Source organism: Enterobacter sp. DC4 (assembly GCF_000568095.1).
Classification (GTDB): Bacteria; Pseudomonadota; Gammaproteobacteria; order Enterobacterales; family Enterobacteriaceae; genus Enterobacter; species Enterobacter pseudoroggenkampii.
In genome coordinates, this window is record NZ_AZUB01000002.1 from 510,622 (window position 1) to 567,738 (window position 57,117).

Below are 57,117 nucleotides of genomic sequence, written 5' to 3' on the forward strand. Positions count from 1 at the left end.
TCAACTCACTGCTTGAGAAGGCGGAAGATCCGCAGAAGCTGGTTCGCCTGATGATTCAGGAGATGGAAGACACGCTGGTTGAAGTGCGTTCTACCTCCGCCCGTGCGCTGGCGGAAAAAAAACAGCTTACGCGTCGTATTGAACAAGCTACCGCTCAGCTGAACGAATGGCAGGAAAAAGCGGAACTTGCGCTGCGCAAAGACAAAGAGGATCTGGCCCGTGCGGCGCTGATCGAAAAACAGAAGCTGGCAGAGCTGGTCGCGACGCTCGAGCATGAAGTGACGCTGGTGGATGACACGCTCACCCGTATGAAGAAAGAGATTGGTGAGCTTGAAAACAAACTGAGCGAAACCCGCGCGCGTCAGCAGGCGCTGACCCTGCGTCACCAGGCGGCAAGCTCTTCCCGCGACGTGCGTCGTCAGCTGGACAGCGGTAAGCTTGATGAAGCGATGGCGCGTTTTGAATCATTTGAACGTCGTATCGACCAGATGGAAGCGGAAGCCGAAAGCCACGGCATCGGTAAGCAGAAGTCGCTGGATCAACAGTTCGCCGACCTGAAGGCCGATGATGAAATCAGCGAGCAGCTGGCGGCACTGAAAGCCAAAATGAAGCAAGACAACCAATAATAATTCCTGCGGCACCTGAGCGTGCCGCATCGTAAGACAAGGAGTACACATGAGCGCGCTTTTTCTGGCCATTCCCCTGACAATTTTCGTGCTGTTCGTTTTGCCGATTTGGCTATGGCTGCACTACAGCAACCGTTCTTCACGGGGCGAACTTTCCCAGAGTGAACAACAGCGTCTGGTTCAGCTCTCCGATGAGGCGAACAAAATGCGCGAACGCATTCAGGCGCTGGAAGCCATCCTGGATGCTGAACATCCAAACTGGAGGGACCGTTAATGTCTGGACTGAATCTGAACAAAAAGTTGTGGCGTATTCCGCAGCAGGGCATGGTGCGCGGCGTTTGTGCCGGGCTGGCTCATTATCTTGATGTTCCGGTAAAACTGGTGCGCGTGGTCACGGTGCTATCGATCTTCTTCGGACTGGCATTTATTACCCTGGTGGCATACATCGTCCTGTCGTTTGTCCTTGACCCGATGCCGGAAGGAGAACTGGCTGCAGAAGGTGCCCCCACCAGCAGCGATCTTCTCAATGCGGTTGATGCGCAACTCGCCGCCGGTGAGAAGCGGCTACGGGAAATGGAACGCTATGTCACGTCGGATACCTTTACGCTGAGAAGTCGTTTTCGTCAGCTTTAAGAGAGAGATGAGATGAAACAACACTGGCAACAGGCCGGTCAGAAGGTAAAACCCGGCCTGAAAATCGCAGGTAAACTGGTCCTGCTGACCGCGTTACGGTTCGGACCGGCAGGTGTGGCGGGGTGGGCAATAAAATCCGTTGCCCGCAAGCCGGTCAGAATGGTGCTGGCCGTGGCGCTCGAACCGCTGTTGCAAAAGGTGGCAAAACGGCTTTCTCGCCGCTACTTATCCCAATAATTTCCGCCGGTGTTAGCCCTTTCCCTTCCGGGAGAGGGACTGGCGACGGTTAACCGCATTTCTCTTTTCCCCGTGCTTTCTTTGCGGCAGCTCACAATATTGCGCTGAGCTGCTTTGCAAACACCTTTTTCTCCTTCCCGGTCCGTTGACAGATATTTTTCATGGGAGTAGATTGCCACCTCGTGGGACCGCTACCATGGAAAATGAAATGAAGACAAAAATTAAAGAACTCATTAATCTTGTTTACGGGGAAACGTTTTCTGAAGCCCAGTTTAAGGTGCTGATGGAAAATATTGGAAAGGCCGCTTCTGTTATTACAGAAAAACGTAAGATAGCCTGGGATGAAAAAGATGTTGTTCTGATTACCTATGCCGATCAGTTTTCAGCGAAAGGGGAGAAGGCGCTGCCGGTTTTTACACGTTTTTATAACAAATGGCTTTCCCATTCCTTTTCTCATGTTCATCTTTTGCCTTTTTATCCATGGTCTTCGGACGACGGATTTTCTGTTATTGATTATCATGAGGTTGCGCCTGAAACGGGTGCGTGGCGAGATGTGGCTGAATTAAAACAGTCCGCCAGTTTAATGTTCGATTTCGTCTGCAACCACATGTCAGCCAAGAGTAAATGGTTCTCTAATTATCTGAAGCAAACGCCTGGCTATGATGATTTCTTTATTTCTGTCGATCCTGAAACAGATTTATCCGCGGTGACGCGTCCGCGTGCCTTACCGCTTCTTACACCTTTCACGTTGCATGATGGCAGCGTGCGACACCTGTGGACCACCTTCAGCGAGGACCAGGTTGATCTTAACTTTGCCTCTCCGCAGGTGCTGATCGCGATGGTGGACGTGCTGCTGCATTACCTGATTGAAGGGGCGCGATACATTCGTCTGGATGCTGTGGGCTTCATGTGGAAAATACCCGGAACAAACTGCATCCACCTTGAGCAAACCCACCAGCTCATCCAGCTTTTCCGCGCTATCACCGAGGCAGTCGCCCCGGGGACGGTGATTATCACCGAGACGAACGTTCCGCATAAAGATAACGTCGCTTATTTCGGTGACGGTGAAAATGAAGCGCAGATGGTTTATCAGTTCTCTTTGCCGCCGCTGGTATTGCATGCGGTGCATTGTCAGGACGTCCGGACGCTGAGCCAGTGGGCAGCGTCGCTGAGGTTGCCTTCGACGAAAACCACCTGGTTTAACTTCCTGGCTTCGCATGATGGGATTGGTTTGAATCCGCTACGCGGAATTTTACCTGAGTCGGAAATCCTCTCTCTTGTGGAGAAACTTCAGGCTGATGGGGCGTTGGTTAACTGGAAAAATAACCCGGATGGTACACGCAGTCCTTATGAAATTAATGTGACCTATCTGGATGCATTAAGTACGCGTGACAGTCTTGATAGCCATCGGATTGCCCGGTTTATTCTGGCGCATGCCGTCCTCTTAAGTTTCCCCGGCGTGCCCGCGGTTTATATCCAGAGTATTCTCGGCTCGCGTAATGATTATGCAGGTGTTGAACGTCTGGGATACAATCGCGCGATAAATCGTGAAAAATACATTGCTGGACAAATTGATAGCGTGCTTGAAGATAAAAATAGCCTGCGCTCTCAGGTCTATTGCGCATTAAGCCAGTTAATCGCGCTGCGTAGGACGGAAAAAGCATTCCATCCTGACAGTGAAGCTTATTTTAGTGCGTCAGGTGAGCATGTGTTAAAAATCGTTCGCGTGGCGGATTGTGGCGAAAAAATAACGGCGCTGTTTAATTTCAGCGATGGCATTCAAACGGTGGAGTCCGATATTCAATCCGGAACGGAGTTGATTGCCGGAAAAGATATTACAGATAAAACGCTGACCCTATATCCATGGCAGGTGTTGTGGATTAAAGAAAACTAAAAAGGACCTTAAAAATGAAAATGCCCAGAATTGTGCTGATATCAGCACTGGTTTCGTGCGCCCTGTTATCAGGCTGCAAGGATGACAAAAAGTCTGCTGTCACCATTGAGTTTATGCACTCATCTGTCGAGCAGGAGCGTCAGGCGGTTATCACGAAGCTGATCGAAAAATTTGAGAAAGAGAACCCCGGCATCACGGTGAAACAGGTGCCGGTAGAAGAGGATGCCTACAACACCAAGGTTATTACGCTCGCCAGAACGGGCGCACTGCCTGAGGTAATTGAAGTCAGTCATGACTACGCGAAAGTCATGGACAAGGAACAGCTGCTGGATCGCAAAGCTATTGGTGAAGCCATTAAAGCGGTAGGCGAGAACACCTTCTATGACGGCATCTTGCGCGTTGTGCGTACGGAAGATGGTTCTGCCTTGACGGGGGTGCCAGTCAGTGCCTGGCTATCCGGCGTCTGGTATCACAAAGATGTGCTTGCTGCAGCGGGTATCCAGGAGCCGCATAACTGGGAACAGCTGCTGAAAGCCAGCCAGAGCCTTAACGACCCGGCCAAAAAACATTACGGCATTGCGCTGCCCACCGCGGAAAGCGTGATGACAGAGCAGGCATTCTCCCAGTTTGCGCTTTCCGGCGGCGCGAACGTTTTTGATGCCAAAGGGAACGTCGACATCGATACCCCTGAAATGGCAAAGGCACTGGCGTTTTATAAAGCCCTGGCCGCGACCACCATGCCGGGTTCAAACGACGTCATGGAGATCAAAGATGCCTTCATGAACGGTTCTGCGCCGATGGCGGTTTACTCCACCTACATCCTGCCGGCGGTATTCCAGGATGGAAACCCTTCCAACCTGGGCTTCGTCGTCCCAACAGAAACATCTTCTGCAGTTTACGGCATGGTCACGTCGCTGACGATTACCACCGGTCAAACCGAAGATGAAACTCAGGCGGCTGAAAAGTTTGTGACCTGGATGGAGCAGGCTCAAAACGCAACCGACTGGGTCATGATGTCGCCTGGCGCGGCACTGCCGGTGAACAAGCTGGTGGTGGGCACTGATACCTGGAAAAACAACGATGTGATTAAAGCGTTTGGGCAACTGCCTTACGAACTGATTGCGCAGTTCCCAAATGTGCAGGTGTTTGGTGCCGTGGGCGACAAAAACTTCACCCGCATGGGCGATGTAACCGGGTCCGGCATTATCAGTTCTATGGTGCATAACGTCACGGTAGGTAAACAAGATCTCAGCAACACGCTTAGTGACAGCCAGAAGCGACTGACTGATCTGGTTTCACAACGATAGGAGCGCTCTGCGGAAGGAAATTATGAAGACGTTGTTTTCTGGTCGTTCAGATATGCCTTTCGCCATGCTGCTGTTGGCCCCCAGCCTGATTTTGCTGGGGGGCCTGGTGGCCTGGCCAATGATTTCCAATATTGAAATCAGTTTCTTACGTCTGCCGCTGAACCCGCGTATAGATGCGGTGTTCGTCGGGCTCGATAACTACATCCGCATTCTCGGGGATGCTGCTTTCTGGCACTCGCTGTGGATGACCTTCTGGTACACCGCGCTGGTGGTGATTGGCAGCACGGGGCTGGGGCTGGCTGTTGCGATCTTCTTTAACCGTGAATTCCGTATGCGGAAAACGGCGCGTTCACTGGTGATTCTGTCCTACGTTACGCCGTCCATTTCGCTGGTGTTTGCATGGAAATACATGTTCAACAACGGCTACGGAATTGTGAACTATCTGGGCGTTGACCTGCTGCATCTGTATGACCAGGCGCCGCTGTGGTTCGACAACCCTGGCAGCAGTTTTGTACTGGTGGTGCTGTTCGCCATCTGGCGTTACTTCCCGTACGCGTTCATTTCGTTCCTGGCGATTTTGCAGACCATTGATAAGTCGCTGTATGAAGCGGCGGAAATGGACGGCGCGAATGCCTGGCAGCGTTTTCGAATCGTTACGCTGCCCGCGATTATGCCGGTGCTGGCAACGGTGGTGACGCTGCGCACTATCTGGATGTTCTACATGTTCGCAGATGTCTACCTGTTGACGACCAAGGTCGATATTTTGGGCGTCTACCTCTACAAAACGGCATTCGCTTTCAATGATTTGGGTAAAGCTGCGGCGATTTCCGTCGTGCTGTTCGTGATCATCTTCGCGGTGATTCTGCTGACCAGAAAAAGGGTAAACCTCAATGGCAACAAATAAACGCGTACTGAGCCGCATTGGTTTTTATCTGGGGCTGGCGGTGTTTCTGGTCATCACGCTGTTCCCGTTCTTCGTGATGCTAATGACGTCATTTAAGAGTGCGAAAGAGGCAATATCGCTTAACCCGACCATATTGCCGCAGGCGTGGACGCTGCAGCATTACGTCGACATCTTTAACCCGCTGATTTTCCCGTTTGTGGACTACTTCAAAAACAGCATGGTGGTGTCGCTGACCTCATCGGTGATTGCCGTATTTCTCGGCACGCTGGGGGCCTACGCCCTGTCCAAACTGCGTTTTAAGGGCCGCACGACGATCAATGCGAGTTTTTACACCGTCTATATGTTCTCCGGAATATTGCTGGTGGTGCCGCTGTTCAAAATCATCACTGCCCTTGGGATCTACGACACCGAGCTGGCGCTGATTATCACCATGGTGACCCAAACGTTACCGACAGCGGTGTTCATGCTGCGCAGCTATTTCGACACCATCCCGGACGAGATCGAAGAAGCCGCGATGATGGACGGCCTGAACCGCCTGCAAATCATCTTCCGCATCACCGTGCCGCTGGCGATTTCCGGGCTCGTGTCGGTGTTTGTCTACTGCTTCATGGTGGCGTGGAACGACTACCTGTTTGCGTCCATTTTCCTGTCCAGCGCCAGCAATTTCACCTTGCCGGTCGGGCTGAACACGCTCTTTAGCACGCCAGATTATATCTGGGGTCGCATGATGGCGGCATCGCTGGTGACGGCGCTTCCGGTGGTCATCATGTACGCCCTGTCTGAACGTTTTATTAAAAGTGGTTTGACCGCCGGTGGCGTGAAGGGCTGAGGCGGCCAATTTTAACAAGGAGTCAGTCATGAAAAAATTAGTTGCGACAGCGCCTCGTGTGGCGGCGCTGGTGGAATATGAAGATCGTCCGGTTGCGGTTCATGAAGTGAAAATTCGCGCTCGCTTTGGCGCGCCTAAACACGGTACCGAAGTGGTGGATTTCCGCGCCGCCAGTCCGTTTATCGATGAAGAGTTCAACGCGGAGTGGCAGATGTTTACCCCGCGTGAAGAGGGTACGGCCCGCGGGATCGAATTCGGTAAGTTCCAGCTGGGCAACATGATTGTTGGCGACATTATCGAATGCGGTGATGACGTCACTGAATATCAGATCGGCGACAGCGTCTGCTGCTACGCACCGCTGCAGGAAACGGTGATCGTTAACGCGGTGAACAACTACAAGCTGCGCAAAATGCCGCAGGGTGCCTCCTGGAAAAACGCCGTTTGCTACGATCCAGCGCAGTTCGCCATGAGCGGCGTGCGTGATGCCAACGTGCGGGTCGGCGATTTTGTAGTCGTGGTGGGGCTGGGGGCGATTGGGCAGATTGCTGTCCAGCTGGCCAAAAAAGCCGGGGCGTCCGTCGTTATCGGTGTCGACCCTATTGAACACCGCTGCGAGATCGCCCGTCGTCATGGGGCCGACCACTGTCTGAACCCAATCGGCACTGATGTCGGTCAGGAAATTAAAAAGCTGACCGGGAAGCAGGGCGCGGACGTGATCATCGAAACCAGCGGCTATGCAGATGCACTGCAGTCCGCGCTGCGCGGACTTGCCTATGGCGGCACCATCTCCTACGTAGCCTTCGCAAAACCGTTCGCGGAAGGCTTTAACCTTGGCCGCGAAGCGCATTTCAATAACGCGAAGATTGTCTTCTCCCGCGCCTGCAGCGAACCCAACCCGGACTACCCGCGCTGGAGCCGCAAACGTATTGAAGAGACATGCTGGGAACTGCTGATGAACGGCTATCTGAATTGTGAGGATCTGATCGACCCGGTCGTGACCTTCACCACCAGCCCGGAAAGCTACATGACGTATGTCGATCAGCACCCGGAACTCAGTATCAAAATGGGCGTCACTTTTTAAGCTAAGGAGAGCACATCATGAAAATCGCAACACAAAACCAGGCCTTTTTCCCGACCAATATCATGGAAAAATTCGAGTACATCAAAGCGATGGGTTTTGATGGCTATGAAATTGATGGCCGACTGCTGGTAGAAAACCTCGCCGAGGTAAAAGCGGCCATCAAAGCCACCGGTCTGCCGGTGACGACGGCCTGCGGTGGATACGATGGCTGGATTGGCGACTTCATCGAAGAACGTCGTCTGAACGGGTTAAAGCAGATTGAACGCATTCTGGAAGCGCTGGTTGAGGTGGGCGGCAAGGGCATTATCGTGCCTGCTGCCTGGGGAATGTTTACCTTCCGCCTCCCGCCAATGACCTCCCCACGCAGCCTGGAAGGAGACCGCAACGCGGTAAGCGCCTCCTTGCGCTGGCTGGATGAGGTCGCGGCGCGCACAGGGACGACCGTCTACCTGGAGCCGCTGAACCGCTATCAGGATCATATGATCAACACCCTTGCTGATGCGCGTCGCTATATCGAAGAGAACGGCCTGAAGCACGTGCAGATCATCGGCGATTTCTATCATATGAACATCGAAGAAGACTCGCTGACGGATGCGCTGCATCAGCACCGCGATCTGCTGGGCCATGTGCACATCGCAGATAATCACCGCTATCAGCCGGGCAGCGGTAGCCTCGATTTTGCCAGCCTGTTCGATCAGCTGCGTGCGGATAATTACCAGGGTTACGTGGTGTATGAGTGCCGTGTCCGCGCCGAGGATCCGGCGCAGGCTTATCAGGACTCCCTCACTTATTTGCGTGAATGCTAAGGATGACGAGCGTGATGAGTGCTTCTTCACCTTTGCCTCTGCGCGTCGCCATTATTGGCGCCGGGCAGGTCGCGGACAAAGTGCATGCCTCGTATTACGCCACGCGCAGTGATGTTCAGATGGTGGCTGTCATGGACAGCCATCCTGAACAGGCTCGGGCGTTTGCGGAACGTCATAGTATTCCCTCGGTATGGCAGGATACGCGAGAGATGCTCGAGGCGGTTAAGCCGGATGCGGTGAGCGTCTGTTCGCCTAACCGGTTCCATTTCGAGCACGTCATGGCCGCGCTGGAAGCGGGCTGCCACGTGATGTGTGAAAAACCACCTGCTATGACGCCGCAGGAGGCCGATAGGATGCGCATGGCCGCGCGCAAGGCGGGAAAAGTGCTGGCGTATGATTTTCACCATCGTTTTGCTCTCGATACGCAACTGTTGCGTGAGGCTGTGATGAAGGGGGCGCTGGGGGAAATTTATTACACCACGGCCCAGGCGCTACGCCGCTGCGGGGTTCCAGGCTGGGGCGTCTTTACCAACAAAGCGCTACAGGGCGGTGGGCCTCTGATTGATATCGGTATCCATATGCTCGATGCCGCAATGTACGTGTTGGGGTTCCCGGCGGTAAAAAAGGTGACGGCACACGGCTTCCAGAAGCTGGGAAACCGTAAAAGCAGCGGCCAGTTTGGCGAGTGGGATCCCACGCAGTTTACCGTTGAGGACGCCCTCTTTGGCACGATTGAGTTCTACAACGGTGGCATTCTGCGCCTCGACACGTCGTTTGCGCTCAATATCCGTGAGCAATCGATCATGAACGTCGCATTCTGCGGTGAAAAGGCGGGCGCTACGCTTTTCCCGGCGCACATCTACAACGATGAAGGCGGTGTTTTAGTCACCCTCACGCAGCGTGAAGAAGCTGACGACCAGCGTCATATGCGCAGTATGGATGCCTTCGTACGGCATGTGCTGGGAGAGCCCGTCACGATAGCTGATGCGGAGCAGGGGCTGGTTATCCAGCAGCTTGTCGCCGCGTTGTATGAATCAGCAGAAACAGGGGAAAGCGTGACCTTATGCTAAACGTGTCTGTATTAATCGACCCGGGCTTTTGTCCACACAGCCTGAATAAATACGCCTCTATCATGGCCTGCGGTAATGGCTACATGGGGATCCGCGCTGCGCATGAAGAAGATTACACCCAGCAAACCCGAGGCATGTATCTTGCGGGTCTCTATCATCAGGCGGGTCGTAACGAGACCACTGAGCTGATCAATCTGCCGGATATCACCGGTATTGATGTTGAGCTGGATGGCGTCAATTTCACGCTCCTGTCAGGCGAAATCCTTGAGTGGCAGCGCGAGCTGGCGTTTGCCAGTGGCGAACTTCGTCGGAGCGTGGTCTGGCGCTCGCCCGACGGGAAACGCTATCGTCTGGAAAGCCGTCGTTTTGTATCGCTGGACCAGTTGCCCCTGGTGGCCATGCAGCTTTCGATCACACCGCTTGATGATGTCTCGCAGACCGTGCTGAAAACCGGCATTGATGCAACGCAAACGAACAGCGGCAGACAGCATCTGGATGAAATGTCGATCAGAGTGTTTGACCAGCAATACATGCAGGGCGTGTATGAAACGCAGGACCGTGCGTCAGAAGTGGTTGTTTCGGCGTTTTGTCAGCTCTCTGCGAAGAGCGACAGCTGCTTCACCGCCAAAAATCGTCGTCTCAGCGTTCATCATTCACTGACGATTGCGAAGGGTGACACTGTCACGTTAGAAAAGATCGTCTGGGTGACGCATCGCAGTGATAAAGCACTGTCGCAGGCCTCTTTCGCTCGCAACGCGCTGGCCGATCTTAAGGTCTGTGCGGCAAGAGGCTACGACGCGTTGCTTGAGAGCTCATCGTATGCCTGGGAAGAGGTCTGGCGTGACGCTCGGGTGGAAGTGGACTCTACGGAGTATCAGGATCAGATGGCGCTGGATTACTCCGTCTGGCATTTGACGACCATGACACCTGCCCATGATGAGCGAAGCAGTATCGCCGCCAAAGGGCTGACGGGTGAGGGGTATAAAGGCCACGTCTTCTGGGATACCGAAATTTTCCTGCTGCCTTTCCATCTCTTCACGCGGCCCCGAACCGCCCGCAGCCTGTTGCGCTATCGTTGGCTGAACCTGGCCGGGGCGCGGGAAAAAGCCCGTCGCAACGGCTGGCCAGGCGCGCTGTTCCCATGGGAGAGCGCCGCGAGCGGCAAAGAGGAGACGCCGGAGTTCGCGGCTATCAACATCCGAACCGGCACGCGCCAGAAGGTGGCCTCCGCGCTGGCGGAACACCATATCGTGGCTGATATTGCCTGGGCCGTCGTCGCTTACTGGCAGGCGACACACGATGATGCCTTTATGCGGAATGAAGGTCTGACGCTGCTGATGGAAACCGCTGCGTTCTGGATGGGCCGCGCAACGGAAATCAATGGTCGTCTCGAAATCCATGACGTCATCGGACCGGACGAATACACCGAGCATGTGAACAACAACGCTTATACCAACTATCTGGCCTGGCACAACGTCGCCTGCGCTCGCCAGTTTATGGCGATGTTTGGGCGCGAGGATGAAGGTTTTACGCAGAATGCCTCACGGTTCCTGGCGCGCTTATGGCTACCAGAGGCCGACGCGGACGGTGTGATCCCCCAGGATGATACCTTCATGGCAAAACCTGCTATCGATTTGAGCCGCTACAAAGCCAAAGCGGGTAAGCAGACCATTCTGCTCGATTATTCCCGCGCGGAAGTGAACGACATGCAGATCCTTAAGCAGGCTGATGTTGTGATGCTTACCTACCTGCTGCCGGAGCGGTTTACCTCGCAGCAGTGTGCCGCCAATCTGGCGTTCTACGAACCCCGCACAATCCATGACTCTTCGCTGAGCAAGGCCATCCACGGCATTGTGACCGCCCGCTGTGGCGATACGGAAGGGGCCTACGCCTTCTGGCGCGCCGGCGTGGCTATCGATCTGGGCGACGATCCGCACAGCAGCGACGACGGCATTCATGCCGCGGCCACGGGTGCTATCTGGTCCGGCGTCATTCAGGGCTTTGCCGGCATGCAGATAGTGGAAGGGGAGCTGCACCTTGCGCCCAGGGTGCCAGCCCACTGGCGAAGACTTGCTTTCCCCCTGCGCTGGCGGAACACCACGCTGCGCTTTACGTACGAAAACGAGGTTTTAACCATTGAAGCTTCGGCACCTGTCACGCTGACGCTGTGGGGCAAAACGCTACACGTATCGGGGCATAAAGTTTGTGCCTGTAAGGACTTTCTTGCATCTGTGAATGGGACCGCTACCACGGAGGTGCACCATGACGCTTAAGGCTGTTGTATTCGATCTGGACGGTGTGATCACCGATACCGCACACCTCCATTTTTTGGCCTGGCGTGCAGTGGCGGAGGAAATCGGCATCACCATCGATGAAGTGTTTAACGAACAGCTGAAGGGTATTAGCCGCATGGATTCCCTTCAGCGCATCCTGAAGCATGGCGGGAAAGAGGGAACGTTTAGCGATGAGCAGTGCCTGGCGCTGGCGACGAAGAAAAACGCGTTCTATGTCCAGTCTCTGGCGTCACTGACGGAAGATTCACTGCTTCCCGGTATTCGCGACGTGCTGGCGGATATCCGTGCGGCGAACGTCAAAATTGGGCTCGCCTCCGTTTCCCTGAATGCCCCTGGCATCTTGCGCGCCCTGGGCATTCAGCACGCTTTTGATTTTTGCGCTGATGCTTCCCTCATTATCTGTTCGAAGCCTGACCCGGAGATCTTCCTCGCCGCCTGTGCTGGCCTGAATGTGCGTCCTGAAGAGGCCATGGGTATCGAAGATGCACCTGCAGGCGTTGAGGCGATCAACGCGGCGGGAATGCTATCGGTTGGGATTGGATCTGGCCTGGACCATGCGGGATTACAACTTCATTCAACGCGGGAACTGACCTGGAAATGTCTGACCGAGTTTTGGGCATCCCGGACGTATTGATAAGGAATTAACAATGGCTCAACTGTCTCTGAAACACATTCAGAAAATCTACGATAACCAGGTCCACGTGGTTAAGGATTTCAATCTCGAAATCGAAGATAAGGAGTTCATCGTCTTCGTCGGGCCTTCGGGCTGCGGTAAATCCACGACGCTGCGTATGATTGCCGGTCTGGAGGAGATCAGCGCGGGTGAACTGGTCATTGACGGCGTTTGCATGAACGACGTGCCCGCCAAGTCTCGCGATATCGCGATGGTGTTCCAGAACTATGCGCTTTACCCGCATATGACGGTCTACGACAACATGGCGTTTGGCCTGAAGATGCAGAAAATCGCCCCGGCGGTTATCGAAGAGCGCGTTCACTGGGCGGCACAGATCCTCGGCTTGCGCGAGTACCTCAAGCGTAAACCCGGCGCGCTGTCCGGCGGACAGCGTCAGCGCGTGGCGTTGGGCAGGGCGATCGTGCGCGAAGCGGGCGTGTTCCTGATGGATGAACCGCTCTCCAACCTCGATGCCAAGCTTCGCGTGCAGATGCGGGCTGAAATCAGCAAGCTGCACCAGAAGCTTAATACCACCATGATTTATGTGACCCACGATCAGACGGAAGCCATGACGATGGCAACCCGCATCGTGATCTTAAAAGACGGCATTATTCAGCAGGTCGGTGCCCCGAAGCAGGTGTACAACGAACCGGCGAACATGTTTGTCGCAGGGTTTATTGGCTCCCCAGCCATGAACTTCATTCGCGGCGCTATCGATGACCGCTATTTCGTCACGGAAACGCTGCGTCTGGCGATCCCGGAAGACACGCTCGCTTCACTGAATGCCGCAGGGTATCAGCGTAAAGCCGTGGTCTTTGGCATCCGCCCGGAAGATATTCTCACTCTGCAGAGCTGCGGTGAAAACATCGCGGCGAAAGTCAGCGTCGCCGAACTGACCGGCGCGGAGTTCATGCTCTATGCCACCTTTGGCGGCCATGAACTGGTGGTTCGCGCAGGCGCCGCGAATGACTATGCCGCTGGGGATAATATCGACATCCAGTTCGATATGAGTAAGTGCCATTTCTTCGACGCTGAAACCGAAGCGGCTATTAGATAAGAAAGGTGTTTGCCGGAAATGCAAATTTCCGGTTTTTTTGTTTGTAAATTATAAAGGGAATATTTAATGGGTACTCTACTAAGAAGTGCTGCGCTCGTTCTGTGCGCAGGGGTTAGCTGCGCACAAGCATCAGAAACAGCTAAACAGTGGGAATTTAATATTGGCGCGATGTATGAAATAGAAAACGTTGAAGGTCAGGCCGACGATAAAGATGGATTATATGAGCCCTCCGTGTGGTTTAATGCAACCTGGGATGCGTGGACTATTTCTCTGGCGATGTATCAGGAGGGGCCGGTTGATTACAGCAGTATGACCCGTGGAACCTATTTTGACCGTCCTGAATTTGAATTACGCTATCGCTTTATCGCAACCGATGATTTTACTTTCGGTCTGACCGGTGGTTTCCGAAATTATAGTTATCATTTTAAAGATGAACACGGTGCCAAAGACGGCAGCGCGAATATGCAGCGCTACAAAATTCAGCCTGACTGGGACATTAAATTAACCGATGACTGGCGCTTTAGCGGCTGGTTTGCCATGTATCAGTTTGCCAACGATCTGGAAAAAACCGGCTATGCTGACAGCCGCGTCGAAACCGAAACGGGCTTTACATGGACCATTAACGAAACCTTTGCGGCTAAAGTGAATTACTATTTAGAGCGCGGCTTCAATATGGACAGTACCCGTAATAACGGTGAATTCTCCACCCAGGAAATTCGCGCCTATCTGCCTATTTCATTGGGCCAGACGACCCTAACGCCTTACACGCGACTGGGACTTGATCGCTGGACGAACTGGGACTGGCAGGACGATCCTGAGCGTGAAGGGCATAATTTCAACCGACTGGGTATGCAGTACGCCTATGACTTCAACAACGGTTTATCCATGACGCTGGAATACGCCTATGAGTGGGAAAATCATGACGAGGGTGAAAACGACCGCTTCCACTATGCGGGGGTTGGCGTAAACTACGCGTTCTGACCGACGACACGCCAGGGGCACTAAGCCCCTGGTTTTAGCGAAGGGAAGCAGCCAACAAAAAGTGGGTATCAACCAGCACTTTTTGCGGGGCGGGCTGACCGGCAATACGCCTGAAAAGAAGATCGCAGCTCTCTTCCCCCAGTTTTCGTGTGGGGATATCAAAGCCGCCAGGTGCGGGCGTTAAAATGAGAGACAGCATCGGGTCGCTGTATCCGGCTATCACCACCTGTTCCGGGATCATCAGATTCAACTCATCCGCCGCACGATAGAGGCTGAGCAACTTCATGCTGTCGGTCGCAAATACCGCATCAGGCGGCGTGGGTGACGACAACAGTTCCAGAGCCGCCGCGAGCGCACTCTCATGGGTATAACCGCCATCCCTGATCCAGTCCGGGTTAATGGCAATACGGTGCTTTTCCAGACTGGCTTTATAACCCGCCAGACGATCGATCGAAACATGATAATCAAGCGGCGCATGCAGACAGGCAATTTTTTGCCGACCGTTTTTTATAAAGGTTTCGGTCAGCGTGGCGCTGTCATGAAAATTATCCGTGTCGACGGAATAAATATTCTGATACTCACCTTCCACTTTGCCGATAACTACTACCGGTACGCCATATGCATCCAGCGTGGTGAAAAAGGATTCATTTGCGGGTGAACTCAGCATAATGATCCCTTTGATCATTTTCTGTTTTATTTTACTTACACATTTCAGCAGATCGTCTTCGCTGCTTTTTGAGGTTTGCAAAATAACATCAAACCCTTCTTCTTCCGCTTTAGCCGTAATGGCATGAAGGACATCGGAGAAAAAGGGATTACCGGCAGTGGTTTTGGTTGAACGGGTCGAAATAACCATAATGGCATCAAAGCCTGAAGAGGTCAGGGCGCGAGCCAGTTTGTTGGGCTGATAATTTAATTCGTCAATCGCCTTCAGCACTTTGTCACGTGCTTCGGGAGAAATATTGGTTTGTTTATTCAGAACGCGGGAAACGGTTGATTTCGATACGCCCGCAACCCGTGCGATATCATAGATGGTGGGTGACATACACCTTACTCACTCCGGACTGACAGCAATGCCGTTCATCTTACTGGAGAGAAAACGGCAATAGCAATAAATAAGAATTGATAATCAACGATCTGCCCCCATTTATTGTATTCTGAAGCCATGCATTCAAGGCTTCCAGGCAACGAAGGACGGCGATGAAGCGACTTAAGAACGAAATCAATTCACTGGTGAACCGTGGCGTTGACCGTCATCTGCGTCTGGCCGTGACGGGGCTGAGCCGCAGCGGTAAGACAGCGTTTATCACCGCGATGGTAAACCAGCTCCTGAACCTGCACGCCGGGGCGCGTCTGCCGTTGCTTAGCGCGGTGCGGGAAGAACGCCTGCTGGGCGTGAAGCGCGTCCCACAGCGGGATTTTGGTATTCCACGTTTTACCTATGACGAAGGGCTGGCGCAGCTCTATGGCGATCCGCCCACCTGGCCGACGCCGACGCGAGGGGTCAGTGAAATTCGCCTCGCGCTGCGTTTTCGCTCGAATGAATCCCTGATGCGCCACTTCAAGGATACCTCCACGCTGTACCTGGAAATCGTCGATTACCCCGGCGAATGGCTGCTCGACCTGCCGATGCTGGCGCAGGATTACCTTAGCTGGTCCCGCCAGATGACGGGCCTGTTGCAGGGGCAGCGCGCCGGGTGGTCGGCCAAATGGCGACAGCTGTGCGAAGGTCTGGACCCGCTTGCGCCGGCAGATGAGAACCGTCTGGCGGCCATTGCCGATGCCTGGACGGCGTATTTGCACCAGTGCAAGCAGGAAGGATTACACTTCATTCAGCCGGGGCGATTTGTTCTGCCGGGTGATTTAGCGGGCGCGCCTGCGCTTCAGTTCTTCCCCTGGCCGGATGTGGACGGGGTGGGCGAGTCGACGCTGGCGCAGGCGGATAAGCACACTAACGCCGGGATGCTGCGCGAGCGTTACCATTACTACTGTGAAAAAGTGGTCAAGGGATTCTATAAAAACCACTTTTTGCGATTTGACCGTCAGATTGTGCTGGTGGATTGTCTGCAGCCGCTTAACAGCGGGCCACAGGCCTTCAACGATATGCGCCTTGCGCTGACGCAGCTGATGCAAAGTTTTCACTACGGGCAGCGGACGCTGTTTCGCCGTCTGTTCTCACCGGTAATCGATAAACTGCTCTTTGCGGCCACGAAGGCCGATCACGTCACGGTTGACCAGCATGCCAATATGGTGTCGCTGCTGCAGCAGCTGGTGCAGGACGCCTGGCAAAACGCCGCCTTCGAAGGGATCGGCATGGATTGCCTTGGGCTCGCGTCCGTGCAGGCGACGCAAAGCGGGCTGATTGACCTTAACGGTGAGAAAATACCGGCATTACGCGGTAACCGGCTCAGCGACGGTGAACCGCTTACCGTGTATCCGGGCGAAGTGCCTGCGCGGCTGCCGGGGCAGGCCTTCTGGCAGAATCAGGGCTTCCAGTTTGAAGCCTTCCGCCCGCAGGCAATGAGCGTCGACAGGCCATTACCACACATCCGTCTGGATGCGGCGCTGGAGTTTTTGATTGGAGATAAATTGCGATGACGGAACCGTTAAAACCGCGCATAGACTTTACCGGAACGCTTGAGCAGGATCCTCAGGAGGCGTTCAAAACCGCGCAGACGTTCAGCGGCACGCAGGCTGATAACTTTGCCCCGGCCCTGACTGAGGAGCCTGGCGTCGAAGAAGGACCGGCGGAGGCGGTTGTGGAAGCCGCTCTGCGTCCAAAACGCAGTCTGTGGCGCAAGATGGTCACCGCCGGTCTGGCGCTGTTTGGCGTAAGCGTGGTTGGGCAGGGCGTGCAGTGGACGATGAATGCCTGGCATACTCAGGACTGGGTCGCGCTGGGCGGATGTGCCGCGGGCGCGCTGATTGTGGGGGCGGGCATCGGGTCGGTTGCCACCGAGTGGCGTCGGCTCTGGCGTTTGCGCCAGCGCGCGCACGAGCGTGATGAAGCGCGGGATCTGCTCCACAGCCACGGCACCGGGAAAGGTCGTGCATTCTGTGAAAAGCTGGCCAGCCAGGCCGGAATCGATCAGTCGCATCCGGCGCTTCAACGCTGGTATGCCGCCATCCATGAAACCCAGAATGACCGGGAAGTGGTGACGCTCTACTCCCATATGGTTCAGCCGGTACTGGATGCCCAGGCGCGACGCGAGATCAGTCGTTCTGCGGCGGAATCCACCCTGATGATTGCCGTGAGCCCGCTGGCGCTGGTCGATATGGCCTTTATCGCCTGGCGTAACCTGCGCCTGATCAACCGTATCGCGAACCTTTACGGCATAGAGCTGGGTTACTACAGTCGGCTCAGACTGTTCAAACTGGTCCTGCTTAATATCGCGTTTGCCGGGGCGAGTGAGCTGGTGCGCGAAGTGGGCATGGACTGGATGTCGCAGGATCTGGCGGCGCGTCTTTCTGCCCGTGCCGCTCAGGGTATCGGCGCGGGATTATTAACGGCGCGTTTGGGGATTAAAGCGATGGAGGTCTGCCGTCCGCTGCCGTGGATTGATGGCGATAAGCCCCGGCTGGGGGATTTCAGGCGTGAACTGATCGGCCAGCTCAAAGAGACGCTCAATAAAAAACCGACTCCGTGAGGTTTTGTTCACTAATCGTGCTGGCTGTCAATATTTGTTGACAGCCATCTTCCGGATCACCGTGTTCTGACATATCATTTTACTGTTATTGGCTTAAAACGGTGAATTTCCCATGCGTCTTGAAGTCTTCTGTGAAGACCGTCTCGGTCTGACCCGCGAATTACTCGATCTTCTTGTTTTACGTAGCATTGATTTACGTGGCATTGAGATCGATCCTGTCGGGCGAATTTACCTCAATTTTGCCGAAATTGAATTTAATACCTTCAGCAGCCTGATGGCAGAAATCCGCCGTATCGCTGGCGTTACGGATGTACGCACCATTCCCTGGATGCCCTCTGAGCGTGAGCATCTGGCCCTGAGCGCGCTGCTGGAAGCCATGCCAGAGCCGTTCCTCTCCCTGGATTTGAAAAGCAAAGTTGAGCGCGTTAACCACGCGAGCTGCCAGCTTTTCGCGCAGAGTCAGGAGAAGCTCAGCAATCATAACGCCGCGCAGCTGATCCCCGGCTTTAACTTCCAGCGCTGGCTGGACAGCAATCCGCAGAACACGCTTAGCGAGCATGTGGTGATTAACGGACAGAATTTCCTGATGGAGATCACGCCGGTCTATCTGAAAGGAGAAGGGAATACTCGCGTGTTGACCGGGGCAGTGATCATGCTGCGCTCGACGTTACGCATGGGTCGCCAGCTGCAAAACCTCTCCAGTCAGGACGTTGGTGCATTCAGCCGGATTATTGCCGTCAGTCCGAAAATGCGCCATGTGGTTGATCAGGCGCGCAAGCTCGCAAGCCTGACCGCGCCGCTGCTGATTACCGGGGATACCGGCACCGGGAAAGACCTGCTGGCTCACGCCGTGCATCTGGCGAGTCCGCGTGCGGCTAAGCCCTATCTGGCACTCAACTGCGCCTCTATTCCGGAAGATGCCGTTGAAAGCGAGCTGTTTGGTCACGCGCCGGAAGGTAAGAAAGGGTTCTTCGAGCAGGCTAACGGCGGCTCGGTGCTGCTGGACGAAATCGGCGAAATGTCGCCGCGTATGCAGGCTAAGCTGCTGCGTTTCCTGAACGACGGAACGTTCCGCCGCGTCGGTGAGGATCACGAAGTGCATGTGGACGTGCGCGTCATTTGCGCCACCCAGAAAAACCTGGTTGAACTGGTGCAAAAGGGGATCTTCCGCGAAGATCTCTATTACCGCCTCAACGTCCTGACGCTGAATATTCCGCCGCTGCGCGATTGCCCTCAGGACATCATGCCGCTTACGGAGCTGTTCGTCGCCCGCTTTGCCGACGAGCAGGGGGTGCCGCGTCCGAAACTGTCTGCTGATCTTGGCACGGTGCTCATGCGCTACGGCTGGCCGGGCAACATTCGTCAGCTCAAAAACGCCGTATATCGCGCGCTGACCCAGCTTGAAGGGTATGAGCTGCGCCCGCAGGATATCCTGCTGCCGGATTACGATGCCGGAACGGTATCGGTAGGCGAAGAGGCGATGGAAGGGTCGCTGGACGATATCACCAGCCGTTTCGAGCGTTCTGTGCTGACGCAGCTGTACCGCAGCTATCCCAGCACCCGCAAGCTGGCAAAACGTCTTGGCGTCTCGCACACCGCAATCGCGAATAAGCTGCGTGAGTACGGTTTGAATCATAAGAAAGGTGACGAATAACAAAAAAGCCTCTGCAAAGAGGCTTTTTACTTTACGTTTATTCCTTCGCCATCGGCGTGTTAACGATTTCTGTTTTTGTCTCTCCCTGAATCGACGCAATCCTGCTTTCGACGTCTTTCACCTGCTGCGGGCTGTGCAGCAGGGTATAGGTCAGATCGAACTGCGCGCTGGCGCCTGGCTCCAGCTGCTTAACCCGCTTCTGCTCGCGTTCAATCGTCACGGGGTAGGCGTAGCTGGTACCCGGTTCGATGCCCGTGACATAACCCTGCTTCAGCGTGTCGGTATTTTTCCATAAGGTCAGCACGGGCAGCTGGCGCGTATCAAACTGGATTGATGCGCCTTTATCTCCGGCTTTATTGACCACTGCCGCGAGCGTTTCGTGGTTGTTGTCTGCGAGCGGTTTAATGTTAAAGACCATCTCATCAAAGCCCTTTGTCGGCCCGGCGTAGGTTTGCCAGTCGTTAACGCCCGCTTTGGCGTAGTCATTGAATGGGCTCACGCTCACCGCAGGCGCAAGGAATCGGGCGCCTTCTTCGAGGATTGGCGCGCCGAAGTTGCTGTGATAGATGATTTGGTAATCGTGAGGGTAATCTGCATGGTTTGTCAGAACATCATGCAGGCTGAACTGGTTGGTTCCGGGAACGTAGCGCAGTTCGGTCATGGTTTGCAGATCCGCTTTTTTAAAGGTGCTCTCTTTGATCAAACCCCGAACGCGGATCTCATGCGGAGCGGCATCCGCAACCTCGACCTCTACCTGCGATACCGGTGTATTACCGGCTCTGCCATGCAGGGTGTAAATTTGCCCGTCCGCGGTGACCGGGTGCCCTGTCCACTCATAGCCACAGCGCACCATCATCTCGTTGAAACCATCCAGCCAACCGAGACCGTTGCGGCTTTCAAGGTTGATATAAGCCGGGTTCACGACCTCTTTGACGGGGGAATTCCAACCCAGTCGGGTGCCAAAGCCTTCTACGTGCAGAAGGTTCATCCCGCGGGTCGGGCTCAGGGTGATGGTGAGGCCATCTTTGCTGCTAATAATGATGACTTTGCTGCCTTCCTGCTTACCGCCATGTAAGACTTTTTGCTCAATGCTGAACGTTTGATCCTTAACTTTCAGCTCGTCACTGGAAATCTTCCAGTTTCCTTTCTCTACGCTGCTTTCAGCGCTTGTCAGCACCCAGGTTTTAGCCGCAGCATGACCAGAAATCAGGACCGCAAGGAGCGTAAAAGCGAATTTGATCTTCATATATTATCCTTTTTGCTGAAACGATTATTTTCTTTCGTAAGCAAATCTAATGTTTAGACAAAAAGGGAAATGTGATGTGCTTCACTGGGGATAAAAATAGGGAATTTTAACGATTATTATGCGTTATTGATCACGCTAATGTTACATATTGCCAAAGTTATTGCATGATTAATGTGACTTACGAGCATTTATGCTTTAACGATTCAGCTTTGAGGTAATAAAAAACCCCGCCGCAGCGAGGTTGAGAATAAGTTGTATAGAATGCTAAGGACTTATTATGCTTTCAGCACGTCCAGCGCGGCAGTGTAGTCCGGCTCGGTGGTGATTTCGTTAACCAGTTCGCTGAAGACGACGGTGTCGTTTTCATCCAGAACCAGTACAGCACGTGCTGCCAGACCCTTCAGTGGGCCTTCAGCAATGCTGACGCCATATTTCTCGAGGAAATCTGCGCTGCGCAGGGTGGAGAGGGTAATAACGTTGCTCAGGCCTTCGGCACCGCAGAAACGGGACTGGGCAAACGGCAGGTCAGCGGAAATGCACAGCACAACGGTGTTGTCCATTTCAGTCGCCAGCTGGTTGAATTTACGCACGGATGCGGCACAAACACCGGTATCAATGCTTGGGAAAATGTTCAGTACTTTGCGTTTGCCCGCAAACTGAGCCAGTGTGACGTCAGACAGATCTTTAGCCACCAGAGTAAAAGCCTGCGCTTTGCTGCCAGCCTGCGGAATGGAACCTGCTACAGCAACCGGGTTGCCCTGGAAATGAACGAGTTGTGACATAGATATCTTCCTGTTTACATATAGTTAACGTCGGGGCTAGTGTATGCCATCAGCGGATAACACGGCAAACCAAATTTTTCGCCTTACCGGGCCGCAAGGAGTCAGTGATGAGAAGCGTTAAGGTCTATGAAGAAGCCTGGCCATTGCATACCCCGTTTGTGATCTCTCGCGGCAGCCGAAGTGAAGCCAGCGTGGTCGTAGTTGAAATCGAAGAAGAGGGTATGAAAGGCGTCGGGGAATGTACGCCTTACCCGCGCTACGGAGAAAGTCCTGCGTCGGTGATGGCGCAGATCATGACCCTGGTGCCTGACCTGCAAAAAGGGCTCACGCGCGAGGCGTTACAGCAGCGTTTACCCGCCGGGGCGGCGCGCAACGCCATCGACTGTGCGCTCTGGAGCCTTGAAGCCGCTAAGCAGCAAAAATCGCTGACGTCCTTGCTGGGTGTGGTGCTGCCGGAGACCGTCGTGACGGCGCAGACGGTCGTGATTGGTGAGCCGGAGCAAATGGCCGCCAGTGCGAAAGCGCTCTATGACGCCGGGGCCACGCTGTTAAAAGTGAAGCTCGACGATCGTCTGATCAGCGAGCGGATGGTCGCTATTCGCTCGGCGGTGCCCTCAGCCACGCTGATTGTGGACGCCAACGAGTCGTGGCATCCCGAAGGGCTGGCCGCGCGATGCCAGCTGCTGGCCGATCTGGGCGTAGCGATGCTGGAGCAGCCTCTGCCGGTAAAAGAGGATGCAGCTCTGAAGAATTTTATCCATCCGTTGCCCGTGTGCGCGGATGAAAGCTGCCACACCCGCGAAAATTTGAGCGAGCTTAAGGGCTGCTATGAGATGGTCAATATCAAGCTCGACAAGGCAGGCGGACTGACAGAAGCCCTGGCCCTTGCAGCGGAAGCCCGGGCGCAGGGGTTCGCCCTGATGCTGGGATGCATGCTCTGCACCTCCCGGGCGATCGGCGCGGCGCTGCCGCTGGTCAACCAGGTTCGTTTCGCCGATCTGGATGGCCCGACGTGGCTGGCGGTTGACGTTTCACCGGCCCTTAAATTTACCAGCGGCGTGCTTCATCTTTGAGGCTGCCAGCGCAGAAGGTCCGTCATCGCTTTTAGGTAAATTTCGCTGGCTTCGTCGGAGGATATCGGCGGGAATTCAGCGGTGATGCAGGGCAGGCTCAAATCGGCACACCAGCTTCCGAATGATCCGGGTGTTTCATACCCCACGCTGGCGACGAGCGGCAGGGCGAAAGCCTGTGCCAGCCACGCGCCCAGGTCGGAGTGACGCGGATCTTCAATGCAGGCCAGCGGATCGTGGAAGGAGACCACCCACGCGGGGTGGATCTTATGGATAAGCTGGCACAGCGCCTGCGTTTCCGGCTCGGAACCGGGCTTGTCTCCCGTCAGCAGCACCACGTCCCGCTCCTCCGCGGAGCTGTTCCAGCGATACACCGTTTCTCCGGCGCGCCAGTTTGCCGCCGGGAAATTACGGTTCAGGTCGACCCCCCTCGCATTTGCCCGTAATCCAAGCTGGCAGCCATCCGGATTCACGGCAAGAATCACATGATGGCGTCGTAATGACGGCGTCAGCGTCCGCAGCGCGCACGAGAGCGTGACGACAGACGAGTTCTCATCACCGTGCGTGCCGGCAATGATCAAACCGCTGTCGCGATCGGCATCGGGTGCCGGGAACCAGATCAGCGATGCGCCTAAAAATGAGCGGCCATATTGTTCCGCGCCCGGAGGAAAGGCGCCGCGTTCCGCGCGTGGTCGGGTGGTTGCCATACGAAATCCTGATAAAAAAGTCTCTACTGGCAGTGTTGTGCAAAAGCCGCTGTTAATCAAATAGTTTCCGTAACGGCTGAGAATTGCCTTAAATCACTATTCAGGCGTAAGTTATTTGCATTTCTTATTGTCGAAACAAATAATTACGCATCTGCTTGTTACCTGAATTTATTAAAGGGGATCTTATGAAGCATCCTGTTTCGCGTCTTTTTACCGCACTGTGTCTGTGCGGGCTCTCTACACTCTCATACGCTGCTGATGTGCCGCAGGGCACGGTACTGGCGCAAAAACAGGAGCTGGTCAGGCATATTAAAGACGAACCGGCTTCGCTCGATCCGGCAAAAGCGGTGGGGTTGCCCGAGATTCAGGTGATTCGCGATCTTTTCGAAGGGCTGGTGAATCAGAACGAGAAAGGGGAACTCACTCCGGGCGTGGCGACCCGCTGGCAGAGCAACGATAACCGTATCTGGACGTTCACCCTGCGTGACAACGCGAAATGGTCTGACGGTACGCCCGTCACTGCGCAGGATTTTGTCTACAGCTGGCAGCGTCTGGTTGACCCGAAAACCACATCTCCGTTTGCCTGGTTTGCGGCGCTGGCGGGTATCAACAACGCGCAGGCCATTATCGATGGTAAAGCGGCGCCTGACACCCTGGGCGTGACGGCGGTGGATGCCAGAACCTTACGCGTCCAGCTGGACAAACCGCTACCGTGGTTCAGCAACCTGACGGCAAACTTTGCCTTCTATCCGGTACAAAAAGCGAACGTTGAAAGCGGTAAAGAGTGGACGCGTCCGGGTGCCCTGGTGGGCAATGGCGCATACGTCCTGAACGACCGCGTGGTGAATGAAAAACTGGTTGTCGTTCCGAATACCCACTACTGGGACAATGCGAAAACTGTCCTGCAAAAAGTGACCTTCATTCCGATCAATCAGGAATCATCTGCCACCAAACGCTATCTGGCGGGGGATATTGATATCACCGAATCATTCCCGAAAAACATGTATCAGAAGCTCCTGAAGGACATTCCGGGACAGGTGTATACGCCGCCTCAGCTCGGAACCTATTACTACGCGTTTAACACGCAAAAGGGCCCGACGGCCGATGCCCGGGTTCGTCTTGCCCTGAGCATGACCATCGATCGCCGCATTATGGCGGAGAAGGTATTAGGAACCGGTGAGAAGCCGGCCTGGCATTTCACTCCTGACGTGACGGCGGGCTTCACGCCTGAACCTTCACCGTTCGAGCAGATGTCGCAGCAGGAGCTGAATGCTCAGGCGAAAACCTTGCTCCAGGCCGCAGGTTACGGTCCTCAGCGTCCTCTGAAGTTGACCCTGCTGTACAACACCTCGGAAAACCACCAGAAAATCGCCATTGCGGTGGCGTCAATGTGGAAGAAAAATCTCGGTGCGGACGTCAAGCTGCAAAACCAGGAGTGGAAAACCTATATCGACAGCCGTAATACCGGTAATTTTGATGTGATCCGCGCGTCATGGGTAGGCGATTACAACGAGCCATCGACCTTCCTGTCCCTGCTGACCTCAACCCACAGCGGCAATATCTCGCGTTTCAATGAGCCAGCCTACGATAAAATTATCCATCAGGCGACGCTGGAAACCACGGCGAAAGCGCGTAATACGGACTACAACATGGCGGAGAAAATCCTCATGGAGAAAGCGCCCATCGCGCCAATTTATCAGTACACCAATGGTCGTCTGATTAAGCCCTGGGTGAAAGGCTACCCCATCAATAATCCGGAAGACGTGGCGTATAGCCGGACAATGTATATTGAGAAACACTGACGCCCAGGACTTAACTACTACAAAATCCAGAACTGGCGCGGAGTACAGCGCCAGTTGCTCCTTCTGATCCTCTCCCGCCACAGCAGAAAATAACACTTTCCTGACGATACTCGCGCTGATATTTATCAGGCGATTCAAAAAACACAATACGTAATTGTGGGTAAAAATTGCATGTGTTGAAAATCGCCATCTACACTTGAACAAAATAATATCTTGTGTTCTGCATATTAAAAACATGCAGTAACTCCAGTGAGGTCAATATGTCTTTCACTAACAGAGAGTTGCGTGAACTTGTCGAAACACAATTAAAATATACGTTATGCGTTAGCCTGGACAAGGCTACCAACGGCGATATATTCAATGCTGTGGCGCTGGCAGTGCGGTATTTTCAGCAAGATCGCTTTCTCGATAGTCAGGCTCGGCAGCGCGCTGAAAAGAAAAAACGCGTTTATTATCTCTCAATGGAATTTTTACTCGGGCAGTCATTGCGTAACAACCTGATGAATATGAATTTGCTAGATGATATGCGTCAGGTTGTCAATGAGCTCGGATTTGATTTTGATAATATTTTTGATGAAGAACCCGATGCGGCACTTGGGAATGGGGGGTTAGGGCGCCTGGCCGCCTGCTTCATCGATTCTATGGCTACGTTAGATATTGCTGCTTCAGGGCATGGTATCAAATACGAGTATGGTTTATTCAGGCAGACGTTTGAGAATGGTCAGCAAGTCGAACATCCAGATGACTGGCATTCCATGCACTCCCCCTGGCTAGTTGAACACCATAGCCAGGCTATGCTGATCCCCATTGGTGGTTTCATTGAACATTCAGATGATGTTAATGGTAATTACAATCCAATGTGGATGGGATGGAATACCATCGTAGGCATTCCTAATGATTATTTCGTTTCTGGTTACAGAGGTAACACCACTAATAAACTTCGTTTATACAGTGCCGTAGCTTCTAACTCTTTCAATATTCATATTTTCAATCATGGTGATTATATAAAAGCAGTTAGTGAAAAAATAGCTTCTGAAAATATCTCAAAAATACTCTATCCTTCTGATGAAATTCTCTCAGGTAAGGAGCTCAGACTTACTCAGGAGTATTTTCTTGTGGCATGTACTTTGCGTGATATTTTTCGTGAATATACTGAAATTGAAACGGATATTTCTTTATTGCCGAAGCATGTTGCTATCCAGCTTAATGATACGCATCCCGCGCTGGCTGTTGTCGAGTTGATGCGAATACTTGTAGATGAACATAACCTTCCCTGGCACCAGGCCTGGGATATCACCCAAAGAACCTGTGCATACACGAACCACACGCTGATGCCTGAGGCCCTGGAAACCTGGCCAGTGGCGTTGTTTGAAAAACTGTTGCCGCGGCACTTGCAGATTATTTTTGAGATTAACCACCGTTTTCTTGAGGATGTCGCCTCCCGTTGGCCCGACAAACCGCATTTGTTGACCTCCTTGTCTCTGTTTTCGGGGGACAACGAGAAAAGTATCAGGATGGCAAATTTGGCCATCGTCGGGAGTCATTGTGTAAATGGGGTGGCGATGCTCCATTCCGAGCTTATCAAAACGCACCTGGTTCCCGATTTTTATTTTATTACGCCAGATAAATTCATTAATCAGACCAACGGCATTACACCGCGCAGATGGTTGCAGCAGGCTAACCCAAATCTTGCCGCGTTTCTGAATCAGCAATTGGGTACCCGATGGCCGACGGATTTACATATGCTTCGACAGCTGGAGAAGCATGCGGATGATACGGGGGTGATCGATCATATCCGCGGCATTAAATTCAAAAATAAATCCGCGCTGAGCCAGATTGTTTCTCAACGTTATGGGATTATGTTGGACCCTATGGCAATGTTTGATTGTCAGGTAAAACGCATTCACGAATACAAGCGCCAGCTTCTGAATATTCTTCACGTCATTTCTCTCTATATTGATATTAAAGAGAATGGGAGAACCATAGCGCCTAAGGTGCATCTTTTTGCAGGTAAAGCGGCACCCGGTTATCGAATGGCAAAGCTTATTATTCAGTTAATTAATGCTGTTGCGAATAAAATCAACAGCGATGCGCGTATTGCCGGACAGCTGAAAGTCATTTTTCTTGAGGATTACAAAGTCTCCTTAGCCGAAAGCATAATACCGGCAACAGACCTGTCTGAACAAATATCCACAGCAGGTACGGAGGCATCTGGAACCAGTAATATGAAGTTCGCGCTGAATGGTGCGTTAACAATGGGTACGTATGATGGTGCCAACATTGAAATTCTTAATGCTGTTGGGGTAGAAAACTTCTATCTTTTCGGCGCGACGGCTGAAGAAATCAATGAAATGCGTTCAAATGGCGATAATAATCGTTTCTATCGTCAGAGCGATCCTCGAATGATGCGTATAGTGGATACGCTTATTTCTGGCGAATTTACCGCGGATCGTGAAATTTTTGCACAGCTACACCATATGTTGACAACAGCCGATCATTATTGTCATCTGCTGGATTTTGACAGCTACAGTCAAACCCAACGTCAGGCAATGGCGGATTTTGAACATCCCCGCCAGTGGCATCGAAAAGCGTTGCTAAATATTAGCCGAATGGGGGAGTTTTCGAGTGACAGAACCATTCAGGGATATGCAAGGGATATTTGGGGAATAAATTGCTGAGGGTCATGCTTCCGGTTGCCTTCCGGGAGCGATGCCGGTGCACTAAGATCTGCATTCGGGAACACGTTACGCCTGATGTGAGGGTGATTATGAACTTTGAAATACAGAGTGAAAATGACGTACAGATTGTCGTTCCGCTGGTTCGCAGGCTGGATGCTTCTGTCGAGCAGACCTTTAAGCAGCAGGTGCTGGAGGTGATTGAAAAAAGTAATAAAAAGATATTGCTGGATTTCAGCCACGTAGATTTTATTGACAGCAGCTGTCTCGGCGCGCTGGTATCCATACTCAAGAGTTTAAACGGCAAGGGTGAGCTGGTGCTGTGTTCGCTTAACAGCAATACACACGATCTCTTTAAGCTGACCAGGATGGATCGTATTTTTTCTATTAAGGCCAATCGGCAGGATGCCCTGCAGGAGTTGATGGGCTAATATCACATTGCTTTTAGGGGAGAAAGCGGGATGTGCCAACGGTTAAAACGAGAACTGACGCATCCTCGCGCCAGTCCTGAAAACATGGCTCCGCTCCACCCGCGGTATTCGCCCAGGCTGATACCGGCGCGCTATTGTGCTAATAACGCACTAAACTTCGCCAGCCACTGCGGATGCGCGGGCCAGGCGGGAGCCGTCACCAGGTTGCCGTCTACGTGGGCCTGATCGATGCCGATAGTGGCGTAGTGTCCTCCGGCGAGGCGTACCTCAGGCGCACAGGCCGGGTAGGCGCTACAGGTTCGTCCTTTCAGGATACCTGCGGCAGCGAGCAGCTGTGGGCCGTGGCACACCGCTGCAATCGGCTTACGCGCGGCGTCAAATGCCTGCACCAGCTTTAATACGTCCTCATTTAGCCGCAGATACTCGGGCGCTCTCCCGCCGGGGATGAGCAGCGCGTCGTAGTCCTGTTCCTTTACGGTGGAAAAATCGGCGTTGAGGGTAAAGCGGTGACCGGGTTTTTCGCTATAGGTCTGGGCGCCGTCGAAATCATGGATTGCCGTCATGATGTAGTCGCCCTTTGGTTTATCGGGACAGACCGCATCCACCTGATGGCCAATCATCTGCAAAGCCTGAAAAGGCACCATGGTCTCGTAATCTTCGGCGTAGTCGCCAACCAGCATCAGGATCTTCTTGCTCATCATTCCTCACCTTTTTCAATAAAGATGATTAAGATATAGCCTGGCGTGGCTGAATTGCTGGAAATAAAAAAGCCCGTCAGAGCACGGGCAACATAAGCAAATGAATAAGTGATTCGTTATCAACGTTGTTGGAGGATAACGCCGCGTATTTTACGCGACTGTAAGGGAAGCAGATACCTGACATATTCGGTAGGTGAAACAAGCGATTAAACGTGCGTTACGGTGCGTCAAAGGTCGGGTAAAGAATATTTTCAAGAAATTCGACGAGATACCAGATCTCGCCGCTAAAAATAAACCAGAAACCAAATATAATAAGGAGTAAAATAATTAAGGTGAGTATTATTTCTGTTTTTTCCATTGCAGCTTTAACCCACCTGAAGCTAATTGATTCGAGGTGGGCATTGTAGCGGGGCTTTACTGGATACTCCAGTTTCATGCAGCAAGGACTTTATTGCGTCCGTCATTTTTAGCGCGATACAGGGCATCGTCCACACGCTTAAACAGCTCATCAATACTCTCCCCCTGATCGTGCCGCGCCACGCCGATGCTGACGGTAAACCGCGGTAAGCCCGGAATCGTAATGCGGGCTACGGCTGCACGGATCGACTCGGCAATCTGCAACGCGGTGTCGAGAGAAGTGCGCGGCAGCAGAATAACGAACTCTTCGCCACCCCAGCGGAACACCATGTCGCCCTCCCGACTACAGGCTTCGAGCGTTCGCGAGAGGGCGATAAGCACCTCATCACCTTTCAGATGACCGAACAGATCGTTAATATTTTTGAAATGGTCGGTATCCACCAGCAGCAGGCTAAATTGCTGTTGCGCAGGAAGATAATTGAGGCTGTTTTGGTCGGTAATGGCATAGAACTGGCGCCGGTTGAGTAGCCCGGTCATGGAGTCACGTAACGCCGCATGCTCCAGCTCCTGCTCCAGCCTTTTCTGCTCGGTGATATCGTGAATGATGCACAGCATCAGCTTGTCGCCGTAGATCTCAATGGGCCCGGCATACGTCTGAACGTGGCGGGTGGATCCATCGGCCAGGCGGTGAACAAAATTGAGCGGCTTATGACCACCGGGCAGCGCGGCAATCGCCGTCATAATGGGCATCACATCCCGCCCCAGGGTATTAATTTCCCAGGTATGCTTACTGCACATGTCGTCGTGTGAATAGCCATAAAAATTGAGTGCAGCCAGATTCGCATCGACGATTTGACCATCGCGGGCAGGATCGATCAGCAGCATCGGGGCGCTGTTGGTCAGAAAAAAGCGCGCGTAAAATCCCTGTTTTTTCCGCCGGTAGGTGGCGGAACGGCTGGCCTTCAATCCTGAGAGTAATTGTGGTGAGGTCCCCTCGAAAACAATCACGTCACCCCAGGGGGCGTAGTGGGCAAGCGAGAGACGACAGCTTAACGGCGTATCCTGGCCATCCCAGCTGATTGTCCAGATTTCGACGATCTCCTGCTCTGTTTTCAGTTCAGGTACATACATCGACAGGAGGAGTTGCGCATTCGCAGAATAGGTGCCTTTGCGAAGGTCATCGAGCGTTTTATCCCCCATGACCTGCGTTGCGGCCACATTCGCAAAAATGATCTGTTCCGACACGGGTGAAATGAGCCACACGGGTGTTTTAATTACATTCAACGCATCAAAACAAGGTTGCGACATAGGCATTTCCTGTTCATTGGCACACTGTGGCTGACATGTATGACAGAATTGACTCGCGTGTACTGCTTTGAAACATACTCCACTTCATCCCGTCAGGCATGATTTTTTTGTGAAGCAAATGCGTTTTCCGAATGAATTTTACCAATTGGTATAATTTGTTTGTCGGAGTTTATTTGCAGCAGCAGCCACGGTACCTGTTCGGCAGGTAAGGGGCGGGAGAAAAGGTACCCCTGCAGATAATCGCAGCCGAGACGGGTGAGGATCGCCTGTTGTTCTTCCGTTTCGATCCCTTCTGCCACCACATTCATTTCCATGGTCCGGGCGATACTGATGATGGTTTCAACCAGCTTGTAGCTTTTTTCATTTTCCAGCATCGAGGTTACGAAGCTTCTGTCGATCTTAAGTTCTTTAGCCGGAAGCACGCTCAGCATCAGCAGGTTGGAATAGCCCGTACCGAAATCATCAATCGAGACGGTGATCCCTGCGTGATTAAACGTATTGAGCAACTCAATACTGCGGTCGAGATTTTTAAGCGCGGTGCTCTCCGTTACCTCAAGGATCAGCCGGGACGGAGACAGGTTATATTTTTCCAGCATCGACGAGATGATAGGGAAAATGTCCGGCTGTTCGAACTGGACGGGGGATAGGTTAAGCGACAACGTCCACTGGCTGAACCCTTGTTCAGTCCAGAAATGCAGCTGCCGGCATGCCGCTTCAATGGCCCAGTTGCCCACCGGGATAATTAAGCCGGTTTGTTCGAGCGAGGGGATAAACAGACCAGGCAGCACAACGCCTTGCTCAGGATGCCGCCAGCGCAGAAGGGCTTCAAAACCATGAATGGTTTTCTCTCCCGCATGCCAGGTGGGCTGGTACCACAGTTCAAACTGGTCGCGTTCAAGCGCCTGAGAAAGTTCCTGCAGGAATCCGGGTTTCGCCGGGATCGCTGTTGACATCTCGGACTGATAAATCGCCCAGCCGTTGCGCCCATCGTCTTTGACATGATGTAAGGCTGCATCCGCCTTAAGTTTGAGCTCGTGCAGCGTTTCGCCATCCTGAGGATAGAGGCTGACGCCCGCGCTGATTGTCGTGCTCAACGTATGTCCGCAAACAGACAGAGGGCGTCGTACATCCCCGAGCAGTGAAGTGAGCAGGGCGTTGAGCTTTTCATCATCACATTCCGGCACCAGCAGGATAAAGGCGTCTCCTCCCAGTCTTGCCAGGGTCATCTCACGCGTGAGACGGGCCGTGATGCGCTGTGCGACGGTGATCAATAACTCATCGCCGACGCTGTGACCCCAGGTATCGTTGACGCGTTTGAAATGATCGACGTTCAGGAAAATGACGGCAAATTGCCTGTTACTCAGCAACGCGCTGCGCAGGCAGTCCTGCATGCGGAGATCCATCTGGTGGCTGTTCGCGAGTCCGGTGAGCGCATCAAAGCGCGCCTGTAGCTCAAGCTGCCGATTGAGCTGCCGCAGATTGTCCGTCAGCCGGCCGGTGCGTCGGTGAGAATCGACAAGGGAAATAATTAACATCACGCCAAGCAGGCAGAGCGTGGTGACCGAAACCCAGATGGATAACCCCAGTTCGCCGATCCCGCCGGGGAGGGTATGCGACATTTCCGGGTAATGCGCGGCACTCATGCCGGTATAGTGCATCGCACAAATGGCGGCGGCCATGACCAGGGCCGCGAGAAGACGATCGATAAAGACGCCTTTGTGTTTATCTCGCAGACGGAAAGCCAGCCACAGCGCCGTGCCGGAAGCCACCACGGCAATGACCACGGACAACCCCACAATACGGCGATCCCAGATGATGCTGCCATCCAGCATCAGGGCCGCCATACCGATGTAGTGCATAGACACCACGCCAGCGCTCAGGATAGCCGTGGCGAGGATCAGTCGAAAGGAAGAACGTTTTTTGCCCACGACGGCAATGTTCAGAGACGTGGTCGATGCAACCACCGCGGCGCCCAGTGACGCAAGGGTTAACCAGAGGTCGTAGCTCATCATCATGGGCATTTGCATCGACAGCATGCCGATAAAGTGCATCGACCAAATGCCAATGCCCAGCGTAACCCCACCGGCAATGCGCCAGAACAGGGCAGCCTTTCGGCTGGAAAGGGGGATCTTTCCGGCGCTGTCCAGCGCCACAAAGGAGGCGATAAACGCCACCAGATAAGAGATAGCGATTAACACAGGGTCCCACGATATATTGAGCATTATGCAATCCCACGCCTGAGAGGGTTACCGATTTCGCCTGCCGGGTACATCTATATCGGGCAACGAACATGCGCATTCAAACCATATTAGTTATTTATCGTGAAAAATGACCAGTCATATTAATACTCTAAAACTTATTAAGAATATAAAATATATTCTATTGTTAATGTATTAAGCATTGCTAAACAAAAACGAATAAAAGTAGCAAAGCTCCTTAAATATGAGGGCGATCGTATCGTCTCACCGCGGGCGATACTATCGCTTAAGATGGCGAGAGACCAGTATCACAGCATCCTGCGCAGAACATTTTCACTAATACACTCTTTTTGTCTGACTTAAGGCAAATCTCAGGATGCTAACGGCGAAAAAACAAACCCGTGAAGTTTGCGAGGAAAAACGTCTGAGCCAATGCTATAAGTCTTAATGCCGACCAAAATATAAAACGTGGGTATTATCATGCTAAAAAATATTAGTGTCAGGACCTTTATTATTGGGTTCCTTTTATCTCTTTTTTTGGTGAGTGCAGGTGTCGTTGTTCTATTTTCCAGCAATCCTTCTCTCTTTATTTCGCTTAATGTCATCAACTTCATTGCGCTATTTTTGCTCTGGGTCTATATGACGAAGTATCTTGTGACGCCGATCAATACGGTGAAGAAGAGTATTGAAGAGGTGACAGCAGGTAATCTTGGTGTCTCTATCCCTGAATTTGGCAATAACTGTGCCGGCCGACTCATCCCGGGGATAAACAGCCTCTCCGGCAACATTGCGACGCTGGTGCGCGAGATCAGGGCGTCGTCGCAAACCGCGATGACCTTATCGGATCAACTCTCGGCACGTAGCGCTCAGCTTTCGGTGAAAACCGAGCAGCAGTCTGCGTCTTTAGTGCAAACCGCAGCCAGCATGGAGCAAATGGCTGCGAGTACCAAAAACAATGCCGATAACACCCGCCTGGCGAGCGAACAGGCTAATGTGGCGACGCTGCAGGCGCGCAAGGGCGGGGAGCTGATGGGGCAGGTCGCCAACAATATGCAGTCCATCACCGAATGCGCCCAGCAGATGACGGAGATTATTTCGTTGATTGACGGCATTGCGTTCCAGACCAATATTCTGGCGCTCAACGCGGCCGTTGAGGCGGCAAGGGCGGGCGATCATGGAAAAGGTTTTTCTGTCGTTGCGGAAGAGGTCAGAAACCTGGCACACCGCAGCGCAGAGGCCGCGAAGAATATCAAAGCGCTGATTGAAGTCACCAGCAGTAACGTCACGCAGGGCGCTACCGTTGTGTCGCAGGCAGAGAAGAATATGCATGAAATCGTGACGGGCTCGGGGAATGTCAGTCGCTTAATGGACGATATTTCCGCGTCGACATCAGAGCAGGAAAAAGGCATTTCTCAGATCACGCTGGCGCTTTCGGAGCTGGAGCGGGTCACGCAAAGCAACGTGGCGATGGCAGAGGAACTCAACGGTTCCTCTGATGTCCTGCGCAATCAGGTCATTGAGCTGCAGGCCCGCACGCGTAATTTCAGACTTGACCAGGGCTCTTCTTCCTCATTACCAGGCGGCTCGCCATCCTTCCTCCAGCGGCCAGAGCACTCACTCTGACTGAATCTCAAAGCCTGGCATGCCAGGCTTTTTTTACGCCTCTGGCCAGTATGTACATTTCCTGAGCGATATCAGCGCGATGGGAGACATAGTTGTTGCTTAACCCCTGATGGAAGCTAGACTGACACCAAAAGAGCTAAAAAGGTGGAGGCGCTGTGGAAAGCATTAAAGGATCTGAACTTAACGTTCCTGACGCAGTTTTTGCGTGGGTGCTGGACGGCCGCGGCGGTGCGCGACCGCTGGAAGATAATGATGTGATCGACAGTGCGCATCCCTGTTGGCTACATCTGAACTATACCCACCCGGACAGCGCTGACTGGCTCGCTTCGACCCCGCTCTTGCCTAATAACGTGCGCGATGCGCTGGCGGGTGAAAGCCTGCGGCCGCGCGTGAGCCGAATGGGGGACGGTACGCTGATCACCTTGCGCTGCATTAACGGCAGCACGGATGAACGTCCGGATCAGCTGGTTGCGATGCGGGTATATATGGACGATGGACTGATTGTCTCCACCCGACAGCGTAAAGTCCTGGCGCTGGATGACATCGTAAACGATCTGAAAGAGGGCACCGGGCCGATCGATTGCGGCAGCTGGCTGGTGGACGTCTGTGACGCGCTTACCGATCACGCGAGCGAATTTATCGAAGAACTGCACGACAAAATCATCGACCTGGAAGATAACCTGCTCGATCAGCAGATCCCGCCGCGCGGTTTTCTGGCCCTGTTGCGTAAGCAGCTAATTGTGATGCGCCGCTATATGACGCCGCAGCGCGACGTGTACGCGCGTCTGGCCAGCGAAAGACTTGCCTGGATGAATGACGATCAGCGACGCAGAATGCAGGATATTGCCGACAGGCTGGGGCGCGGGCTGGACGAGATTGATTCCTGTATTGCCAGAACGGCGGTGATGGCGGACGAGATCGCGCAGGTGATGCAGGAGTCGCTGGCGAGAAGAACCTACACGATGTCCCTGATGGCGATGGTCTTTTTGCCCAGCACGTTTCTTACCGGGCTGTTTGGCGTAAACCTGGGCGGTATCCCGGGCAATGCCTATCGCTATGGTTTTACCGCGTTTTGCGTCATGTTAGTTGTTTTGATAGGCGGTGTTGCATGGTGGTTGCATCGTAGTAAATGGCTGTAAATTTACGCTTTTTCCAGCTTTTACCGGGATCAAAACGCTCTTTTAATTGAGCGAAGTCAATAAACATCTACCCCGTAAGGTGCAATATTACTCCCGCAGGTGAATGCAACGTCAAGCGATGGGCGTTGCGCTCCATATTGTCTTACTTCCTTTTTTGAATTACTGCATAGCACAATTGATTCGTACGACGCCGACTTCATAGTCGGCTTTTTTTTTGCCTCCTGATTCTCAACGTCTACCCTAAAAGGGACGACAGTAAATTATGGAGGGAATGATGAGCATCCTGAACGCTCTGCTACTGCAACAATCGCGTCAATCCGATCCTATCCCCAGCGATCCGGTGCCCATGCCCGATCCCATCCCGCGCCCGCAGCCGATGCCCGACCCGCCGCCCGATGAAGAACCGATTAAATTGTCGCATCGAACCGCGAGATCTGCGAGGATACGCGCCATCTGACTGCAAAGATGACCACGAGAGACTATTGTGACCGCTTTTTCTACCCTGAATGTTCTGCCCGCTGCCCAGCTCGATAACCTCAACGAGCTGGGATACCTCACGATGACGCCTGTTCAGGCGGCCGCGTTGCCTGCCATCCTCGAGGGCCGTGACGTGCGCGTACAGGCGAAAACGGGCAGCGGGAAAACGGCGGCATTCGGCCTCGGCCTGTTGCAGCATATCGATGCGGCGCTTTTTCAGACCCAGTCTCTGGTGCTGTGCCCGACCCGCGAACTGGCAGACCAGGTTGCGGGTGAACTGCGTCGCCTGGCGCGTTTCCTGCCCAATACCAAGATTTTAACCCTCTGCGGCGGACAGCCGTTCGGCGCGCAGCGTGATTCACTCCAGCATGCGCCGCACATTATTGTCGCCACGCCTGGCCGCCTGCTCGATCATCTGCAAAAAGGCACCGTCTCGCTGGATGCGTTACAAACGCTGGTGATGGATGAGGCAGACAGGATGCTGGACATGGGCTTCAGCGATGCGATTGACGAGGTGATCCGTTTCGCACCCACCGACCGTCAGACGCTGCTGTTCTCTGCAACCTGGCCGGACGCTATCGCCGCCATCAGCGGGCGCGTGCAGAAAAATCCACTCACCATTGAAATCGACAGCGTAGATGCGCTGCCCGCTATCGAGCAGCAGTTCTTTGAAACCTCGCAGCAGGGGAAAATTCCGCTCCTGCAGAAATTGCTGAGCCAGCATCAGCCTGCCTCCTGCGTGGTGTTCTGTAATACCAAAAAAGACTGTCAGTCGGTCTGTGATACCCTCAATGCCGCCGGGCAGAGCGCACTGTCGCTGCATGGCGATCTGGAACAGCGCGATCGCGATCAGACGCTGGTTCGATTCGCTAACGGCAGCGCCCGTGTTCTTGTCGCAACCGACGTCGCTGCGCGCGGTCTGGATATTAAATCCCTTGAGCTGGTGGTGAACTTTGAGCTGGCGTGGGATCCTGAAGTGCACGTGCACCGTATTGGCCGTACCGCACGTGCAGGAAACAGCGGTCTGGCGATCAGCCTCTGCGCACCGGAAGAGGCGCAGCGCGCCAATATTCTCTCTGAGATGCTGCAGATGAAGCTGAACTGGATGAATGCCCCTGCTGGCGTCAGCCTGGTGCCGCTGGAAGCCGAAATGGCGACGCTGTGTATTGATGGCGGTAAAAAAGCCAAGATGCGTCCAGGTGACGTATTAGGCGCGCTGACCGGGGATGTGGGTCTGGACGGAGCGGATATCGGTAAGATTGCAGTTCATCCGGCGCATGTCTACGTAGCGGTTCGCCAGGCGGTGGCCCATAAGGCATGGAAGCAGCTGCAGAACGGGAAAATCAAGGGTAAAACCTGTCGCGTACGTCTGCTGAAATAAAGCATCAAGCGTCTCAGAAGATGTTTCTGAGACGCTACTCGCTTACTTCACTTCAAGCACGTTCAGACGAAGCTCTTCAAACTGATTGTCATCGTCTTCCGGCTGCCAGCCGGCTGGCTGCATGGGAATATCTTCCCGGTCAAACGCCAGATCGCCGCCATTCACCACGTCTGAGTCATGGTTAATGCCTTTGAAGTCGAACAGTTCTACATCCGCGAGATGGGAAGGGACAACGTTCTGCATCGCGCTGAACATAGTTTCGATACGACCCGGATAACGCTTATCCCAGTCGCGCAGCATGTCGCCAATCACCTGACGCTGCAGGTTCGGCTGAGAGCCGCAAAGGTTACATGGAATGATCGGGAACCCTTTAGCCTGAGAAAAACGCTCAATGTCTTTTTCACGACAGTAGGCAAGCGGGCGGATCACAATGTGCTTGCCGTCGTCGCTCATCAGTTTAGGCGGCATGCCTTTCATTTTGCCGCCGTAGAACATATTGAGGAACAGCGTTTGCAGGATATCGTCGCGGTGATGGCCCAGCGCAATTTTGGTCGCGCCCAGCTCCGTCGCGGTACGATACAGAATGCCGCGGCGCAGGCGAGAGCATAGAGAGCAGGTGGTTTTCCCTTCCGGGATTTTCTCTTTCACAATACCGTAGGTATTTTCTTCGACGATTTTGTACTCAACGCCCAGCTTCTCGAGGTATTCCGGCAGAATGTGTTCCGGGAAACCCGGCTGCTTCTGATCAAGGTTGACCGCCACCAGGGAAAATTTCACCGGCGCACTTTGCTGAAGATTACGCAGGATCTCCAGCATGGTGTAGCTGTCTTTACCCCCTGACAGGCAAACCATGATGCGATCGCCTTCTTCAATCATGTTGAAGTCTGCAATGGCTTCGCCCACGTTACGGCGCAGTCGCTTTTGCAGTTTGTTCAGGTTGTATTGCTCTTTTTTGTTAATCTCTTGATTCTCTTGCATTGAGTACTACCTTCGGAGCCAGCAGGGGCAAAAATTGTATGCCGCGTATGGTACGGATTCCGGCGGCGAATACCAGCACGTTTTGCAGCGAGGTTATATCTGGCGTTGCAACGCTGTCAGCGTGCGCTGTGGTTTCAAGACCTCCTATAGCATCTTACTCGTCCTGGTTTTCCATATTTGTTCTATGACGGGAGGAAACTTGTATGGCATAAGAGCGTTAAACGAACATCAAAAGGGATGACGTTATGTCGCTATATGACCTCAAAACCGAAGCACTTGCATTACCGGAGACATGGCACTCTCATATATTAGGCCGCATTGGAACTGCGAATCTCAAAGTTTTACGCATGGATGAACGCTCAGTGATTGAAGAGGTTCATGAGTATGACGAGGGGTTACTGGTCATTGATGGACGTCTGGAACTGAGCGTGAAAGGTAAAAAAATCTCTGTAACGTCTGGACAACTTTATGTAGCCAAAGCTGGCACTCCCCATACTGTCGAAACAGGCAGTTTTGGCACACTGGTTATCATTGATTTACCAGAAACGGAAGTAGCCTCGCTTTAAGCGGCTTGCGATGAAGTGTCAGGGTGTCGTTCTGATCTCGTTCTCAGTCTACCTGAAATTAATGAAAACGTATCAGCAGGGCTGCCATTCGGTGGCCTTTTATCTTTCCCCTTGATGATGTCGTTTATTGCGCCATGGGAGCAGACCAAATATTCGGGTCTGAATGAAAATTTTCGACGCCTGACATGGTAATTATTATGTTATCTACCATGATTAAGACGATGACAATTCAATCACTTCAGCATCGCTGAAGCGGTTACCTCACTCTAATCGAGAACCCTAAATGCGCCATGCATCTATCCCCGTAGCTGCAGCCACGGCAATATTTTTGCTGGGCGTTTTTATCATTAATTTACAGGTTTGGTATTCTGCACGGGCTGACAGCCTTGCAGGGGCGCACTATGTTGTGCGGAACATGAACGTCATTCTTAAAGAAGCCCGTCATGCGACCCAGATAGCAATGCAGCTTGCTGAGAATGAGTGTGATGCTGAAGGACAGTATCGGCTCGGCACTGAAGCGGCATTACAACCGCATCTGAGAACGATCGTTATTCTGAAACAAGATGCGGTATGGTGCTCCTCTTTACCGGGAAATCGCGTGTTGTTGGTTAACGGCTCAGCGCTGCCTCAGGCATCATTGCTACTCGTTCCAGCGAAAAGTACGGTCAACGGCCTGCCGGTTCTCTTATACCAGACAAATCATGCCGGAAGCCGAATCATGGTGAGCATCAGTGACAGCCATATCCGGGATGCGCTGAATATGCCATTACGCGGCGTGGGATATTCACTGAACGTCGGCGATCGTATCTTAGGCCAATCAGGCGATGTGTTGACGGCAGCCCATTCGAACAAAGATGTACTAACGGTAAAAGATGCTGATTTTCCTTTCGCGATTCAATTTAACGCTCCGCCTCTGTTTAGCCTGACGAGATTATTCGACCAGGCCGGTGGGGTGTTGTTATTTCTGTTGCTCATTTCCTCTCTTCCTGCTTATCTTTTGCAGCGTTATCTCTCTAAGGATATTTCGCCTGAGGAATCTCTGCGTACTGCTATCTACAGAAATGAAATTATTCCCTATTACCAACCCGTCGTGAGCGGCAAAGAGGGCACCTTGCGAGGTGTTGAAGTGCTGGCCAGATGGAAGCATCCGCAATCGGGGTTTATTTCTCCCGCGTCCTTCATTCCTCTCGCTGAAAAATCAGGGTTAATTATTCCATTAACTCAAAGTTTAATGAGACAGGTGGCAAAGCAGATGAATTCTATTTCGACATTGCTGCCAGAAGGGTTCCACGTAGGGATCAACTTCAGCGCTTCTCATATCGTTGCGTCCACCTTTGTTGAAGAGTGTCTCCACTACAAACACAGTTTTATTCAACAGGATCTTAATCTGGTCGTTGAGGTGACCGAGCGCGAACCGCTCCACATCGATGAACATCTCGTCAGGACGCTGAATGAGCTGCATAACAACGGATTTGCTATTGCCCTGGATGACTTTGGTACGGGATACTCAGGTCTATCCTATCTGCAAGCGCTGCATATTGATTACATTAAAATCGACCAAAGCTTTGTTGCCAGGGTTAACGCGAATGAGGATTCAACGTTAATCCTGGATTCGGTGCTGGAGTTGGCAAAAAAACTTTCAATTAGTATCGTGGCGGAAGGTGTTGAAACAGAAGAGCAGCTTGATTACCTCACGCGCAATCATATCCGTTTTTTACAGGGTTTTTTCTTCTATAAACCTCTTCCTTTCAAGGAGCTGCTCAAAGTTCTCTTGTCGAAGCCAAAAGTTAAAGTGAGGGTGGAATGAGGTTTAACCCGCAATCAGCGTTTCAGCCTGAAACATTTCTAAGATAGCGTATACTCCCTCTTCCAAAACCGCTCAACAACCCGGTGGCTTGTGCTATGACCCTCAATCGCTTTTGTTACTTACTCCTGATCTTTGCTGCGATCGGTAGCTTTCTGGCCTCGAATCCTGTGGTGATGTGGTTTCTGCTGATCAATGTGCTGACGTTGGCTCTGTATGGCGCTGATAAAATGGCGGCGCGTAAAGAGATGCGCAGGGTACCGGAAGCTACGTTGCTGGTATTTGGCGTGACAGGAGGTTGGCCTGGCGCCATTGTGGGCCAGCAGCTTTTTCGCCATAAAACCCAAAAGCAGCCCTTCAAAACCTACTTTTTCTTAAGCGTCGTGGTCAGCATCGGCATGATGGCGGTGCTTTACCATTTCTCTCCTGTTTCTTCTTTATGAACGTATTGATATCAAGTTAACTTGAGCTTTTAAGATGCCAGCACCACATTGATAAGGGAGTAACATCTTAAAATGAAAGAGATTGATGTAGGTTTCACTCATGTCGCGTTTATGGTCAGAGACCTGGAAAAGAGTATTGCCTTCTATCGTCGCTATGCAGGTATGGAGGTCATTCATTTGCGTGAACCCGATATGCCTGATGCAAGAAAAGTGGCATGGCTTAGCGACCATACTCGTCCTTTTGCACTGGTTCTTGTACAGGCCGATACCGTGACCGATACGCCGCTGGGTAGCTTCGGGCATCTGGGTATTGCCTGCGCGACCCGCGAAGAAATTGACAGAAAAACCGCGATGGCCACCGCTGAAGGCGTGCTAAGGAAAGCGCCTGAGAACGTAGGCGATCCCGTCGGCTACTATGTCTTTTTTGCCGATCCCGATGGAAATACGTTAGAGCTGTCATTTGGACAGCGTGTCGGTCTGGAAGCGATTCGAACGATGAATCGGGATAAATAACGCGGGTAAACGTCCGGAACGAAGAAATGGGGCGCAGCGCACGTCGTTAATTAATCCTCCATCACTGCCAATAGTAGTAGGACTATTCTTAAGTGGTTGCTGTTTTTTGCACAATCTGAATAATACGTGCAACAACAAGGAAGACAACATCCCATGAAAATAAATTCTATTATACTGGCAGTGCTGTCTGTCTTTTCTGCGCCTTCCTGGTCTGCTTTTCAGGAACGGGAATATAATACCTGGTATATCAAAAATGCGGTCCTTTATGATATGACACAAACCTCGGAAGGCTTTCCCGTCATGGTGAGTGTTTCTCAGCCAGGGCGAAAATCCGCTAACTTGCTGGTGTCATATATTACTGAAGGCCGCTGTGGTGATAATAACCTTCCGCTAAATGTGAATGGTAAAGTCCTGCCCGCCAAATATAACTGTGTGCAGATAGGGCAGAACAGAATTGAACATTTTTCAGTGGTTGATGCGGACAGCGTCAATGGCATGGTGACGCATCTGAAATCTGATTTCACTATTCTCCTGCAAAACGATATCAAAATTTGGGCGGCAAATATCAAAACGCCAAAATACGGGCTGGCACCGAGATTCTAACGATGAAATGTCTGTCTCACGACAGGCATTTTTATCATGGTAATCATTTATGAAATAATAGTGTCGTGGTGTTATTAATCAAAATAAGGAGTAAGTGGCCCTGTTTTTTTACGTATTGAAATGGACTGTATGCTAAACGGTACGAAACCGCACAAATAATCCTTTCTGACATTATGGATAAAGCTCACTACCAGACTTACGCTTGCTAGCGGCGTTTTAGTTGTTCAGCACATCTTTACTGGTAAGGAGCAGAAAATGTCGCAACGTAATAGTCTGGATTTACTAAGCCGTAAAGAGGGGATGTGTCTGTTAGAGCAAAGCATGGGTTTTGTCTGGCAGGCAGCACTTCGGGTGGTCGCGGTATTAGGGGTCGCAGATCGTCTGGTTGAAGGAAAAAAATCCGTTACGCAACTGGCGGAGGAGCTTAGTGTCGATGGCGACTATCTTCATCGGATCATGCGCTTATTGTCCTCTCGCGGGGTGTTCAACGAATTATCTGAAGCTGAATACAGTCTTAGCCATTCAGCACAATTCCTCTGTTCTGAGCATGAATTTTCCTTGCGTGCGGCGGTGCTCATGCTGACAGACCCAACATTCTGGCAGCCAGCGGCTAAAATGGATGAAATATTACAAGGCAAACCTGTTTTTAATGATTTGTTTGGCAAGCCTTTTTACGACTACTGGCAGCATGATGACACGATGACTGACAGCAACATTTTTCATGCGGGTATGGCCTCTATGTCATCCGTAGAGAATGAAGTCATCGCAGATAGCTATTCGTTCCCTCAAAACGCTGTCGTTGCTGATATCGCCGGTGGGCTGGGTAACTTATTGTTGGCCGTTTTACGTCGAAATCCGACCTTAACGGGGATCCTCTTCGATCAAAAAGACGTGCTTGAGCGGAATCGACTGCACCTGTTAAAGGATAATCGTCGATGGAAGACCGTTGAGGGTAGCTTTTTTGAAGCCTGTCCTGTAGCGGACATTTACCTGCTTAAATATATTTTGATGGACTGGCCTGATGAGAAGGCCATTCAGATACTTCAATGCTGCAGAAAGGCTATGAAAGAAAACTCCCGGCTATTAATTTTTGAGCCGCTTATTAAAAAAGAAAATAATGAACAGGGACGATTTGAAATTGACCTTCTTCTGTTAACAAGTTTTGATGGAGGGCGGGCACGAACAGAGTCTGAGTATCAGGCCTTGTTTGAACAGACCAATCTGAAGTTGAACAAAATAATAGACACCCGTTCGTATCTGTCGATTTTAGAAGTCGTACCTGCCTGAACTGTTTAAATAATATTCACAGAGCATGTGCCCGGCATTCCGTTTTACCGTATTCCTGCTACGCTTGTCTCTTGTACCAGGAGCATGAATATGAAAAACAAAGATGAACAAACCGGATTAGTGGGGCTGGCGATTGGGGCCGCCGTCATTGGGCTGGTTTCAGCGCAGAAACCGATCCATCGCAACAGTATTGTCGATGAGCTGGTCAGGCTGGGCAGGCAAAAAGGCGATGGTGTAGAAGACGAGGTTTTCGTGAAAGCCGCCGAGCTGGTGAGAAAAGGGGTATAGCCTATGGCTGAATGTCGTAATGCGCAGTGCCATTGCGGTGCGGTGGCCTTTACCGTTGCGCTCACGGATGGCCTGAATACCGCGCGGCGCTGCAGCTGTTCTTTTTGTCGCATGCGGGGTGCGGTCGTCGTCTCTGCGCCGCTGTCAGGGATTACCGTGACAAAAGGTGAGGATAAGCTCACGGAGTACCGTTTTAACACGGGAACGGCACGGCACTTCTTCTGCTCGGTGTGCGGGATCTACACGTTCCATCAGCGGCGTTCCAATCCAAACGAATACGGCGTGAATGTTGCCTGCTTTGAAAACGTCTCACCGTTCGATTTCTCTGAGGTGAAGGTAATGGACGGGGTAAACCATCCCTCGGATGGAGACAGCGGGGTGTTTGGCTATCTCTCTTTTCGCAAGAAAGGGACAGTTGAGGCGTAATTGCCGCCTGGCCATTCTTTAATCAGCCTGGCTATAGTGGAGGGTGGTTATCTGAAACAGGAGAGACTATGCTCTGTGTTGAAAAAGACGATCCGCGAGAGGCGCCTGAATCAGGTGATAAAAAGCCTCAACCGGTGAAAAAATAACGCGACCTGTGCGTTTATCCGCCACCGGCACTGCTGGTGGCTTTTTATTTTCCAGGAAAACCTGTTAACCGCCATCCAGGTGGGTTAACACAGCGCCGAGATGCCCGACAATATCAGCAAAATCAAAAATTAACGCCATCCACAGCAAGGCTAAAAGGGCAAGTACGGCAAGGGATACACGACCAAACAACGCTGTTATCCTTAGTGACGAAAGGGCTATCACCTGAGTTTAACCCGTTTTCTTTCAACTTACCTTCAACCAACCCTTTTCTGAAACTGTCTTTTGTGACGGACTTCAAAAAAATCGAGCCCGCATCATAATGCGGGCTCTGGCAATCAGAACTGGTAAACCAGACCTAACGCGACGACATCATCCGTGCCGATGCCGTTGTTTTTATAGAAGCTGTCATCTTCATCCAGCAGGTTAATTTTGTAATCAACGTAGGTGGACATGTTTTTATTGAAGTAGTAGGTCGCGCCTACGTCAGCGTATTTAACCAGATCCTGATCGCCCTGACCGTTGCCCAGATCCTTACCTTTAGACTGGAGGTATGAAAGGGTCGGACGCAGGCCGAAGTCGAACTGGTACTGCGCGGTCACTTCGAAGTTCTGGGTTTTGTTCGCCACGGCGTCGGTGTTATCACCGTACGGCGTCATATTGCGGGTTTCAGAATACATTGCCGCCAGGTAGATGTTATTGGCGTCATATTTCAGGCCCGCAGTCCATGCATCCGCTTTGTCGCCGCCCGCTGTGGTATTCATCACCTGCTCGTTGGTACGGTCAGAAGAGGTGTAGGCTGCACCTGCGGTAATGCCCATGCCGAAGTCATAGGTAGTAGAGATACCGAAGCCGTCGCCGTTCTCGTGACGCGTGTCGCGACCGTTGTTGGTGCCTTCCTGGTTGTTGCTGGCGTCTTCATTTTTGCCCTGATACTGCAGCGCAAAGTTCAGACCCTGCACCAGACCATAGAAGTCGGTGTTACGGTAGGTGGCCACGCCGTTGGCACGGCCGGTCATGAAGTTGTCGGCTTTGGTGTAGGAGTCACCGCCGAACTCAGGCAGCATATCGGTCCAGCCTTCCACGTCGTACAGCACGCCATAGTTACGACCGTAATCGAAGGAACCGTAGTCGCCCACCTTCACACCAGCGAAGGCCAGACGCGTCCAGGACTGGTTATCAGACCCTTCGGTGTTATTGGCCTGAATGTTGTATTCCCACTGTGCGTAGCCGGTCATCATGTCGTTGATCTGGGTTTCGCCTTTGAAGCCCAGACGCATATAGGTTTGATCCCCGTCAGCGCCTTTATCATCGGAGAAATAGTGCAGACCATCTACTTTTCCGTACAGATCTAATTTGTTGCCGTCTTTATTATAAATCTCTGCTGCATGAGTTGCGCCAGCCATTAACAGAGCCGGAATCATCAGGGCCAGTACTTTTCTTTGCATTGTGATATTCCTTTGCAGTTGTTTTTATTTAATTACCTGTTGAACTTCCTGAATGAGAAAGTTGTCTCATGCTAAATCACTCCTGAGTAAGAGTAATAAATTATAATTGTTACGAACTAAGTAAAATCTAAACCGAATAAATCAATGGTAATAGTCATCTGTTTGATGAATGTTTTAATGCAAAACATAATAAATTAAAATTATTAATCAGGCGTTAATTAAGCTATTCTTGGCGGCGTTATATGCCTTTAAGATTATTTATCCATAATTCGCGTGAATAATATTTAGGAAACTAAATAGATATTTATTGATTATCTGGATCCGCCCGGTGTGAATACACCGGGTTTTTTTATGGCAAAAAAAAGCCCGGACACGCCGGGCTGAGAAACTAGTCGCTGGTCGATTTTTCGGCTTTACCCGCCAGCTGCGCCAGGAAATCATAACGTTTTTGCAGATCGGCCGCGGCGTCTTTCCAGAGCTGTTCGGCCACTTCCGGCTGCTGCGCGTTAAGGCGACGGAAGCGTTGTTCCTGCATCAACGTCTCGGCCAGGGCATCTGACGGCGGACGTGAATCCAGCGCCAGCGGTAACTTACCCTCGTCCGCACGGCGCGGGTCGAACCGGTACAGCGGCCAGAAGCCGGTCGCGGTCAGCTGACGCATCTGGTCGTGGCTGAGTGCCAGATCGTAGCCGTGTTCTTCACACGGGCTGTAGGCAATGATCAGCGACGGGCCAGGATACGCTTCCGCTTCCTGGATGGCTTTTACCGTCTGGTTAAGCTGGGCACCCAGCGAGATTTGCGCGACGTAAACGTGACCGTACATCATCATGCTCACACCGAGATCTTTGCGCGCCTTGCGTTTACCGTGTTCACCGAATTTCGTCACAGCGCCTAACGGTGTGGCTTTCGACGCCTGGCCACCGGTATTGGAATAACACTGTGTATCCAGAACCAGGATATTGACGTTTTCGGTCAGGCTCAACACATGATCCAGTCCGCCAAAACCGATATCGTAAGCCCAGCCGTCGCCACCGATCAGCCAGATCGATTTTTCGACCAGGGCGTCAGCGTCGGTCAGCAGCTGTTCAGCGCCCGCCACGCCCTGAAGCGCGCGACGCAGCTCAGCAACCTGCTCACGCCGTTCTTCAGGCGTCGCGTCCGCATGAAGCGCGTCATTAAGCTCAGCAGGGATCTGCCCGGCAAACTGCTCCAGCAGGCGCATCACGCGTGCGCGGTGCTGGTCAACGGTCAGGCGGAAGCCCAGACCGAATTCGGCGTTATCCTCGAATAGCGAGTTTGCCCACGCGGGACCGCGACCGTTGGCGTCAGTAGTGTACGGTGTGGAGGGCAGGTTACCGCCATAGATAGACGAACAGCCGGTAGCGTTGGCGATCAGCATGCGGTCACCGTACAGCTGGGTAAGCAGCTTGATATACGGCGTCTCACCACAGCCGGAACAGGCTCCGGAATACTCAAACAGCGGCGTAATCAGCTGTGACGTACGAATATCAATGCGTTCCAGTTTGCTACGATCGATTTCCGGCAGATTCAGGAAGAAGTCATAATTGACCTTCTCCTCTTCAACGTGCTCCAGACGCGACATCATATTGATGGCTTTAATCTCCGGATCCTGCCTGTCTTTCGCCGGACAGACCTCGACGCAGAGGTTACAGCCGGTGCAGTCTTCCGGCGCGACCTGCAGAACATATTTCTGTCCGCGCATATCGCGGGATTTCACATCCAGCGAATGCAGGCTGGCTGGTGCAGTTTCCATCTCTTCCGGTGCAACCACCTTGGCACGAATGGCAGAGTGCGGGCAGGCCGCCACGCAGTGGTTGCACTGGGTACACAGTTCTTCTTTCCAGATGGGGATCGCTTCGGCGATGTTACGTTTTTCCCAGCGGGTGGTGCCCATCGGCCAGGTGCCATCCGGCGGCAGCGCAGAGACGGGCAGGGCATCACCCAGCCCGGCCAGCATCGCCGCCGTCACGGTCTTCACGAAATCAGGCGCCGCATCGGACACGACCGGAGGGCGGTTCGGGCTTGCGGCATTGATCGGCTGCAGCGGGACTTCGAACAGCGACTCGCGCGCCAGCGCCAGCGCCTGCCAGTTACGTTCGACCAGCTCCTGGCCCTTGCTACTATAGCTTTTGGCAATCGCACCCTGCAGTTCTACCAGCGCGCTGTCGCCCGGCAGGATATTGGTCAGATGGAAGAAGGCCATCTGCATTACGGTATTAATACGTGCAGCAAGGCCACATTCGCGGGCAATTTTTGCGGCGTTAACCACATAGAAACGGGCTTTTTTCTGGTTCAGCACCGCCTGCACTTCCTGCGGCAGGCGCGCCCAGACTTCGTCCGCGCTGTATGGCGTATTCAGGAGGAAAATACCGCCGGGCTTCAGGCGCTCGGCCATCTGGTATTTATCGATAAACTGCAGCTGGTGACAGCCAACAAAATCAGCCTGAGAAATAAGATACGCAGAGCGGATGGGCTGTTCGCTCACGCGCAGGTGGGAAACGGTCAAACCGCCGGCTTTCTTGGAGTCATAGACGAAGTACCCCTGGGCGTACCACGGCGTGGAGTTGCCGATGATTTTGATGTTGTTTTTGGTTGCGGAGACGCTGCCGTCGCTGCCCAGACCATAGAACAGCGCCTCAAGTTTGGCGGTTGAGGGCAGGGTGTTTTCCGGCAACGACAGGGACAGATTCGTCACATCATCATAAATGCCGACAGTAAAGCGCGGTTTGGGCTTCGCTTCGCTGAGCTCATTGAATACCGCCAGCACGCAGTCTGGACCAAACTCCTTGGACGATAACCCATAGCGACCCCCGATCACGCGCGGCAGCGTTTCACGTTCGCCGTGATTAAAGGCCTCGGCCAGAGCAGTCATCACATCCAAATACAGCGGTTCCGCCTGGGCGCCCGGCTCCTTGGTGCGATCGAGCACCGCAACGGTACGCGCGGTCTCCGGCAGCGCAGAGAGCAGATGTTTCGCCGAGAACGGACGATAGAGACGTACTTTAAGCACGCCAACTTTTTCGCCGCGCGTCAGCAGCTCATCAACAACTTCCTCGCAGGTGCCAATGGCCGAGCCCATCAACACAATGATCCGTTCCGCCTGCGGATGGCCGTAGTACTCAAAGGGTTTGTATTCCCGGCCGGTCGCGGCGGCAAAGTCATTCATCGCCTGTTCAATATGGTCGTAAACCGCGTTGTACCACGGGTTCGTGGCCTCGCGGGACTGGAAATAGGTATCGGGGTTCGCCGATGTGCCGCGAATAACCGGGTGTTCAGGGTTAAGGGCCCGGGCGCGATGCGCGTCGATGTCTGTCTGCGGAAGCAGATTCAGGATAGTATCGTCGGCCAGCGGGACGATTTTATTGATTTCGTGAGAGGTGCGGAAACCATCAAAGAAGTGAATAAACGGCACGCGGCTTTTGAGCGTGGCAATATGCGAAATTAAGGCAAAGTCCTGAGCTTCCTGAACGCTGCTGGCGCACAGCATCGCGCAGCCGGTCTGGCGTACGGCCATCACGTCAGAGTGATCGCCAAAGATAGAGAGCGCGTGGGTGGCAACGGTACGCGCCGCGACGTGCAGAACGAAGGGGGTCAGTTGCCCGGCGAGTTTGTACAGCGTCGGGATCATTAACAACAATCCCTGAGAAGAGGTAAACGACGTGGAAAGCGCGCCGGTCTGAAGCGCGCCGTGCACCGTGGCAATCGCACCGGCTTCCGACTGCATTTCAACCACTCGCGGGACATCGCCCCAGACGTTTTTTAACCCGTTACCCGCCCAGGCATCCGCCTGCTCAGCCATGGTAGAACTTGGCGTAATTGGGTAGATGGCGATAACTTCACTGGTGCGAAACGCGACTGAGGCAACTGCACCATTACCGTCAATAGTTTGCATAGGACAACACCCTTACATTGCGCAAAAAATAGGGGTCTGTATTACGGCAACAAACCCTGAATATTATCTGTGTATTCTAGCAAATGGGTGATTTTACGATTTTCGCTTTTGTGTCCTCGGTATTCTCGTCATCAATGAGTAGATCAAACTTTTGGCGAAAAAATTGCGAGAAATTGTTTCTGAAGCGCATAAATACGCACTTTCGCTCTCGACGACACGGGATGTGATGCCTATTATGCATAGGTTTCGCTTTATTCATGGGGGAGAGAGCATGCGCTCAGCATTTTGGTTAGGGTGTGCCGCATTATTGTTGTCGGCATGTAGCAGTGAGCCCGTTCAGCAGGCAACGGCAGCCCACGTGGCGCCGGGAATGAAAGCGGCAATGTCCAGCTCGGGTCAGGCCAACTGCGCGATGATTGGCGGTTCGCTGTCCGTCGCCCGCCAGCTGGATGGTTCTGCTATTGGGATGTGCGCCTTGCCAAACGGCAAACGCTGTAGCGAACAGTCGCTTGCCGTGGGAAGCTGCGGTAACTACTGATTATTCTGCACGCTTAAACATCAGCGTTTTATCGGCTGTCGCCAGCGTTAACTGGTCCTCAGTCAGGTCGACCTGCGCCCCTTTGCGCAGCATGTCGCCGATGGCCTGATCCAGCTCATTCAGCTGCGGTTCAGTACAAAGCTTGCGCGTCATGGCCAGCGTTTTAACCTTAAGCTCGCCTTCGGACAATTTCCCCTGGCCGTTGAAGCGGTTACACATCTGGCCAGAAATGCTGATGTTATTAACCAGGCTGATATCTGGCAGCGCGCTAAAAGCGATCTCAGGCTGCGTTGTCGCGCTCTTGACGGCCTTACCGTTTACATTTTCCAGCACAAAGCGATGGTTCTGAAGTTGCTCCGGCTGAACGGAGGCTTTACCCGGATTAACGCAGCCGGTAAGGACAAGACTAATAACGCTTAACGCAATGAGCTTTTTCATTTTTCTTCTCAAACTATAAATACTGTGAATCTTTTTCCAGTGTAACGATACTCTGCCGTGCGTTAATGGGGTTTATCTGAAAGTGCGGGGGGAAGTACCGGGCAACGCAGCGGTTGCCCGGAATGACGTTAATGCGATTTAAACCCTGCCGCCGTCATCAACATACGGAAGAGCATACTGACAGCAGCCAGCGCCAGTACGCTGCCGCCCCAGATAATGGCCAGCCACAGTAATCTTTTCCAGACCGGTTGTTGCATCAGTGATAACCCTCCCCATGCTGAACTTTGCCGCGAAATACGTAGTAGCTCCAGAAGGTGTAGACCAGAATAACGGGAATGATCAACAGCGCGCCCACCAGCATAAAGCCCTGGCTTTGCGTCGGTGCGGCGGCCTGCCACAGGGTGATCGACGGTGGAATAATATGCGGCCAGATGCTGATCCCAAGCCCGCTAAAGCCAAGGAATATCAGCCCCAACGTCAGGATAAACGGACGGCTATGGCTGCCGGGATTATTCAGGCAGCGCCACTGGTACAGGCTAAACATCACCACCAGGGCGGGGACCGGCAGCAGATAGAACAGATTCGGCAGCGTAAACCAGCGTGCCGCGATGGCCGGCTGCGCCAGCGGCGTCCAGAGGCTGATCGCCGCAATAAATGCCAGCAGCACGATTAACAGCGTTTTCGACACCTCACGCATCCGCTGCTGCAGCGCGTTCTCGCTTTTCATCACCAGCCAGGTTGAGCCTAACAGCGCGTAGGCCACCACCAGACCCGCGCCGCAAAACAGGTTGAACGCGGTAAACCAGTCAAAGGGGCCGCCGGTGTAGGCCCGACCGGTGACGGTAAAGCCGTTAATGACGGCGCCAACCGTCACGCCCTGGGTAAACGTCGCCAGAATTGAACCGCCTATAAACGCCTTATCCCAGAAGGGACGGTGAGCCGGGGTGGCCTTAAAGCGAAACTCAAATGCCACCCCGCGGAAAATAAGTCCGATCAGCATTAATGTCAGCGGAATGGTCAGGGCATCAACGATCACCGCATAGGCCAGCGGGAATGCGCCGAACAGGGCGGCACCACCCAGCACCAGCCAGGTCTCATTTCCGTCCCAGACCGGCGCGACGCTGTTGACCATCACGTCGCGATCGTCGGCGTTTTGCGTTGCCGGGAACAGAATGCCGATCCCCAGATCAAAACCGTCCATGACGATATACATCAGCGTGGCAAAGACGATGATGACAAACCAGATAATGGAAAGATCGATACCCATTATGGCTGCTCCTTATGTTCAGTTGTGACGGCAGAAAGCGGGCGCGCCGGACGTCCGTCGGACTCGGTGGCGAAAGATTCATGCGGCTGCGGGCCTTTTCGGATGAGGCGCACCATATAGCTGTAACCCACGCCGAATACCGAGGTATAGACGACGAAGAAGGCCAGCAGGCTCACGCTCATATGCAAATCGCCATGGGCAGAAACCGCATCCTTCGTTCGCTGGAGTCCGTAGACCACCCACGGCTGGCGGCCCACTTCGGTGGTGATCCACCCGGCCAGGATGGCAATCAGTCCGGTTGGTCCCATCAGCAGCGCAAACCACAGGAAAGGTCGGGAAGAATAAACGCGCTTTTTATAGCGCAGCCAGAGAGCCGTCACCCCAAGCAGCAGCATCAGCATGCCCAGACCCGCCATAATGCGGAACGACCAGAAGACGATGGTGGAGTTCGGGCGGTCTTCCTTTGGAAACTCTTTGAGCGCCGGTACCTGTTTATCCAGACTGTGCGTCAGAATAAGGCTGCCGAGCGCGGGGATCTCCAGCCCAAAGCGGGTACGCTCCTGTTCCATATCCGGCCAGCCAAACAGCAGCAGCGGGGTTGGCTCACCCGGCGGGTTTTCCCAGTGGCCTTCAATGGCGGCAATCTTGGCGGGCTGGTGCTTTAAGGTGTTCAACCCGTGCATATCGCCAACCATGGCCTGGATGGGGGCGACAATCAGCGTCATCCACAGCGCCATCGAAAACATCGCGCGGATGGCAGGGGTATTATTGCCGCGCAGCAGATGCCATGCCGCCGATGCGCCCACAAACAGGGCGCTGCTCAGGAACGCGGCTATCGACATGTGCAGCAGGCGGTAAGGGAAGGAGGGGTTAAACACCACCGCGAACCAGTCCACCGGCACCACCTGACCGTTGACGATCTCATAGCCCTGCGGTGTCTGCATCCAGCTGTTCGAGGAGAGGATCCAGAAGGTAGAGATGATGGTCCCCAGCGCGACCATGCAGGTAGCGAAGAAGTGCAGTCCCGGCCCGACTTTGTTCCAGCCGAACAGCATTACGCCGAGGAATCCGGCTTCGAGGAAGAAGGCGGTAAGCACTTCATAAGTCAGCAGCGGGCCGGTAATACTGCCCGCAAACTGCGAAAAGCCGCTCCAGTTGGTGCCAAACTGGTAGGCCATCACCAGCCCGGAGACCACGCCCATGCCAAAGTTGACGGCAAAAATCTTCGACCAGAAATGGTACAGGGAGCGCCAGACCGGATTTTTAGTTTTCAACCACAGCCCTTCGAGTACGGCAAGGTAGCTTGCGAGACCAATGGTGATGGCCGGGAAAATAATGTGAAAGGATACGGTAAAGGCAAACTGTATCCGTGCAAGGTGAAAAGCATCTAAACCAAACATGCACAGCCTCAATGTCAAACGGTGTGCTGTTATGGTATAGGGGCAACGTTCGGACTATCAGACGCAGAAAAGTGTTTTTTAACCATAACAGTTGGCGTAAATTTCACGCTTTGGCCATCTGATATACCTTGAGGCAGTGGAATAAAAACATTCTTTTTATGAATTTTCCGCATTAAACCGCTTGCTTTGTCGTCAACGCCGTGCGTTAATGGTCTTCTGGTTTTGAGTCCAAATAAATATCTGACGTAGTTTTATAAAGCAGTTCTCATCACGTTGTGCCTCTCCGCAGCCTCTCTTGGGTCTTTATCTACATTCCGATTCGTTTTGTTTAAAACCATTATGCCCAATCGGCCCATTAGTAATTTACGTTTTAACGTTTCAGGAGAATCCTATGACTTCTTATATCCATTTTCGCTGCCCATGCTGCCATGGTTCGCAGTACCGTACCTCAGCCTTTGACGTGTCTGAGAAAAACCCGTTTGGCGCGAAATGCATTTTTTGCAAATCGCCGATGATCACGCTCGACCACCTGGCCGCCGCGCATTCCGCTCAGAGCCACGTGACCGAATACCGTAAGTAATTCATCTTGCAGACTATAACAGTTAGCTAAATCTTCTCTTTTTCTCCTGCTGATATACACTGTCGGTCATAAGGAGAATCTGATGAAAAAATACCAGCGTCTGGCGCAACAAATTATCTCGCAGATTAAGCTTGGCGTATGGCTGCCGGGCGATAAGCTGCCTTCGCTGCGAGAGCAGGTGGCAAGCAGCGGCATGAGTTTTATGACCGTTGGCCACGCGTATCAGATGCTGGAAAGTCAGGGGCGCATTGTCGCCAGACCGCAGTCGGGCTATTACGTTGCCTCGCGCCCGACCGCACACCAGCCTGCGCCACCCGCTCAGGTGATGCGTGACGAAGCGGTGGATATCAATACCTACATCTTCGACGTCTTACAGGCCAGCCGCGACCCGTCCGTTGTTCCTTTTGCCTCCGCGTTTCCCGATCCCCGTCTTTTCCCGCTTCAGCAGCTCAACCGCTCGCTGGCGAACGTCAGTAAAACCGCGACGGCGATGAGCGTGATTGAGAACCTGCCGCCGGGTAACGTCGATCTCCGCCACGCCATTGCCCGTCGTTACGCGCAGCAGGGGATGAACATCTCCCCGGAAGAGATCGTGATCACCGCAGGCGCGCTTGAAGCGCTGAATCTTAGCCTGCATGCGGTGACCGAGCCGGGTGACTGGGTTATTGTCGAAAACCCCTGTTTCTACGGCGCGCTGCAGGCGCTGGAACGCCTGAAGCTTAAGGCGTTGTCGATTGCGACAGACGTCCGCGAGGGGATTGACCTGAATGCCCTTGAACAGGCACTGAATGAGTACCCGGTTAAAGCCTGCTGGATCATGACCAACAGCCAGAACCCGCTTGGCTTCACGCTGAGCGCGGAGAAAAAAGCGCAGCTTGTGGCCCTGTTAACGCAGCACAATGTCCCCCTGATTGAAGACGATGTCTACAGCGAGCTCTATTTTGGCCGCGATAAGCCGCTCCCGGCGAAAGCGTGGGATCGTCAGGACATGACGCTGCACTGCTCGTCCTTTTCAAAATGTCTGGTGGCCGGTTTTCGCATCGGCTGGGTGGCGGCTGGTAAACACGCGCGGCGCATTCAGCAGCTGCAGCTGATGAGCACGCTCTCAACCAGTTCTCCCATGCAGCTGGCGCTGGTGGATTACCTGGCGACCAAACGCTACGACGCTCACCTGCGCCGCCTGCGGCGTACGCTGGCCGAGCGAAAGCAGCAGGCCTGGCAGTCACTTTTGCGCCATATGCCTGCCGGCGTCAAAATCCACCATAACGACAGCGGCTACTTTTTATGGCTGGAGCTTCCGGCGCAGCTGGATGCGGGGCTGCTGAGCGAAAAGGCCTTAACGCACCACATCAGCATTGCTCCCGGAAAGATGTTTTCCACCTCTGACGCGTGGACGCCATTCTTTCGTTTTAATACCTCCTGGGCCTGGGGAGAGCGGGAAGAGCAGGCGGTCATTCAGTTAGGGAAATTAATTAGCACGATGCTGAATAATCCTTTCTCCGTTATTTAAATAATCAATTCTTATCCTGATGACGGCACTGCGAATATTTCGCGGTGACCTGTCATAGGAAATCTGCATACCGTCTCTCGCGCCTAACTCCTTGTCTATAATCCAGTTAACGGGGAATGCGCCCTCGGTCACACCTTGATGAAATTTCCTGAAGCCGTACGGTGCGGCGCATTTGCGCGGTCTACGTTTAATAAGGGAGATATTTTTACGGCACGGCTGCCGCTAAATTTCATTGCGACAGGAGTAACTCTTATGAGCAAAAATTTTGCCCGCAGCAGCCTGTGTGCGCTCGGCATGACTATCATGACAGCGCAAGCCGCAGAACCCCCCAAGGCCATTGGCGACGGGGAAGGTCGACTGGATATTATCGCCTGGCCGGGATACATCGAGCGGGGACAGACGGATAAAAACTACGACTGGGTCACCCAGTTTGAAAAAGAGACCGGGTGTGCGGTCAACGTCAAAACGGCAGCCACGTCGGATGAAATGGTCAGCCTGATGGCGAAGGGGGGATACGATCTGGTCACCGCCTCGGGTGACGCCTCCCTGCGACTGATCATGGGCAAACGCGTCCAGCCGATTAACCCCGACCTCATCCCCAACTGGAAAACCCTCGACGAACGGATTGTGAAAGGAGAATGGTTTAACGTCGGGGGCAAGGTCTACGGTACGCCGTACCAGTGGGGGCCAAACCTGCTGATGTACAACACCAAAACCTTCCCGACGCCGCCGGACAGCTGGAGCGTGGTCTTTACTAAACAGGATCTGCCGGACGGTAAAACCAATCAGGGACGCGTACAGGCGTATGACGGCCCGATTTATATCGCCGATGCGGCGCTGTTCGTCAAAGCCACGCAGCCGCAGCTGGGTATTAAAGACCCGTACCAGCTCACCGAAGCACAGTATGCCGCCGTGCTCAAGGTGCTTCGCGACCAGCATGCCCTGATCCACCGCTACTGGCACGACACCACCGTCCAGATGAGCGACTTCAAAAATGAAGGCGTCGTGGCCTCCAGCGCCTGGCCGTATCAGGCGAATGCTCTGAAGGCCGAGAACCAGCCCATTGCTACCGTCTTCCCGAAAGAGGGGGTAACCGGCTGGGCGGACACCACCATGCTCCACGCGCAGGCTAAACACCCGATGTGCGCCTACAAATGGATGAACTGGTCGCTGACGCCGAAAGTGCAGGGCGATCTGGCAGCATGGTTTGGTTCCCTGCCCGTGGTTCCGGAAGGGTGTAAAGCCAGCACGCTGCTGGGCGATAAAGGCTGCGAAACAAACGGTTATAACGAGTTCGACAAAATCATGTTCTGGAAAACCCCCATCGCAGAAGGCGGCAAATTTGTCCCTTACAGCCGCTGGACGCAGGATTACATCGCCATCA

The 57,117-nt window shown here is 53.1% G+C and carries 55 protein-coding genes and 1 pseudogene (2 of these 56 cut by a window edge); 39 read left to right on the forward strand and 17 right to left on the reverse strand.

The window, feature by feature from the left end:
- The 15 genes from pspA to P349_RS15795 all read left to right on the forward strand — a co-directional run.
- Positions 1–626, forward strand: partial view of a phage shock protein PspA gene (gene pspA / locus P349_RS15865; RefSeq protein ID WP_021240283.1) — the 3' portion only. 43 nt of this gene lie to the left of the window's left edge; the window shows 626 of its 669 coding nt (coding positions 44–669); the start codon falls outside the window, past its left edge; it ends in the stop codon at positions 624–626.
- A gap of 49 nt (positions 627–675) precedes the next feature.
- A complete protein-coding gene (gene pspB / locus P349_RS15860) occupies positions 676–900 on the forward strand; it encodes an envelope stress response membrane protein PspB (protein ID WP_023312045.1) in 225 nt (74 codons plus the stop codon).
- Positions 900–1,259, forward strand: coding sequence for an envelope stress response membrane protein PspC (gene pspC / locus P349_RS15855; RefSeq protein ID WP_008501237.1), 360 nt, complete (start codon positions 900–902; stop codon positions 1,257–1,259). Before pspB ends, pspC begins: the two co-directional genes overlap by 1 nt.
- A gap of 12 nt (positions 1,260–1,271) precedes the next feature.
- A complete protein-coding gene (gene pspD, locus P349_RS15850) occupies positions 1,272–1,496 on the forward strand; it encodes a phage shock protein PspD (RefSeq protein ID WP_023312043.1) in 225 nt (74 codons plus the stop codon).
- A 196-nt stretch (positions 1,497–1,692) separates the two neighbouring features.
- Positions 1,693–3,390 carry a sugar phosphorylase gene (locus P349_RS15845; protein ID WP_032647546.1) on the forward strand — a complete coding sequence of 566 codons (1,698 nt, stop codon included), beginning with the start codon at positions 1,693–1,695 and terminating at the stop codon, positions 3,388–3,390.
- A gap of 14 nt (positions 3,391–3,404) precedes the next feature.
- Complete coding sequence (locus tag P349_RS15840) at positions 3,405–4,697, forward strand: ABC transporter substrate-binding protein (protein ID WP_032647544.1); 1,293 nt, start codon at positions 3,405–3,407, stop codon at positions 4,695–4,697.
- A gap of 22 nt (positions 4,698–4,719) precedes the next feature.
- Complete coding sequence (locus P349_RS15835; protein ID WP_022648300.1) at positions 4,720–5,601, forward strand: carbohydrate ABC transporter permease; 882 nt, start codon at positions 4,720–4,722, stop codon at positions 5,599–5,601.
- A complete protein-coding gene (locus tag P349_RS15830) occupies positions 5,588–6,430 on the forward strand; it encodes a carbohydrate ABC transporter permease (RefSeq protein ID WP_023335920.1) in 843 nt (280 codons plus the stop codon). Before P349_RS15835 ends, P349_RS15830 begins: the two co-directional genes overlap by 14 nt.
- 28 nt (positions 6,431–6,458) lie before the next feature.
- Positions 6,459–7,511 (forward strand): zinc-dependent alcohol dehydrogenase, encoded by a 1,053-nt coding sequence (locus tag P349_RS15825; RefSeq protein WP_032647542.1) that lies wholly within the window; start codon positions 6,459–6,461, stop codon positions 7,509–7,511.
- 17 nt (positions 7,512–7,528) lie between these two features.
- Entirely contained in the window at positions 7,529–8,317 is a 789-nt protein-coding gene (locus P349_RS15820) for a sugar phosphate isomerase/epimerase family protein (protein WP_032647540.1), read from the forward strand.
- A gap of 14 nt (positions 8,318–8,331) precedes the next feature.
- Positions 8,332–9,387 carry a Gfo/Idh/MocA family protein gene (locus P349_RS15815; protein ID WP_032647853.1) on the forward strand — a complete coding sequence of 352 codons (1,056 nt, stop codon included), beginning with the start codon at positions 8,332–8,334 and terminating at the stop codon, positions 9,385–9,387.
- Positions 9,381–11,660 (forward strand): glycoside hydrolase family 65 protein, encoded by a 2,280-nt coding sequence (locus P349_RS15810; RefSeq protein ID WP_032647538.1) that lies wholly within the window; start codon positions 9,381–9,383, stop codon positions 11,658–11,660. The genes P349_RS15815 and P349_RS15810 overlap by 7 nt, the downstream gene beginning before the upstream one ends.
- Positions 11,650–12,315, forward strand: coding sequence for a beta-phosphoglucomutase (pgmB, locus tag P349_RS15805; protein WP_032647535.1), 666 nt, complete (start codon positions 11,650–11,652; stop codon positions 12,313–12,315). Before P349_RS15810 ends, pgmB begins: the two co-directional genes overlap by 11 nt.
- 13 nt (positions 12,316–12,328) lie before the next feature.
- Positions 12,329–13,411, forward strand: coding sequence for an ABC transporter ATP-binding protein (locus tag P349_RS15800; protein WP_032647532.1), 1,083 nt, complete (start codon positions 12,329–12,331; stop codon positions 13,409–13,411).
- 66 nt (positions 13,412–13,477) lie between these two features.
- Positions 13,478–14,392, forward strand: a complete 915-nt coding sequence (locus P349_RS15795) for an OmpG family monomeric porin (protein ID WP_032647530.1) — start codon at positions 13,478–13,480, stop codon at positions 14,390–14,392.
- Positions 14,393–14,426: 34 nt separating this feature from the next.
- On the opposite strand, the gene P349_RS15790 is transcribed toward P349_RS15795, so the two are convergent.
- Complete coding sequence (locus P349_RS15790; RefSeq protein WP_024907151.1) at positions 14,427–15,437, reverse strand: LacI family DNA-binding transcriptional regulator; 1,011 nt, start codon at positions 15,435–15,437, stop codon at positions 14,427–14,429.
- Positions 15,438–15,592: 155 nt separating this feature from the next.
- On the opposite strand from P349_RS15790, the gene P349_RS15785 reads away from it, so the two are divergent.
- The 3 genes from P349_RS15785 (at position 15,593) to tyrR (ending at position 19,693) form a co-directional block, all read left to right on the forward strand.
- Positions 15,593–16,990: a YcjX family protein gene (locus P349_RS15785; protein ID WP_024907152.1), complete on the forward strand. Its 1,398-nt coding sequence runs from the start codon at positions 15,593–15,595 to the stop codon at positions 16,988–16,990.
- A complete protein-coding gene (locus P349_RS15780) occupies positions 16,987–18,039 on the forward strand; it encodes a YcjF family protein (RefSeq protein ID WP_032647528.1) in 1,053 nt (350 codons plus the stop codon). The genes P349_RS15785 and P349_RS15780 overlap by 4 nt, the downstream gene beginning before the upstream one ends.
- A gap of 112 nt (positions 18,040–18,151) precedes the next feature.
- Positions 18,152–19,693 carry a transcriptional regulator TyrR gene (gene tyrR, locus P349_RS15775; protein ID WP_032647526.1) on the forward strand — a complete coding sequence of 514 codons (1,542 nt, stop codon included), beginning with the start codon at positions 18,152–18,154 and terminating at the stop codon, positions 19,691–19,693.
- Between the two features lie 37 nt (positions 19,694–19,730).
- On the opposite strand, the gene P349_RS15770 is transcribed toward tyrR, so the two are convergent.
- Positions 19,731–20,939: an aldose 1-epimerase family protein gene (locus P349_RS15770; protein WP_032647525.1), complete on the reverse strand. Its 1,209-nt coding sequence runs from the start codon at positions 20,937–20,939 to the stop codon at positions 19,731–19,733.
- A 275-nt stretch (positions 20,940–21,214) separates the two neighbouring features.
- Positions 21,215–21,721 (reverse strand): thiol peroxidase, encoded by a 507-nt coding sequence (tpx, locus tag P349_RS15765; protein ID WP_023335907.1) that lies wholly within the window; start codon positions 21,719–21,721, stop codon positions 21,215–21,217.
- 107 nt (positions 21,722–21,828) lie between these two features.
- Here tpx and ycjG point away from each other — a divergent pair, with 107 nt between their 5' ends.
- Entirely contained in the window at positions 21,829–22,794 is a 966-nt protein-coding gene (gene ycjG / locus P349_RS15760) for an L-Ala-D/L-Glu epimerase (protein WP_032647522.1), read from the forward strand.
- On the opposite strand, the gene mpaA is transcribed toward ycjG, so the two are convergent.
- Complete coding sequence (gene mpaA, locus P349_RS15755) at positions 22,785–23,498, reverse strand: murein tripeptide amidase MpaA (RefSeq protein ID WP_032647520.1); 714 nt, start codon at positions 23,496–23,498, stop codon at positions 22,785–22,787. The two genes, ycjG and mpaA, sit on opposite strands and share 10 nt — an antisense overlap.
- A 185-nt stretch (positions 23,499–23,683) precedes the next feature.
- Here mpaA and P349_RS15750 point away from each other — a divergent pair, with 185 nt between their 5' ends.
- The 3 genes from P349_RS15750 (at position 23,684) to P349_RS15740 (ending at position 28,406) form a co-directional block, all read left to right on the forward strand.
- Complete coding sequence (locus tag P349_RS15750) at positions 23,684–25,300, forward strand: peptide ABC transporter substrate-binding protein (RefSeq protein ID WP_032647518.1); 1,617 nt, start codon at positions 23,684–23,686, stop codon at positions 25,298–25,300.
- A 260-nt stretch (positions 25,301–25,560) separates the two neighbouring features.
- Positions 25,561–27,978 carry a glycogen/starch/alpha-glucan phosphorylase gene (locus tag P349_RS15745; protein WP_032647517.1) on the forward strand — a complete coding sequence of 806 codons (2,418 nt, stop codon included), beginning with the start codon at positions 25,561–25,563 and terminating at the stop codon, positions 27,976–27,978.
- A gap of 89 nt (positions 27,979–28,067) precedes the next feature.
- The gene (locus tag P349_RS15740) at positions 28,068–28,406 is read left to right on the forward strand and encodes an STAS domain-containing protein (RefSeq protein WP_032647515.1); all 339 of its coding nucleotides are present in this window, start codon (positions 28,068–28,070) and stop codon (positions 28,404–28,406) included.
- A gap of 131 nt (positions 28,407–28,537) precedes the next feature.
- Here P349_RS15740 and P349_RS15735 read toward each other — a convergent pair whose 3' ends face one another.
- From P349_RS15735 to P349_RS15725, 4 genes are all read right to left on the reverse strand, one after another.
- A complete protein-coding gene (locus P349_RS15735) occupies positions 28,538–29,104 on the reverse strand; it encodes a DJ-1/PfpI family protein (protein ID WP_032647513.1) in 567 nt (188 codons plus the stop codon).
- 217 nt (positions 29,105–29,321) lie between these two features.
- Entirely contained in the window at positions 29,322–29,540 is a 219-nt protein-coding gene (locus tag P349_RS27035; RefSeq protein WP_081758194.1) for an Ecr family regulatory small membrane protein, read from the reverse strand.
- Entirely contained in the window at positions 29,537–30,769 is a 1,233-nt protein-coding gene (locus tag P349_RS15730) for a sensor domain-containing diguanylate cyclase (RefSeq protein ID WP_032647511.1), read from the reverse strand. The genes P349_RS27035 and P349_RS15730 overlap by 4 nt, the downstream gene beginning before the upstream one ends.
- A gap of 92 nt (positions 30,770–30,861) precedes the next feature.
- The gene (locus tag P349_RS15725; RefSeq protein WP_032647509.1) at positions 30,862–32,991 is read right to left on the reverse strand and encodes a putative bifunctional diguanylate cyclase/phosphodiesterase; all 2,130 of its coding nucleotides are present in this window, start codon (positions 32,989–32,991) and stop codon (positions 30,862–30,864) included.
- A gap of 456 nt (positions 32,992–33,447) precedes the next feature.
- On the opposite strand from P349_RS15725, the gene P349_RS15720 reads away from it, so the two are divergent.
- The 4 genes from P349_RS15720 to dbpA all read left to right on the forward strand — a co-directional run bounded on the left by P349_RS15720 (position 33,448) and on the right by dbpA (position 37,587).
- On the forward strand, positions 33,448–34,590 hold the full coding sequence (locus P349_RS15720; RefSeq protein ID WP_071995288.1) for a methyl-accepting chemotaxis protein: 1,143 nt from the start codon (positions 33,448–33,450) through the stop codon (positions 34,588–34,590).
- A 155-nt stretch (positions 34,591–34,745) separates the two neighbouring features.
- Positions 34,746–35,729, forward strand: coding sequence for a zinc transporter ZntB (gene zntB, locus P349_RS15715; RefSeq protein ID WP_024907164.1), 984 nt, complete (start codon positions 34,746–34,748; stop codon positions 35,727–35,729).
- A 274-nt stretch (positions 35,730–36,003) separates the two neighbouring features.
- Entirely contained in the window at positions 36,004–36,186 is a 183-nt protein-coding gene (ynaL, locus tag P349_RS26775; RefSeq protein ID WP_071787463.1) for a proline-rich small protein YnaL, read from the forward strand.
- A 27-nt stretch (positions 36,187–36,213) separates the two neighbouring features.
- Positions 36,214–37,587, forward strand: a complete 1,374-nt coding sequence (gene dbpA, locus P349_RS15710; RefSeq protein ID WP_032647506.1) for an ATP-dependent RNA helicase DbpA — start codon at positions 36,214–36,216, stop codon at positions 37,585–37,587.
- Positions 37,588–37,629: 42 nt separating this feature from the next.
- On the opposite strand, the gene ttcA is transcribed toward dbpA, so the two are convergent.
- On the reverse strand, positions 37,630–38,565 hold the full coding sequence (ttcA, locus tag P349_RS15705; RefSeq protein WP_024907166.1) for a tRNA 2-thiocytidine(32) synthetase TtcA: 936 nt from the start codon (positions 38,563–38,565) through the stop codon (positions 37,630–37,632).
- Between the two features lie 35 nt (positions 38,566–38,600).
- A pseudogene (locus P349_RS26780) lies at positions 38,601–38,669 on the reverse strand (hypothetical protein); the annotation flags it as partial.
- Between the two features lie 141 nt (positions 38,670–38,810).
- Here P349_RS26780 and P349_RS15700 point away from each other — a divergent pair.
- The 9 genes from P349_RS15700 (at position 38,811) to P349_RS26785 (ending at position 44,641) form a co-directional block, all read left to right on the forward strand.
- Positions 38,811–39,131 carry a cupin domain-containing protein gene (locus P349_RS15700; protein ID WP_024907223.1) on the forward strand — a complete coding sequence of 107 codons (321 nt, stop codon included), beginning with the start codon at positions 38,811–38,813 and terminating at the stop codon, positions 39,129–39,131.
- A 283-nt stretch (positions 39,132–39,414) separates the two neighbouring features.
- Entirely contained in the window at positions 39,415–40,938 is a 1,524-nt protein-coding gene (locus P349_RS15695; RefSeq protein WP_032647503.1) for an EAL domain-containing protein, read from the forward strand.
- 95 nt (positions 40,939–41,033) lie between these two features.
- Positions 41,034–41,378, forward strand: a complete 345-nt coding sequence (locus tag P349_RS15690; RefSeq protein ID WP_032647501.1) for a DUF1294 domain-containing protein — start codon at positions 41,034–41,036, stop codon at positions 41,376–41,378.
- A gap of 72 nt (positions 41,379–41,450) precedes the next feature.
- Positions 41,451–41,891, forward strand: coding sequence for a VOC family protein (locus tag P349_RS15685; RefSeq protein WP_024907226.1), 441 nt, complete (start codon positions 41,451–41,453; stop codon positions 41,889–41,891).
- A gap of 153 nt (positions 41,892–42,044) precedes the next feature.
- Positions 42,045–42,494: a hypothetical protein gene (locus tag P349_RS15680; RefSeq protein WP_032647499.1), complete on the forward strand. Its 450-nt coding sequence runs from the start codon at positions 42,045–42,047 to the stop codon at positions 42,492–42,494.
- A 255-nt stretch (positions 42,495–42,749) separates the two neighbouring features.
- Positions 42,750–43,781 (forward strand): methyltransferase, encoded by a 1,032-nt coding sequence (locus P349_RS15675; RefSeq protein ID WP_050597485.1) that lies wholly within the window; start codon positions 42,750–42,752, stop codon positions 43,779–43,781.
- 90 nt (positions 43,782–43,871) lie between these two features.
- Positions 43,872–44,069: a hypothetical protein gene (locus P349_RS15670; protein ID WP_023312007.1), complete on the forward strand. Its 198-nt coding sequence runs from the start codon at positions 43,872–43,874 to the stop codon at positions 44,067–44,069.
- A 3-nt stretch (positions 44,070–44,072) separates the two neighbouring features.
- Complete coding sequence (locus P349_RS15665; RefSeq protein ID WP_032647497.1) at positions 44,073–44,495, forward strand: GFA family protein; 423 nt, start codon at positions 44,073–44,075, stop codon at positions 44,493–44,495.
- A gap of 68 nt (positions 44,496–44,563) precedes the next feature.
- A complete protein-coding gene (locus tag P349_RS26785; RefSeq protein WP_223239581.1) occupies positions 44,564–44,641 on the forward strand; it encodes a hypothetical protein in 78 nt (25 codons plus the stop codon).
- Positions 44,642–44,705: 64 nt separating this feature from the next.
- Here P349_RS26785 and P349_RS26945 read toward each other — a convergent pair whose 3' ends face one another.
- The 3 genes from P349_RS26945 to nifJ all read right to left on the reverse strand — a co-directional run bounded on the left by P349_RS26945 (position 44,706) and on the right by nifJ (position 50,000).
- Positions 44,706–44,831, reverse strand: coding sequence for a hypothetical protein (locus P349_RS26945; protein WP_265589641.1), 126 nt, complete (start codon positions 44,829–44,831; stop codon positions 44,706–44,708).
- Between the two features lie 146 nt (positions 44,832–44,977).
- On the reverse strand, positions 44,978–46,087 hold the full coding sequence (gene ompC, locus P349_RS15660) for a porin OmpC (RefSeq protein WP_032647495.1): 1,110 nt from the start codon (positions 46,085–46,087) through the stop codon (positions 44,978–44,980).
- A gap of 388 nt (positions 46,088–46,475) precedes the next feature.
- Positions 46,476–50,000: a pyruvate:ferredoxin (flavodoxin) oxidoreductase gene (nifJ, locus tag P349_RS15655; protein WP_032647493.1), complete on the reverse strand. Its 3,525-nt coding sequence runs from the start codon at positions 49,998–50,000 to the stop codon at positions 46,476–46,478.
- Positions 50,001–50,271: 271 nt separating this feature from the next.
- Here nifJ and P349_RS15650 point away from each other — a divergent pair, with 271 nt between their 5' ends.
- Complete coding sequence (locus P349_RS15650; protein ID WP_024907232.1) at positions 50,272–50,538, forward strand: putative hemolysin; 267 nt, start codon at positions 50,272–50,274, stop codon at positions 50,536–50,538.
- Here the strand turns inward: P349_RS15650 and hslJ are convergent, their stop codons facing one another.
- From hslJ to P349_RS15630, 4 genes are all read right to left on the reverse strand, one after another.
- The gene (gene hslJ, locus P349_RS15645; protein WP_032647491.1) at positions 50,539–50,976 is read right to left on the reverse strand and encodes a heat shock protein HslJ; all 438 of its coding nucleotides are present in this window, start codon (positions 50,974–50,976) and stop codon (positions 50,539–50,541) included.
- A 128-nt stretch (positions 50,977–51,104) separates the two neighbouring features.
- The gene (locus tag P349_RS15640) at positions 51,105–51,233 is read right to left on the reverse strand and encodes a DUF2474 domain-containing protein (RefSeq protein WP_008501283.1); all 129 of its coding nucleotides are present in this window, start codon (positions 51,231–51,233) and stop codon (positions 51,105–51,107) included.
- Positions 51,233–52,243: a cytochrome d ubiquinol oxidase subunit II gene (cydB, locus tag P349_RS15635; RefSeq protein WP_032647490.1), complete on the reverse strand. Its 1,011-nt coding sequence runs from the start codon at positions 52,241–52,243 to the stop codon at positions 51,233–51,235. The genes P349_RS15640 and cydB overlap by 1 nt, the downstream gene beginning before the upstream one ends.
- Positions 52,243–53,643: a cytochrome ubiquinol oxidase subunit I gene (locus P349_RS15630; RefSeq protein ID WP_032647488.1), complete on the reverse strand. Its 1,401-nt coding sequence runs from the start codon at positions 53,641–53,643 to the stop codon at positions 52,243–52,245. Before P349_RS15630 ends, cydB begins: the two co-directional genes overlap by 1 nt.
- Positions 53,644–54,034: 391 nt before the next feature.
- Here P349_RS15630 and ymcF point away from each other — a divergent pair, with 391 nt between their 5' ends.
- From ymcF to ydcS, 3 genes are all read left to right on the forward strand, one after another.
- Positions 54,035–54,223 (forward strand): cold shock small protein YmcF, encoded by a 189-nt coding sequence (ymcF, locus tag P349_RS15625; protein ID WP_032645155.1) that lies wholly within the window; start codon positions 54,035–54,037, stop codon positions 54,221–54,223.
- 82 nt (positions 54,224–54,305) lie between these two features.
- The gene (locus P349_RS15620; protein ID WP_032647486.1) at positions 54,306–55,733 is read left to right on the forward strand and encodes an aminotransferase-like domain-containing protein; all 1,428 of its coding nucleotides are present in this window, start codon (positions 54,306–54,308) and stop codon (positions 55,731–55,733) included.
- Between the two features lie 252 nt (positions 55,734–55,985).
- Positions 55,986–57,117, forward strand: partial view of a putative ABC transporter substrate-binding protein YdcS gene (gene ydcS, locus P349_RS15615; RefSeq protein WP_024907240.1) — the 5' portion only. 14 nt of this gene lie beyond the right edge of the window; 1,132 of the gene's 1,146 nt are visible here — the first part of the coding sequence; it begins with the start codon at positions 55,986–55,988; its stop codon lies beyond the right edge, outside the window.

What these genes read in the sequence shown, in the direction of transcription:
- pspB (WP_023312045.1), top strand. Translation starts at nt 676, where the DNA reads ATGAGCGCGCTTTTTCTGGCCATTCCCCTGACAATTTTCGTGCTGTTC.
- pspC (WP_008501237.1), top strand. Translation starts at nt 900, where the DNA reads ATGTCTGGACTGAATCTGAACAAAAAGTTGTGGCGTATTCCGCAGCAG.
- pspD (WP_023312043.1), top strand. Translation starts at nt 1,272, where the DNA reads ATGAAACAACACTGGCAACAGGCCGGTCAGAAGGTAAAACCCGGCCTG.
- P349_RS15845 (WP_032647546.1), top strand. Translation starts at nt 1,693, where the DNA reads ATGGAAAATGAAATGAAGACAAAAATTAAAGAACTCATTAATCTTGTT.
- P349_RS15840 (WP_032647544.1), top strand. Translation starts at nt 3,405, where the DNA reads ATGAAAATGCCCAGAATTGTGCTGATATCAGCACTGGTTTCGTGCGCC.
- P349_RS15835 (WP_022648300.1), top strand. Translation starts at nt 4,720, where the DNA reads ATGAAGACGTTGTTTTCTGGTCGTTCAGATATGCCTTTCGCCATGCTG.
- P349_RS15830 (WP_023335920.1), top strand. Translation starts at nt 5,588, where the DNA reads ATGGCAACAAATAAACGCGTACTGAGCCGCATTGGTTTTTATCTGGGG.
- P349_RS15825 (WP_032647542.1), top strand. Translation starts at nt 6,459, where the DNA reads ATGAAAAAATTAGTTGCGACAGCGCCTCGTGTGGCGGCGCTGGTGGAA.
- P349_RS15820 (WP_032647540.1), top strand. Translation starts at nt 7,529, where the DNA reads ATGAAAATCGCAACACAAAACCAGGCCTTTTTCCCGACCAATATCATG.
- P349_RS15815 (WP_032647853.1), top strand. Translation starts at nt 8,332, where the DNA reads ATGAGTGCTTCTTCACCTTTGCCTCTGCGCGTCGCCATTATTGGCGCC.
- P349_RS15810 (WP_032647538.1), top strand. Translation starts at nt 9,381, where the DNA reads ATGCTAAACGTGTCTGTATTAATCGACCCGGGCTTTTGTCCACACAGC.
- pgmB (WP_032647535.1), top strand. Translation starts at nt 11,650, where the DNA reads ATGACGCTTAAGGCTGTTGTATTCGATCTGGACGGTGTGATCACCGAT.
- P349_RS15800 (WP_032647532.1), top strand. Translation starts at nt 12,329, where the DNA reads ATGGCTCAACTGTCTCTGAAACACATTCAGAAAATCTACGATAACCAG.
- P349_RS15795 (WP_032647530.1), top strand. Translation starts at nt 13,478, where the DNA reads ATGGGTACTCTACTAAGAAGTGCTGCGCTCGTTCTGTGCGCAGGGGTT.
- P349_RS15790 (WP_024907151.1), bottom strand. Translation starts at nt 15,437, where the DNA reads ATGTCACCCACCATCTATGATATCGCACGGGTTGCGGGCGTATCGAAA.
- P349_RS15785 (WP_024907152.1), top strand. Translation starts at nt 15,593, where the DNA reads ATGAAGCGACTTAAGAACGAAATCAATTCACTGGTGAACCGTGGCGTT.
- P349_RS15780 (WP_032647528.1), top strand. Translation starts at nt 16,987, where the DNA reads ATGACGGAACCGTTAAAACCGCGCATAGACTTTACCGGAACGCTTGAG.
- tyrR (WP_032647526.1), top strand. Translation starts at nt 18,152, where the DNA reads ATGCGTCTTGAAGTCTTCTGTGAAGACCGTCTCGGTCTGACCCGCGAA.
- P349_RS15770 (WP_032647525.1), bottom strand. Translation starts at nt 20,939, where the DNA reads ATGAAGATCAAATTCGCTTTTACGCTCCTTGCGGTCCTGATTTCTGGT.
- tpx (WP_023335907.1), bottom strand. Translation starts at nt 21,721, where the DNA reads ATGTCACAACTCGTTCATTTCCAGGGCAACCCGGTTGCTGTAGCAGGT.
- ycjG (WP_032647522.1), top strand. Translation starts at nt 21,829, where the DNA reads ATGAGAAGCGTTAAGGTCTATGAAGAAGCCTGGCCATTGCATACCCCG.
- mpaA (WP_032647520.1), bottom strand. Translation starts at nt 23,498, where the DNA reads ATGGCAACCACCCGACCACGCGCGGAACGCGGCGCCTTTCCTCCGGGC.
- P349_RS15750 (WP_032647518.1), top strand. Translation starts at nt 23,684, where the DNA reads ATGAAGCATCCTGTTTCGCGTCTTTTTACCGCACTGTGTCTGTGCGGG.
- P349_RS15745 (WP_032647517.1), top strand. Translation starts at nt 25,561, where the DNA reads ATGTCTTTCACTAACAGAGAGTTGCGTGAACTTGTCGAAACACAATTA.
- P349_RS15740 (WP_032647515.1), top strand. Translation starts at nt 28,068, where the DNA reads ATGAACTTTGAAATACAGAGTGAAAATGACGTACAGATTGTCGTTCCG.
- P349_RS15735 (WP_032647513.1), bottom strand. Translation starts at nt 29,104, where the DNA reads ATGAGCAAGAAGATCCTGATGCTGGTTGGCGACTACGCCGAAGATTAC.
- P349_RS27035 (WP_081758194.1), bottom strand. Translation starts at nt 29,540, where the DNA reads ATGAAACTGGAGTATCCAGTAAAGCCCCGCTACAATGCCCACCTCGAA.
- P349_RS15730 (WP_032647511.1), bottom strand. Translation starts at nt 30,769, where the DNA reads ATGTCGCAACCTTGTTTTGATGCGTTGAATGTAATTAAAACACCCGTG.
- P349_RS15725 (WP_032647509.1), bottom strand. Translation starts at nt 32,991, where the DNA reads ATGCTCAATATATCGTGGGACCCTGTGTTAATCGCTATCTCTTATCTG.
- P349_RS15720 (WP_071995288.1), top strand. Translation starts at nt 33,448, where the DNA reads ATGCTAAAAAATATTAGTGTCAGGACCTTTATTATTGGGTTCCTTTTA.
- ynaL (WP_071787463.1), top strand. Translation starts at nt 36,004, where the DNA reads ATGAGCATCCTGAACGCTCTGCTACTGCAACAATCGCGTCAATCCGAT.
- ttcA (WP_024907166.1), bottom strand. Translation starts at nt 38,565, where the DNA reads ATGCAAGAGAATCAAGAGATTAACAAAAAAGAGCAATACAACCTGAAC.
- P349_RS15700 (WP_024907223.1), top strand. Translation starts at nt 38,811, where the DNA reads ATGTCGCTATATGACCTCAAAACCGAAGCACTTGCATTACCGGAGACA.
- P349_RS15695 (WP_032647503.1), top strand. Translation starts at nt 39,415, where the DNA reads ATGCGCCATGCATCTATCCCCGTAGCTGCAGCCACGGCAATATTTTTG.
- P349_RS15690 (WP_032647501.1), top strand. Translation starts at nt 41,034, where the DNA reads ATGACCCTCAATCGCTTTTGTTACTTACTCCTGATCTTTGCTGCGATC.
- P349_RS15685 (WP_024907226.1), top strand. Translation starts at nt 41,451, where the DNA reads ATGAAAGAGATTGATGTAGGTTTCACTCATGTCGCGTTTATGGTCAGA.
- P349_RS15680 (WP_032647499.1), top strand. Translation starts at nt 42,045, where the DNA reads ATGAAAATAAATTCTATTATACTGGCAGTGCTGTCTGTCTTTTCTGCG.
- P349_RS15675 (WP_050597485.1), top strand. Translation starts at nt 42,750, where the DNA reads ATGTCGCAACGTAATAGTCTGGATTTACTAAGCCGTAAAGAGGGGATG.
- P349_RS15670 (WP_023312007.1), top strand. Translation starts at nt 43,872, where the DNA reads ATGAAAAACAAAGATGAACAAACCGGATTAGTGGGGCTGGCGATTGGG.
- P349_RS15665 (WP_032647497.1), top strand. Translation starts at nt 44,073, where the DNA reads ATGGCTGAATGTCGTAATGCGCAGTGCCATTGCGGTGCGGTGGCCTTT.
- P349_RS26785 (WP_223239581.1), top strand. Translation starts at nt 44,564, where the DNA reads ATGCTCTGTGTTGAAAAAGACGATCCGCGAGAGGCGCCTGAATCAGGT.
- ompC (WP_032647495.1), bottom strand. Translation starts at nt 46,087, where the DNA reads ATGCAAAGAAAAGTACTGGCCCTGATGATTCCGGCTCTGTTAATGGCT.
- nifJ (WP_032647493.1), bottom strand. Translation starts at nt 50,000, where the DNA reads ATGCAAACTATTGACGGTAATGGTGCAGTTGCCTCAGTCGCGTTTCGC.
- P349_RS15650 (WP_024907232.1), top strand. Translation starts at nt 50,272, where the DNA reads ATGCGCTCAGCATTTTGGTTAGGGTGTGCCGCATTATTGTTGTCGGCA.
- hslJ (WP_032647491.1), bottom strand. Translation starts at nt 50,976, where the DNA reads ATGAAAAAGCTCATTGCGTTAAGCGTTATTAGTCTTGTCCTTACCGGC.
- P349_RS15640 (WP_008501283.1), bottom strand. Translation starts at nt 51,233, where the DNA reads ATGCAACAACCGGTCTGGAAAAGATTACTGTGGCTGGCCATTATCTGG.
- cydB (WP_032647490.1), bottom strand. Translation starts at nt 52,243, where the DNA reads ATGGGTATCGATCTTTCCATTATCTGGTTTGTCATCATCGTCTTTGCC.
- P349_RS15630 (WP_032647488.1), bottom strand. Translation starts at nt 53,643, where the DNA reads ATGTTTGGTTTAGATGCTTTTCACCTTGCACGGATACAGTTTGCCTTT.
- ymcF (WP_032645155.1), top strand. Translation starts at nt 54,035, where the DNA reads ATGACTTCTTATATCCATTTTCGCTGCCCATGCTGCCATGGTTCGCAG.
- P349_RS15620 (WP_032647486.1), top strand. Translation starts at nt 54,306, where the DNA reads ATGAAAAAATACCAGCGTCTGGCGCAACAAATTATCTCGCAGATTAAG.